The 53,930-nt window shown below is 34.3% G+C and carries 47 protein-coding genes and 2 tRNA genes; 30 read left to right on the forward strand and 19 right to left on the reverse strand.

Annotated features, from left to right (window positions below):
* Nucleotides 1-887 precede the first annotated feature (887 nt).
* Genes AA089_RS18200 through AA089_RS18210 form a run of 3 tightly spaced genes read right to left on the reverse strand, consistent with a single transcriptional unit; the run spans nt 888 to nt 4,603 of the window.
* Nucleotides 888-1,712 carry a T9SS type A sorting domain-containing protein gene (locus AA089_RS18200; protein ID WP_046758425.1) on the reverse strand — a complete coding sequence of 275 codons (825 nt, stop codon included), beginning with the start codon at nt 1,710-1,712 and terminating at the stop codon, nt 888-890.
* Nucleotides 1,713-1,716: 4 nt separating this feature from the next.
* Complete coding sequence (locus AA089_RS18205; protein ID WP_156169112.1) at nt 1,717-3,126, reverse strand: hypothetical protein; 1,410 nt, start codon at nt 3,124-3,126, stop codon at nt 1,717-1,719.
* Nucleotides 3,127-3,136: 10 nt separating this feature from the next.
* Nucleotides 3,137-4,603, reverse strand: coding sequence for an SUMF1/EgtB/PvdO family nonheme iron enzyme (locus tag AA089_RS18210; RefSeq protein WP_046758426.1), 1,467 nt, complete (start codon nt 4,601-4,603; stop codon nt 3,137-3,139).
* 315 nt (nt 4,604-4,918) lie between these two features.
* Here AA089_RS18210 and AA089_RS18215 point away from each other — a divergent pair, with 315 nt between their 5' ends.
* Both AA089_RS18215 and AA089_RS18220 read left to right on the forward strand, forming a co-directional pair.
* Nucleotides 4,919-5,656, forward strand: coding sequence for a LytR/AlgR family response regulator transcription factor (locus AA089_RS18215; RefSeq protein WP_046758427.1), 738 nt, complete (start codon nt 4,919-4,921; stop codon nt 5,654-5,656).
* Between the two features lie 14 nt (nt 5,657-5,670).
* On the forward strand, nt 5,671-7,605 hold the full coding sequence (locus AA089_RS18220) for a tetratricopeptide repeat-containing sensor histidine kinase (RefSeq protein WP_046758428.1): 1,935 nt from the start codon (nt 5,671-5,673) through the stop codon (nt 7,603-7,605).
* Between the two features lie 9 nt (nt 7,606-7,614).
* Here AA089_RS18220 and AA089_RS18225 read toward each other — a convergent pair whose 3' ends face one another.
* Genes AA089_RS18225 through AA089_RS18235 form a run of 3 tightly spaced genes read right to left on the reverse strand, consistent with a single transcriptional unit; the run spans nt 7,615 to nt 11,048 of the window.
* The gene (locus tag AA089_RS18225; RefSeq protein ID WP_046758429.1) at nt 7,615-9,270 is read right to left on the reverse strand and encodes a hypothetical protein; all 1,656 of its coding nucleotides are present in this window, start codon (nt 9,268-9,270) and stop codon (nt 7,615-7,617) included.
* A gap of 6 nt (nt 9,271-9,276) precedes the next feature.
* Nucleotides 9,277-9,804, reverse strand: a complete 528-nt coding sequence (locus AA089_RS18230) for a hypothetical protein (RefSeq protein ID WP_053002564.1) — start codon at nt 9,802-9,804, stop codon at nt 9,277-9,279.
* Nucleotides 9,801-11,048: a DUF6638 family protein gene (locus AA089_RS18235; protein ID WP_046758430.1), complete on the reverse strand. Its 1,248-nt coding sequence runs from the start codon at nt 11,046-11,048 to the stop codon at nt 9,801-9,803. Before AA089_RS18235 ends, AA089_RS18230 begins: the two co-directional genes overlap by 4 nt.
* 291 nt (nt 11,049-11,339) lie before the next feature.
* Between AA089_RS18235 and AA089_RS24960 the strand changes: the two genes are divergently transcribed.
* On the forward strand, nt 11,340-11,516 hold the full coding sequence (locus AA089_RS24960; protein WP_156169114.1) for a hypothetical protein: 177 nt from the start codon (nt 11,340-11,342) through the stop codon (nt 11,514-11,516).
* Between the two features lie 102 nt (nt 11,517-11,618).
* Here AA089_RS24960 and AA089_RS18240 read toward each other — a convergent pair whose 3' ends face one another.
* The 9 genes from AA089_RS18240 to AA089_RS18280 all read right to left on the reverse strand — a co-directional run bounded on the left by AA089_RS18240 (nt 11,619) and on the right by AA089_RS18280 (nt 22,393).
* On the reverse strand, nt 11,619-11,852 hold the full coding sequence (locus AA089_RS18240) for a hypothetical protein (RefSeq protein WP_046758431.1): 234 nt from the start codon (nt 11,850-11,852) through the stop codon (nt 11,619-11,621).
* A 98-nt stretch (nt 11,853-11,950) separates the two neighbouring features.
* Complete coding sequence (locus AA089_RS18245) at nt 11,951-13,663, reverse strand: tetratricopeptide repeat protein (protein WP_082113317.1); 1,713 nt, start codon at nt 13,661-13,663, stop codon at nt 11,951-11,953.
* 33 nt (nt 13,664-13,696) lie between these two features.
* Entirely contained in the window at nt 13,697-14,383 is a 687-nt protein-coding gene (lepB, locus tag AA089_RS18250; protein ID WP_046758433.1) for a signal peptidase I, read from the reverse strand.
* 4 nt (nt 14,384-14,387) lie between these two features.
* Nucleotides 14,388-14,783 carry a nuclear transport factor 2 family protein gene (locus AA089_RS18255; RefSeq protein WP_046758434.1) on the reverse strand — a complete coding sequence of 132 codons (396 nt, stop codon included), beginning with the start codon at nt 14,781-14,783 and terminating at the stop codon, nt 14,388-14,390.
* 27 nt (nt 14,784-14,810) lie between these two features.
* Nucleotides 14,811-16,556: an amidohydrolase family protein gene (locus AA089_RS18260; protein WP_046758435.1), complete on the reverse strand. Its 1,746-nt coding sequence runs from the start codon at nt 16,554-16,556 to the stop codon at nt 14,811-14,813.
* Between the two features lie 7 nt (nt 16,557-16,563).
* A complete protein-coding gene (locus AA089_RS18265; RefSeq protein ID WP_046758436.1) occupies nt 16,564-18,522 on the reverse strand; it encodes an AAA family ATPase in 1,959 nt (652 codons plus the stop codon).
* 274 nt (nt 18,523-18,796) lie between these two features.
* Nucleotides 18,797-19,864: a hypothetical protein gene (locus AA089_RS18270; RefSeq protein WP_046758437.1), complete on the reverse strand. Its 1,068-nt coding sequence runs from the start codon at nt 19,862-19,864 to the stop codon at nt 18,797-18,799.
* 248 nt (nt 19,865-20,112) lie between these two features.
* Nucleotides 20,113-21,480, reverse strand: coding sequence for a coiled-coil domain-containing protein (locus tag AA089_RS18275; RefSeq protein ID WP_046758438.1), 1,368 nt, complete (start codon nt 21,478-21,480; stop codon nt 20,113-20,115).
* Between the two features lie 214 nt (nt 21,481-21,694).
* The gene (locus AA089_RS18280) at nt 21,695-22,393 is read right to left on the reverse strand and encodes a hypothetical protein (protein WP_046758439.1); all 699 of its coding nucleotides are present in this window, start codon (nt 22,391-22,393) and stop codon (nt 21,695-21,697) included.
* Nucleotides 22,394-22,574: 181 nt separating this feature from the next.
* Here AA089_RS18280 and AA089_RS25695 point away from each other — a divergent pair, with 181 nt between their 5' ends.
* The 10 genes from AA089_RS25695 (at nt 22,575) to AA089_RS18325 (ending at nt 30,477) form a co-directional block, all read left to right on the forward strand.
* Nucleotides 22,575-22,706 (forward strand): hypothetical protein, encoded by a 132-nt coding sequence (locus AA089_RS25695; protein WP_262495030.1) that lies wholly within the window; start codon nt 22,575-22,577, stop codon nt 22,704-22,706.
* A gap of 109 nt (nt 22,707-22,815) precedes the next feature.
* Nucleotides 22,816-23,010, forward strand: coding sequence for a hypothetical protein (locus tag AA089_RS18285; protein ID WP_046758440.1), 195 nt, complete (start codon nt 22,816-22,818; stop codon nt 23,008-23,010).
* A gap of 180 nt (nt 23,011-23,190) precedes the next feature.
* On the forward strand, nt 23,191-25,230 hold the full coding sequence (locus AA089_RS18290; protein WP_046758441.1) for an ATP-binding protein: 2,040 nt from the start codon (nt 23,191-23,193) through the stop codon (nt 25,228-25,230).
* Between the two features lie 8 nt (nt 25,231-25,238).
* Nucleotides 25,239-25,877: a response regulator transcription factor gene (locus tag AA089_RS18295; RefSeq protein WP_046758442.1), complete on the forward strand. Its 639-nt coding sequence runs from the start codon at nt 25,239-25,241 to the stop codon at nt 25,875-25,877.
* A gap of 141 nt (nt 25,878-26,018) precedes the next feature.
* Entirely contained in the window at nt 26,019-26,969 is a 951-nt protein-coding gene (locus AA089_RS18300; RefSeq protein ID WP_046758443.1) for a caspase family protein, read from the forward strand.
* Nucleotides 26,970-26,982: 13 nt separating this feature from the next.
* Nucleotides 26,983-27,669: a hypothetical protein gene (locus AA089_RS18305; RefSeq protein ID WP_046758444.1), complete on the forward strand. Its 687-nt coding sequence runs from the start codon at nt 26,983-26,985 to the stop codon at nt 27,667-27,669.
* Entirely contained in the window at nt 27,666-28,424 is a 759-nt protein-coding gene (locus AA089_RS23890; RefSeq protein ID WP_053002568.1) for a toll/interleukin-1 receptor domain-containing protein, read from the forward strand. Before AA089_RS18305 ends, AA089_RS23890 begins: the two co-directional genes overlap by 4 nt.
* A gap of 35 nt (nt 28,425-28,459) precedes the next feature.
* The gene (locus AA089_RS18315) at nt 28,460-29,173 is read left to right on the forward strand and encodes a hypothetical protein (protein WP_046758445.1); all 714 of its coding nucleotides are present in this window, start codon (nt 28,460-28,462) and stop codon (nt 29,171-29,173) included.
* A 27-nt stretch (nt 29,174-29,200) separates the two neighbouring features.
* Complete coding sequence (locus AA089_RS18320; protein ID WP_156169116.1) at nt 29,201-29,632, forward strand: DUF6565 domain-containing protein; 432 nt, start codon at nt 29,201-29,203, stop codon at nt 29,630-29,632.
* A 50-nt stretch (nt 29,633-29,682) separates the two neighbouring features.
* Nucleotides 29,683-30,477: a hypothetical protein gene (locus AA089_RS18325; protein ID WP_046758447.1), complete on the forward strand. Its 795-nt coding sequence runs from the start codon at nt 29,683-29,685 to the stop codon at nt 30,475-30,477.
* A gap of 9 nt (nt 30,478-30,486) precedes the next feature.
* Here AA089_RS18325 and AA089_RS18330 read toward each other — a convergent pair whose 3' ends face one another.
* Complete coding sequence (locus tag AA089_RS18330; RefSeq protein WP_046758448.1) at nt 30,487-30,687, reverse strand: hypothetical protein; 201 nt, start codon at nt 30,685-30,687, stop codon at nt 30,487-30,489.
* Nucleotides 30,688-30,861: 174 nt separating this feature from the next.
* Entirely contained in the window at nt 30,862-32,004 is a 1,143-nt protein-coding gene (locus tag AA089_RS18335; protein ID WP_046758449.1) for an acyl-CoA dehydrogenase, read from the reverse strand.
* 188 nt (nt 32,005-32,192) lie between these two features.
* Between AA089_RS18335 and AA089_RS18340 the strand changes: the two genes are divergently transcribed.
* The 10 genes from AA089_RS18340 to AA089_RS18385 all read left to right on the forward strand — a co-directional run bounded on the left by AA089_RS18340 (nt 32,193) and on the right by AA089_RS18385 (nt 39,898).
* Complete coding sequence (locus AA089_RS18340; protein ID WP_046758450.1) at nt 32,193-33,254, forward strand: anhydro-N-acetylmuramic acid kinase; 1,062 nt, start codon at nt 32,193-32,195, stop codon at nt 33,252-33,254.
* Nucleotides 33,255-33,323: 69 nt separating this feature from the next.
* The gene (locus AA089_RS18345; protein WP_046758451.1) at nt 33,324-34,550 is read left to right on the forward strand and encodes a Glu/Leu/Phe/Val dehydrogenase dimerization domain-containing protein; all 1,227 of its coding nucleotides are present in this window, start codon (nt 33,324-33,326) and stop codon (nt 34,548-34,550) included.
* Between the two features lie 29 nt (nt 34,551-34,579).
* Nucleotides 34,580-36,001 (forward strand): sodium:proton antiporter NhaD, encoded by a 1,422-nt coding sequence (gene nhaD, locus AA089_RS18350; RefSeq protein WP_046758452.1) that lies wholly within the window; start codon nt 34,580-34,582, stop codon nt 35,999-36,001.
* Nucleotides 36,002-36,052: 51 nt separating this feature from the next.
* Complete coding sequence (locus AA089_RS18355) at nt 36,053-36,739, forward strand: MotA/TolQ/ExbB proton channel family protein (RefSeq protein WP_046758453.1); 687 nt, start codon at nt 36,053-36,055, stop codon at nt 36,737-36,739.
* Nucleotides 36,740-36,748: 9 nt separating this feature from the next.
* Nucleotides 36,749-37,135 carry an ExbD/TolR family protein gene (locus AA089_RS18360; RefSeq protein ID WP_046758454.1) on the forward strand — a complete coding sequence of 129 codons (387 nt, stop codon included), beginning with the start codon at nt 36,749-36,751 and terminating at the stop codon, nt 37,133-37,135.
* Nucleotides 37,135-37,530 (forward strand): ExbD/TolR family protein, encoded by a 396-nt coding sequence (locus tag AA089_RS18365; protein ID WP_053002570.1) that lies wholly within the window; start codon nt 37,135-37,137, stop codon nt 37,528-37,530. Before AA089_RS18360 ends, AA089_RS18365 begins: the two co-directional genes overlap by 1 nt.
* A 5-nt stretch (nt 37,531-37,535) precedes the next feature.
* Entirely contained in the window at nt 37,536-38,438 is a 903-nt protein-coding gene (locus AA089_RS18370; protein WP_046758455.1) for an energy transducer TonB family protein, read from the forward strand.
* Nucleotides 38,439-38,453: 15 nt separating this feature from the next.
* Nucleotides 38,454-39,665 (forward strand): bifunctional folylpolyglutamate synthase/dihydrofolate synthase, encoded by a 1,212-nt coding sequence (locus tag AA089_RS18375; RefSeq protein WP_046758456.1) that lies wholly within the window; start codon nt 38,454-38,456, stop codon nt 39,663-39,665.
* Between the two features lie 60 nt (nt 39,666-39,725).
* A tRNA-Val gene (locus AA089_RS18380) sits at nt 39,726-39,800 on the forward strand.
* A 23-nt stretch (nt 39,801-39,823) separates the two neighbouring features.
* Nucleotides 39,824-39,898 (forward strand) — tRNA-Val (locus AA089_RS18385).
* Nucleotides 39,899-39,936: 38 nt separating this feature from the next.
* Here the strand turns inward: AA089_RS18385 and AA089_RS18390 are convergent.
* Nucleotides 39,937-41,208 carry a UDP-N-acetylmuramoyl-tripeptide--D-alanyl-D-alanine ligase gene (locus AA089_RS18390; protein ID WP_046758469.1) on the reverse strand — a complete coding sequence of 424 codons (1,272 nt, stop codon included), beginning with the start codon at nt 41,206-41,208 and terminating at the stop codon, nt 39,937-39,939.
* Between the two features lie 82 nt (nt 41,209-41,290).
* The gene (gene gldJ, locus AA089_RS18395; RefSeq protein ID WP_046758457.1) at nt 41,291-42,994 is read right to left on the reverse strand and encodes a gliding motility lipoprotein GldJ; all 1,704 of its coding nucleotides are present in this window, start codon (nt 42,992-42,994) and stop codon (nt 41,291-41,293) included.
* Nucleotides 42,995-43,221: 227 nt separating this feature from the next.
* Here gldJ and porU point away from each other — a divergent pair, with 227 nt between their 5' ends.
* The 7 genes from porU (at nt 43,222) to AA089_RS18430 (ending at nt 53,792) form a co-directional block, all read left to right on the forward strand.
* Nucleotides 43,222-47,091, forward strand: a complete 3,870-nt coding sequence (gene porU, locus AA089_RS18400) for a type IX secretion system sortase PorU (RefSeq protein ID WP_046758458.1) — start codon at nt 43,222-43,224, stop codon at nt 47,089-47,091.
* 31 nt (nt 47,092-47,122) lie between these two features.
* A complete protein-coding gene (gene porV / locus AA089_RS18405) occupies nt 47,123-48,364 on the forward strand; it encodes a type IX secretion system outer membrane channel protein PorV (RefSeq protein ID WP_046758459.1) in 1,242 nt (413 codons plus the stop codon).
* A gap of 212 nt (nt 48,365-48,576) precedes the next feature.
* The gene (gene cdd, locus AA089_RS18410; protein WP_046758460.1) at nt 48,577-49,059 is read left to right on the forward strand and encodes a cytidine deaminase; all 483 of its coding nucleotides are present in this window, start codon (nt 48,577-48,579) and stop codon (nt 49,057-49,059) included.
* Nucleotides 49,060-49,313: 254 nt separating this feature from the next.
* Complete coding sequence (gene pdhA / locus AA089_RS18415; RefSeq protein ID WP_046758461.1) at nt 49,314-50,312, forward strand: pyruvate dehydrogenase (acetyl-transferring) E1 component subunit alpha; 999 nt, start codon at nt 49,314-49,316, stop codon at nt 50,310-50,312.
* A gap of 6 nt (nt 50,313-50,318) precedes the next feature.
* The gene (locus AA089_RS18420) at nt 50,319-51,992 is read left to right on the forward strand and encodes a pyruvate dehydrogenase complex dihydrolipoamide acetyltransferase (RefSeq protein WP_046758462.1); all 1,674 of its coding nucleotides are present in this window, start codon (nt 50,319-50,321) and stop codon (nt 51,990-51,992) included.
* A gap of 82 nt (nt 51,993-52,074) precedes the next feature.
* Entirely contained in the window at nt 52,075-53,028 is a 954-nt protein-coding gene (locus tag AA089_RS18425; RefSeq protein WP_046758463.1) for a M28 family metallopeptidase, read from the forward strand.
* A gap of 83 nt (nt 53,029-53,111) precedes the next feature.
* Nucleotides 53,112-53,792 (forward strand): SDR family NAD(P)-dependent oxidoreductase, encoded by a 681-nt coding sequence (locus AA089_RS18430; RefSeq protein WP_046758464.1) that lies wholly within the window; start codon nt 53,112-53,114, stop codon nt 53,790-53,792.
* Nucleotides 53,793-53,930: the final 138 nt, after the last annotated feature.

Genomic DNA, 53,930 nt, shown 5'->3' on the forward strand with positions numbered 1-53,930 from the left:
CCAAAATCCAAATAATGAACTAAATTAAATAACGTCAGTTCGATGTAGGTAATTCAATTCATATTTATAATTAAGTTTTAAAATTCTCTACTAAACACAATATTTTCAGTGTTTTATTTTCATTTAAGCTCACATGACTTTATGTTCTTAAATAGGAATTCGTGAATCTTTGATTTCTTTGCTTTCCCAAAGAATACAGAATCAAGTTTAGCACAGGCGTAAACAAAAGAAAGGGAACTTTTAGTTCACTATCTTTTATTTTAAATCAAGGAGTTCATGAATCTTCGATTTCCAAGGCTTCAAAAATTTTTAACGGAAAATCTCTGCTATACTGCGGAAAAGAAAAGTGTCGAACTAAATTTTTACGTCGAACTTAGGTTAAATACCTTTTAATTACTAAACAGAATGGTTTAAATCTTTATCTGATGATAGTTTAGTGAGTTTCGAGATTTCATGCAGACAAATGGCATATTTAGTAAAATACCCTAATCTATGGATAGAATGCTTGTGTGTTTTTATAGAACGAATATTTTACCGAGAGTCTATCTTTTTAAGTCTATTATTCTTATGTCAGAAACTTATTTTAGAGTCGTGAAATGGGATTGTTTAAAGCGAGAATTTTTTAATTTATCAGGATGTAAAATATTGAAATAGATCTACAATAAATCATCTAAAGGTTTTCTATCTAATTAAATTAGTTCTCTTTTGATGTATAAGTCTTTAAATCTTACACTAAGGCTTTATAAACAAAATTATCCTTTTATATATAATTATATGATGCTTGACTTTACAGCTATTCATATATTCAATGAGTAAATTCCTGAAAAATATAAAACCTCTTGAATTATTTATTCAAGAGGTTTTGTGAAACAAAAAATAGAAGCTTATTACTCTACAATAAGCTTTTTAGTAGTTTTTATATCGTTTGAAATGATAGAAACTAAATATAAACCTGACGCAATGTTGCTTACATCAATAGTATTTTCTGAAGATAACTCCATGTTGATTTGCTTTCCAGCATTGTCAAACATTTCAATTTTTAGATCTTCAAGACCAGCTGGAAGTTGAATGTTCACAATACCATTTGAAGGATTTGGATATAATGATACGCCAAGCAGTTCATTTTCTTCTTCTACAGATAAAGTAGCAAGGTTGAATGTTGATGGAGCAGTTACCGCAGCGGCATTAGGATCTACCACATTTGTAAATTCTGCCATTCCATTGTCAATCATATCAGCTTGCATAAATGATTTTAAAGGCGTTACGGTATTTGCTAATGCAGAATTATTTTCTAAAATATAGATGTTTCCCGAAGTCGGACTTCCATTTACGGTAAAAGTATACATGTTAGAATTTGTTGCTGCCGAAGGAGCTGCTAATGTTGCAGGACTTCCTAATGTTTCTGTTACTAAATATCCATCAATAGTTGGTTGTGCGACATTATTTCCATCAAAGAAGGTAGCACTTGCAGCACTTCCCAATGAAGTAGCAGATCCAGTATCAATAGTTACACCATCAGGAACTATAATAGTAAATCCATAACTCTGTACTGAGGTAGCAAAGTTATTAGCGCTTGCATTTGGCACAGCTTGTATAGTAAAGCTATAGCCACCATTGTGCATTAGCGTATATGTGTAGCCATCTTGCGCTCTTAGCTGATTGGCTAAGAGGCAGATGATGCTAACTATAAGTATGTTTATTGTTTTTTTCATAAGTTTAATTTTCTGGTAATTGTTCTTGTATTTGATATGTACTAAAGTTTAGGAAATTTCCTGGATGCGCTAGTACGTTTTGTAATAAGAATGGAGTGTCAGGAGTTGTTCCTGTATACTGTGTATTTCCATCCAAATTAACATCGTTTACATTATATCCATTTACTACAAATGTTGGGAAATTTAAAAAGTTTCCTGGATCATTTAATACTTCTGATAGTATACTTGGCGCATCAGGTGTTGTTCCTGAATATTGTACCGCAGTATCACCATTTACATTTCCAGCCCATAAAGCCATGTCTCCATTTGCTAATTGTACTTGTGCATTAGTTCCAAACATTCCCGTTGAACTATTTGTAAAGTCTACAATAGTAGCTGTTACAGATAAAGGGATTTTGTTTGCAGCCATAGCACTTAAATGGTTTCTATGCTTAATAGCTATATAGTACTCACCAACTAATCCTCGTAAGATTACATCTGAAGTTCCATCTAAGCCAACAACACTTCCGTCACGTTGAACTAAAGCAGAAGTTCCATCGACAACCAGTGTGTCGTCTGAACCACTTCTTATTTCTATCCATACCCAATCAACGATGTTGTTTTGACTTGTACCACTACCAGAAATTCCTCCATTATTAAAAACATCAGAATTCACAATATTTGTACTTGGGTCATATGGACTTTGTTTAGGTATCATAGTCGCAGCACGTAGATCATCATTCATTAAGCCATCATCTACTGCATTTAACCTAGGTCCTTGCAGAAATACGAGAGCTCTAATTCTTAAATCAACAATTTGATTCGGATCTAGGAAAACATTTTCTTGTCGTACAGCAAATCCATCACCATTGCTACCTTCATACAAGACAGTTAGTGAAATGTTTTCTAATGTAGTAGATTCTAGCGTTCTGTTTGCAAATCCATCACCATTACTACCTTCATATAAGACAGTTAGCGAAATGTTTTCTAATGTAGTAGATTCTAGCGTTCTGTTTGCAAATCCATCACCATTACTACCTTCATATAAGACAGTTAGTGAAATGTTTTCTAACGTAGTTGCTTCTAGCGTTCTATTTGAAAATCCATCACCATTACTTCCTTCGTATAGTACAGTTAGCTGTGTATTATTAAGTGTAGTTGCGTTGAGACCAGTAACATCAAATCCATCACCATTACTACCTTCATATAAGACAGTTAGCGAAATGTTTTCTAATGTAGTAGATTCTAGCGTTCTGTTTGAAAAGCCATCACCATTACTACCGTCATACAATACTTCAAGAGAAAGATTTGTAAGGGTTATGGATGATCGAGATTCTACATCGAATCCATCACCATTACTTCCTTCAAATTGAGCAGTAACTTGCACACTATAGAGGAGAGAAATAGACAATAAGAAAAGAATTCTTTTTTTCATCTCTTTCATCTTATGGTGCAGTTCTGGCAACTCTAAATCCTAAACGGTTATTTCCACTAGCAATTATGGAAGCTCCATCAAATCTATCTGAAACTCTAATGAAGTCTGATCCATTTAACCAACTTCCTCCACGGAAGCTATATCCATCACCTGTCGTATTATTTGGCCAGTTAATAGCTGTACCATTTCCTGTAGAACTGATGATTCCATTTCCATGAACACCTGTAAAGTTTCTTCCTTGTACAGTTCCTACAGTTACACATCGCTCATATAAATTTCCTGAAAGTTCCATGATACCATAGTAGCTTCCACCAGTTTCTTCTCTATTGTTATTTACAGCACTAGCCGCAAAGATTCCATTACGTAATGGTCCACCAATTGTTCCATTTGTATCAGAATAGATTGCATTTCCTGTATTGATTTCAGGATTTGTGATTCGCTCACTTGAGAACCCTGAATTTACTAAAGTGTAATCATTAGAGGCAATGTTAGCACTTCCCCAAGCAAATTCACCTGGTTTTGGTAATATTGGTCCTCTACATGCTTTTTCATATTCTAACTCAGTCATAGGACGCGTTCCTGTCCAATCCATATATGCATTCATATCTCCAGGGCTTAAATAGCTACATGCTCTGTCAGGTGCTGAAGTTGTAGCACTTGCAGTACCTCCTGTCCATGAAATCGTATTTCTACTAATCACTGCATCACTGTTTTTATGATTAGCGTCGGTAACATCTCTACTCGTTTTCTGTGTTTCTGTTAAACTGTTAAAGAAACCTAGCCATTGTGATTCTGTTACTTCATATTTCATGCTGTAAAAAGCGCCAAAACCTTTTGGATAAGTAGCTTGTAGAACTCCTGTTTGATCTCCACCACTTGAATTAGTAGCAGTGTAGTATAAATTCCCTGATGTGTTGGCAATTGTCAACGCATTTTCAGAAGTAATACGATATGAAGAACTTGTTGAAAAACCACCTGAATGAAATTTATTTGCTTCATTACCTGTAGTTCCACCAACATAAAAAGCATCTTCTGGTACGTATACCATTTCAATAGCAAATACTTGAATGTCGATAATATCATTGGTGTCTGTTGAACCAAAATTCCATCGCAATTGTGTGTTTTGGAAATTTACGTTTCCGCTTCCATCAGAAGCTCTATAGATAAAAGCGCCCATACCATCAGAAGTCACATCTAATGTAGATCCTGAAGCTGCTACAGAATTTGCCTGACTCACAATACCATGTGTCCATGTTCCATTGTTTACTCTGTATTTGATAAAAACCCATGCTGCATCCCAGTTCGATGGCCCTGAACTGATTCTCCATGAATTTTCCCAAAATAGATCGAACTCTACGTGTACCCAATTTGATACTTCGTTTAAGTTTTCAAGTGAAATATTGTTCACTTGGATGTTGTTTGCCTTTGTAGAAAAAGCAAAACAAACTAGCGTTAAGAATAGTGTAATTTTTTTCATTACTTTGATTTTGATTGTTTTAGTTATTAGATAAATTGTATTATAAATTATATTGACTATAAGCGATCAAAATTTGGGGTATATGCTTATTAGCGTTCCAAATATACCTTATGAACAAGTTCGCATGTACAGTTTTTGTATAAATGGAATCAAATGTTGTATAGATTGTTTTTGGTGTAAAAGGGGGAAAATCCCCTTGTATGTTAACTATTTATAAAAGTAAACCGCACATACATATTTTTGAACCAATGACACTATGTATATCATAAATTAACTCGAAAGATGTACCTTTAGAGTATAAAAGCCAAAAATCTTATGTTAAGAGCAATTTTAATAGACGACGAACCGAAAGCTTTGGAGAGTCTCGCTTGGGAACTTGAAAACTTCAGTGAAGAGATCGAAATACTTGAAAAGTTTACGGATCCAGAAGAAGCATTAGTATATATAGAAAAAGCAAGTCTTGATTGTATTTTTCTCGATATTGAAATGCCAACAATGGATGGTTTTCAGTTTTTAAATAGATTGAAGTCTAAAGATTTTGCAGTTGTAATTACTACAGCTTACAACGAATATGCTATGAAAGCTTTGAAAGAAGAAGCCATCGACTATTTGTTGAAACCTATTGATATGGACGACCTAAAAGTTGCCATAACTAAAATTAAAAAATACATCTCTAGAAATGATGTTTCTACAGAAAAATTTGAACGTATTCTTTCAGATTATAATAGTAGATTCAACAAAAAAAGAATAACCATAAATACAGACGGAAAATTAATATTTCTCGATTTGGACGATTTGCTGTTTGCCGAATCTGATGGAAATTATAGCACGTTGTATTTAACAAATTCAAAAAAAATAGTACTCACAAAGAAATTAAAAGAAGTAAACGCCATGCTACCAGATGAGCGTTTTTTCAGAATTCATAACTCATATATTGTCAACTTAGATAAGATTAAAGAGTTTATAAAATCTGATGGATATGTAATTTTAGTTTCCAATCATAAAATCCCTATTTCTAGACAACGAAAAGCCGCTTTTTTAGAAAAATTATAAGAAAATTAAAGTGTATGTGCAATTTACCTAAGAATGCTGCGCTGTGCATTCTTGCCTTTTTATTAGCTACTGTAAGCTTCTCACAATCTACCGATAGTACTTTTGTGAAAGAAGCGAATGCACTTTTGGAAGCTAAACCTACAACATATTTTACAATTGATGAACAACTTAAAAAGTATAAAAAAGACTCACTACAACTTCAATATTTAGCAAAACTATTTAAAGAAAATGATTATCAATACGGGGAAAGCTATGTGCTAAATGCTATTGGAATTTACTGTAGAAATACTTCTCAATACGATGCATCGCTTGAATATCATAATAGAGCATTGCTGAAAGCCAAACAAGTCAACGACAAAGAATTGCAAGTAAAAGCATTGAACATGTTAGGTGTGGTTTTTAGACGTACAGATGATATCCGAACCGCTTTAGATTATCATCAAGAAGCCTTGGCTTTGGCAGAAACTATAGACGAACGTACTGAATCTGTAAAAAAGAGTATAGCCGTTTCCTTGAATAGTATGGGAAATATTTACTTAGTATTAGAACAGTATGATTTAGCCGTAGAACGCTTCAAAAAGTCAATGAAAATTGAAGAAAGTGTTGGAAACAAACTTGGCTTGGCCATCAATTATCACAATATCGGATATGCCAAAGAAGCCACAGGCGATTTGAAAGGCGCGCTAATAGATTACCTAGAATCACTACGTTATAATGACGAAATTGACTCCGAATTAGGACGTGTAATTTGCAACAATACTATTGGACGCGTGTACATAAAACAAAAACGCTACAAAGAAGCTATTGATATCATTTCTGCAACCTTACAAAGTGCAAAAGGATTACGAGATAAGTTTCATCTTTCGGGCTTATATGTCAATTTGGGTTGGGCATATTTAGAATTGAAAAATTATAACCTTGCCGAAAAATATCTAAATGAAGGTTTGGAAATTTCGAAGGAATACAATCTAAAAAGTGCCATCGCTGAATCCTATGAATACTTATCAAGAATCGCAGAGAACAAAAAACAATATAAAAAGGCATTAGCGTATCAAAAACAATCGTATGAGCTAAATACGGAAATTACCAACGAAAAAAACTTCAAGTATGTAAATGACATGATTGTAAAGTATGATAAAGACAAATACAATCTGCAAATTGAAAGCCTTGAAAAAGAAAATGAAAATGTAAAACTTACGCTGCGACGAAATAAAAGTATTTGGATTACAAGTAGTATTGTATTGGCTTTTTTGGCAATTATGATTTACATTCTCTACAGACAACGTTTGTTGAATAATGAAAAAAAGATTCTTACCCTAGAGCAAGATATGCTTCGAAGCCAAATGAATCCGCACTTTGTGTTCAATTCTCTAAATTCTATCAAACAATACATCATTGCTAACGAGCAAAAAAATGCAGTACATTACCTGAATAAATTTGCAAAGCTAATTCGTAAAATATTAGATGCATCACGTGTAAAAGTTGTGCCGTTAGGTGACGAACTCGAAACGATGGATTTGTACATGAGTATTGAAAATATTCGTTTCTCTAACGAAATCAACTTTGATATTATGGTAGATGATAACATCGATCTCGATCAAATAAAAATACCTTCGTTAGTGTTGCAACCATTTTTAGAAAATGCATTATGGCACGGATTATCGTCTAAAAAAGGACAAAAAAACATTAAACTTTCGGTTGCAAGTGCTGAAAAAGACTTCATAACAATTTCGATAGAAGATAATGGAATTGGTAGAGACGCAGCACAAAAAATTGCAAATGACAAAATTGTAAAGCGAAAATCTATTGGAATTGCATTGACAAAAAATAGACTGGCAAATTTTGTAAAAGACTTTAAAAACAAGTTCTCTTTCTATTTTGTCGATTTAAAAGATGAAAACGAAAAACCAAGTGGAACAGAAGTTGTACTTCGCATTCCACTTCGATAAGTTTTTATGTTATTGACTAATTGTCCATGTTGAAGTTGGCGTAACAGAATCTTTCTGAACTGCTAAGGTATCTTTTACCGTTTCTTCAACACGTTTTCTATTTGGATACAAGTCACTTTCTGATAAGTTTTCAGAAGCTTGCCACGTTTCTCCAAGTTGTTCTAAAATTTGTGTATTCCATTGTGATGGATGTTTTGCATCAATCCAAACAACATCTTTATACGAAACATCAACCAACGCTAAATCTGGAGTCGATCCACCATCAAACTGATCACTGTTTTCACGTTTTGCAGCAATGGTTGACAACATAAATAAACGTCTTTTTCCAGCTAAGTCACGTATAAATGGTCTAAATTCTACAGGCTTATTTACCGTCCAATCGTATGATTTTTTAGATTCCATCACTTTGGCTGGCATTGCCGAAACTCCTGCAAATCCTTCTTTTTTCTTAGAATGATTGTAATAATATACTTTTTCAGTTCCGTCTGCGGGAATAAAAACGCTAATTGATAAACTTGTTCGCTGATCGCCAATCGGTTCCAATCCAAACCAGTGATACAAACCGTCGTAAGCATTATTTACAACACCATTAAATTTAAAATCGGTTACAAAAGGTTGCTGATTTTGATCTTCTATCAAGTCTGGAATTTTCACAGCAGTTTTCTTATTCCATGGCAATGGATCTGTAAAACCACCTAAAAACATCATTGATTTTGCTTGCAAACGAGATACTTTTTCAGATAAAGTATTCTGACGCATTAAGTATGGATAATTTTGAACATCATCTGCAGCGATAAAAGTTCCTTTTCCAATAAGCAAACGTTCTAAATAGTCGTTAAAATTGTGTTCGCCTGTTTCTAAAACCATCACACCTCCAAATGTTGGATATGGAAAAAAGAAACCTTTCCATTTTATTAAACTTACCACCTGAACCCAATTTCCAACGTCATTTTTCATATAATATGCTTCATGTGGTTCGTAATTGAACAATTGCCAAGGATTAAAACGTTGCACAACGGCATTGTATGTATTTCTACTAAAAGCTAACGATTCGCCAATGGCAAACGTTGCCTGAATTCTATTCTCGTTAGAAAATCGAGGAGAAGGCGAGGTACTTGAAACTGAAAATAACTCTTCAATATTATCGCTCGTACGTTGTACAAAATATTCTTGTGACGGCTGTACGGCCATTGTCCACTGATTTCTATCATCAACACGCACCAATTGTGGAGCCGACACTTCTTGCGTTTCCGAAATAGATTCGTACGCCATTGTTTTAATGTTGTTATACGGCTGAATACGTTCGTTTTGCGTCAATGGCAATTCTGATATTTCTTGCAAATTCATGTCATTAAATACATTGTAAGTTTGCATATAATCATACATGCCAACATTCCATAACAATACATAAATCAACGCAATTGATGCTAGAGTTAAAATTCCTTTAAACACTTTTTTTAAGACGTTTGCAGCTTTTCGAAACGATCGAATTCCAACATATAAAATTCCAACAAAAAGTAATAGTATAAAGAAATACTTTCTGATGAAAAGTAAAAAAGGTTGGTAATCATCTCTTAAAATAAAAAGCGCAGAAAAAATGATCAATCCTATAATTATGAGGATGGTTTTCTGTTTCGTACCGCGTTTCCAATATCTTTTTAGCATAACTTTCTATTTTAAATATCCTTTATCTTTTAGTCGATCTCTACCGCTTTTCTTTGGCGTTTCAGGTTCGTTTGAAGTTTCTATTTCTTCTTCTTTATCCAATGAAAAACTCTCGGCAGCTTCTTGTCCTTTTGTTTTTAAATCGTCAAATAGTTCTTTTCCACTATCAACAACTTTATCAATAATTTCTTCCGAAGTATCTTTTATATTGATGATAAAACTCGCAATGTAAATTCCTAACATCGTTCCAATTAAGGCTGTTACATAATACGGAACAGTTGGAATGAACACAGGAAACAAAAAGACAATAAATAAACACACTACGATGAAAATGATATTGACGTAAATTAGCCGCGGAATTAGCGATTGTTCTACGAAAAAACCTTTTCGACTCGTATCTTTCATCTGTAACTCTTCAGAATGTGTGATTTTGTTAATTGTTTTGTACAAACCATTGCTTTTTGATTCTAACCAATAGATAGAAATTCCAAAAACAAGACTTGATATTAAGATGATAATTTCGAATGTAATCATGTGTTCCAAGTATTTTGTTTGATTAGTTTGATGACCCAATCCTGATACGATTCGTCCCAATTTGTATATTCTGAATAGAATGTTTCCTTGTCATACCAATACAAAAATAATGGATCTTTGTACGGTGCTGTTTTTACAATTAATTTCCACACAAGTTCTTGTGCTTCCATTGATAGTTCTGGTGCTGGAATTTGAATACAAGCCAACACTTCTGGCGTTAAGCCACCTTCAATATCTAATGCATTTACTTTTTTAGCATTTGTTTTCAATCGTTCTAAAACCATCAATTGTTTTCGAGTATCAGCAGAAAGACGATTCAAGTAGCGTTTGTATACATTATTATTTTCTAAAATTTCATGTAGTGAATGTGTCGCATCTTTAATTTGTTTTGCAAAAATTATTTTCTGCACACGTTCATAATAGCCTGATAATACACTGTGTTCAGGATCGAGCACAATCATTTTTTCTACTGCTAAAGCACTGTAAAAACGTCCGTCTTCAATGTGAAAAGCTTCAGTTTTTAATGTTTTTTCTACTTTATCAGCCATTTCTTTTGATTCAAAAATCAAGATATTTTTTCCAATGCCGTTTCGTCTAAATACAAATACGCCACCAAATGCTTTTGTGTAAAACGAATTTGTGGTAAACGACATGCTTTTCATTTCCAATGTTCGTGTGCGCAAATCGCCGTGTTTTCTAGCAGAAGCTAAAATCTTTAGATGCAAACTTTCGTTTAAAAAGTTATGATCTTCTTTAAATTCTTCAACAAGCTTTAATTGTTTTTGTTGAATGCTATATAAATCGTCTACAATGCTAAAATCGATCGATATTTCACTGTATTTTAATAAATCTTCAGGTTCGTAAAACGCATCAATATATTGGTCTAAATCTACACAAATTGCGGCATCGCGCGTAATATCTTTGATGGCATCTTTTTGTTCTTTAAACACTAAATCCATAATTCCTCTGTCAAAACTATGAAAAGGCGTGTATGCTGGTTTTTCGTTTTGTTTTGGCGAAAGAATAATGGCATTCGGATTGGCTTCTCCAGAATTTAGATACAAAAAATCATCTTTTTCGTCGGCAATTTCTGGACTCCATCCTAAAGCATCAATATGAAAGCTGCGCAGTTTTGTTGGCGCAGTTCCTATGAAAGAAAGACATTTATTGTAACGTTCTACCAAAGCTCCTGTGACAGGAACTAAGGCAGCGCCAAATAATTCAGATCGTTTTAATTTTTCCATTTGTGAACTTAGAAATTTAGTCTAAAAATAAGCTATTCAAAGATAATATACTTTATAAGTAGCTAATTTTTCCATCTTGTTACAACGAAAGAAAATCGTGATACCGTAAAAATTCATTTAAATCTGAATTCGTAAAGAAAACAAGCGTGTTTTACGGAAAGTTCAGCGTTGTTTTATAGTCTGAAATTCAATAATTAAGAGTCGAAATTATGGAATGGAGTGTAGGGGTTGTTTTTTCTGAAAGTAGCGCAGTATATCTTTGAATCAAATTAATTACTAAAATATTTAAAAATGAAAAAAAAGAATTTTAAGTCGCTTACATTAAACAAATCAACCGTCAATATGTTTACTGTTTTTGGAGGAGAAGAATTTACAGTAACATGTACATTTGGATCTGTACCTGGTGTTAGACATTGTCATTTAGGACCTCGTGAAGATACGCTAGACAGAAATTGTCCAACAGTGTAAATTATCAATTTTGCCACACGAAAGGCAACATGAAATTAAATGAAAAGAGACTTTCTGAAAACTTAGTTTTTTAGAGAGCCTCTTTTGATATATTAACAGTAATTATCGCTGATTTAGACAATTTAATCCTGCGGTTTCTCCACTTCCGTTAGCTCTTGTGGTGGTTGCATTTGTACTTGTGGTTGTATTATCTTCACAATTTTCACAACTTGTGACTGAGTCGTCACCTGTGGGATTGCACATGGTATCTGCATTAGAGTTATCCGATCCGCCTTTTATTGAATTTGCGTTTCCAATAGCAGCAATTCGGATCTTTTTTAAGATTAATTTTTTCATATATGTAATTATTAATTTTTGCTAATATAGAAGTCCACTTTTTTGAATTCAAAGTTTTATACTCGAAATTATTAGATTTCGAGTACTATTTTGAAGTATTATGATTTTGTCTTGTTTAGCTTTTGGATGTAATATGAAGGATATAATTTGGTACGTCTTTTAAAATCTTTAGAGAATGATTCCGCAGAATTGTAACCTAGTTCAGAAGCGATCGATTTAATGTTATACGCTCTAAATTTTGTATCCGTTTGCAGTTTTTCCAATGCGTAATCAATACGAAGATCCGTAATGTATTGAATAAACTTTTTTTGTTTGTGAACTTGAATCACTTTTGATAAATATGTACTATTCGTGTTCGTTTTGTTAGCCACAAAGCTCAATGAGCAATTCTTTTTGAGATATAGTTCGTTCTTTTCAAAATCATGCAATCCTTGTAAAATTTTTGAAACATTTTCTTCACTAATGTTGATTTCTTTCGAAGCGGCTTTTTTTTCTTTTTTCAACTCCAATTCGGTCACAATTTTTTGAAAATTTCTTTTATTTTGAAGTTGTTTTCGTTTGTAATACACAATAACACCAATCACTAAAAAGAGCATACAACCCAATATAATATTGTACGTATATGTATGTTCTTTTAAATCGTTTTCCAACGCATTGATTTTATCTTTAAAAGCAATAATATCATATTTTTTATACAGTTTTTCCAGATTTTGCTGTTTCAAATTGTCATTTTGGGTATCTTTTTGATGAAATAAATTGAAATATTTTATGGTGTTGTTGGAATCATTTTTTTGCTCGTACGACTTTGCCATCAAAATGTACAATTCTTGTAAAAATGGAAAATCAGTTTCCGTTTTATGAATGAGTGTTTCGGTTTTTTGAAAATACGAGAGTGCTTTTTCGTAATTGCCAGTTACAAAGTAATTTTTTCCACGATATAGATATAAAATTACCAAATGCCCTTGAAGATTTAAGTTTTGAATCACTTCTTCTGCTTTGATTAAATCTGTTGTCGATTGCTCAAAATTGCCTTCTTCATGATGAATAACACCTTTGAGTCGTAACGAAATCGCAAAGCCTTCATCGTCTTGATATTGCAGACTTTTATCAATGGCAATGTTATTGTAATACTGTGCAGAATCTAAATAGTTTTTGGTGTTTTCCTGTGTATCTATATGTACATTTGTGTAAATGTCACTAATGGTCATCAGTGAATTAAGATACGCGGTCGCATGTTGATTTTCAGAAGTATTTTGCGCTAAATTTTCATAAAAAGCAATGCTCTTTTTAACAAGTTGAAGCGCATCTGTATGTTGACCAATTTGAGTTTTAATCAATGCAAAATCGTGATCAAGATTCGCCTGCATGAAACGATCATTTTTTTGTTTTGCAATTTCATAGACTTGGGTGTAATATTCAATAGTTTTAGTATAATTGCCAAACGCGTAATAAATACTTCCTTTGAGATACAGATTATTGGAAAGCGCATTTACGTCATTTTCGGTTTCTTTAATGGCAATATCGATATGATACAAAGCGCTATCTTTTTTACGCAATGCACTGTGTATTTTTGCCAATTCAAAGTGAATTTTGTGTGCAGGAACTTTATTTGCACTACTTGAAGTTGTTTCCAAAAGTGCGAGTAGATACTTTTTGGCAGTTTCAGGATGTGTTTTTTGATATGTTGAAAATCCACTTAATAAGCTATCAACCGTTACTTTCTTTAAATCGTTTTGAATGATTTTTGTAGTTTGCGCATCAGTAAAGTTGAAGAAAATAATACATAGAAGTGTCACGCATAGCTTATTCATAATTTCTCAGTATTGTACGCATTAGTTGAAGTGTCAAAACAATGTTACCCAATGCACACCTGTAATTGCAGAAGCATTGATTAAGCCAATAGTACGACTGTCTCTAGCATCATCTCTATTGTCGCCAAGTACAAATATTTTTCCTTCTGGAATAACTAATGGACCAAAATGATCTTTGTTCCAGTTTTGTTGATACTTTTCTTTGATGAAATCATTTTCGATACCTTTATCTTCAATAAATTGCTTATTCTCTAGTGCATATTTTTTTGCAATAGCATCTTCTAAAAATACCATTTTCGTATCTTCATTTATATTGAAAGCGTCTAAAGGAGGATTTTCTAGCTTGTCAAATTGAGCTTGACTCAAAAGATACGAATGTTTCAATTCAAGTTGCGCATCCACGTTTTTACCATTTACATATACAATGCCTTTTTTAATTTCAAGGGTATCATTTGCAATAGCCGTTAAACGAAATATGTAACTTAATTCTTGAATTGGAGCGTCTGGATGCAACCGATCTTTAAAAATAAATGTAATTACATCACCGCGTTTGGGTGTTTTTAAATTAGTCGCTAAAATAAAACTTCCTGATTTAATTGTTGGCTCACTACCAGAAGATGGAATTGCATATAATACAAGGATTCCTGAAACTCTCAACACATAATAAGCAACAGCAATACCAATAAGTATTGCAAATATTTTATTTGATTTCTTCTTCAAACTTTTAGCGTTTTATATAATACACTTCCGTGATTTTTTTGTTTTCAACTACATACATGACTACATATTCCTTGGCAGTTCCGCCTTTTTCGTATATTACTTTTTCTTGATCGATGATTTTGTTATCGGTAACAATTCGCTTTTCGATAAAACTGAATAATTCAGGTGTTTTTTTGAAAAATTCCCCATAATATTCAATGAGTTTGGATTTTCCTTCGTATCGTAATTTTTTTGGAAAATCATATACCTTAATATCATCACTAAACAAGGAAGCATACGCTTTGATGTCGCGATCATTGTAAGTTTCCATTTGTTTTTGGGCTATAATATTGATTTCGTTAGATTCTTGTGCGTTTGCAAACGAAACACATAGCATTACAATAAGGAGTAGTTTTTTCATGACGAAGTATTTTATGGAATATATAATTTAATCTCTTACATAGTAAACTTTTGCTATTTTTTCATCTACAATTTTATAAATGACAACGACTTTTGAGTAGTTTTCATCTGAATATTTAACTTGTTCTTCATCAATGACAGTGTTTCCAATAACCGTTCTTTTTACGACTTTACAATGTAAATCAGGATAGTATTCAAATAGTTTTTCCCATCCTATTTTGAAATTTTCTTTCCCTTTTTCCTTTAAAATATCTGGAAATGTATAAATTTCAATAGCATCACTGTAGGTTTCTAAGAAAGCCGCTACGTTTCCTAAATTGTAGGCATTTACTTGTCTTTGCACAATATTTTCGGGAGATTCCACCAACACATCTTCAGCCTTAAAAATACTTCCAGCTTTTACGACATGACTAATTTGTTGTAATGCTTTTAAGTTTTCCAAAGGATTATTTTCTAAAATGATGAGATCTGCAAGTTTTGCAACTTCGATACTTCCAATTTCGTTGTCTTTGTCTAATACTTTTGCAGCATTAATGGTGGAAGCTTGAATAATTTCTAAGTTCGACAATCCAGCTTTTTGCATCAATTCTATTTCTTCTTGATAGGAAGTTGCATGCAATGTTCCAATATTTCCAGCGTCTGTTCCTGTAGCAATATTGATGTTTTTTTTTTGTAATGCTTTTAGGTTTTCTGATTCAATTCTATTTTCTTCAATTTGCCGTTTTTTATAAGCGATATTGTTTCTTTTGTACAGCTCAAACTGTTTGTCATTGTTCAACTGTTTATGATCTGAAAAACTTTTGATAGGGAATGGATTTGCAAGTCGAAGTTCCGTATTTGAAAATGTAATTTCTTGTGTAAATGCTTCCGTGTATTTATCACTCACCATTAATGTTGGAATGTAACTCACATTGTTTGAAGCAATCATTTTTATAAATTCTTCATCAATCGGTTCTCTAACACTATGCACCAAAATATCGGCTTTGGCTTTGATGGCGCGTTTTGCAGTTTCCAATTGTGTAGCATGCACGGCTACTTTTAGATTGTGTTTGTGACTTTCTTCAATAGTAGCTTTTACAATTTCATAATTTGCATCTGCGTCGCCTCTATTGATATACCAAATTTTGATAAAATCGGGTTTAAAAGGCACTTGCTTTTTCACCAAATCAATAGCTTCTTTTGGCGTATTTACTTTCATAATCGGACTATCTTCAATGTCGAACGCTTTTGGCTGATAGGTTGAAATTAAAGGTCCTGTAAGGTAAATATTTGGATAGGAAGTATTGTCACTATACAAATCTCGAACTTTATAATTGTATAAAGGTCCGCCAACGTCGATAATCGTGGTAATTCCTGATTGTAAGTAGCGTTTTAATGCATCAGGAGCGTTTTGTCGAAGCCATTTGCGTTCGTCTTCATACGGTCTAAATTTGGTTAAATCGATTGCATCAGGACGTGTATACAAACTTCCCGATTGAAACAGATGTATATGACTGTCAATTAAGCCAGGTAACAACCATTTTCCAGTTCCATCAATTTTGATAACAGTTGTATCAGTGACAGAAATTTTCTTTTGAATGGTTTCAATTTTTTTATCTTTAATTAAAACACTTCGAACTTTTTCTTTCCCTGTTGTCACATCAATAACTGTAATGTTTTCTATCAAAATCGATTCTCCTTTCGGATTCATTTTGATGCTTTTCACTTTTACAACTTCTTCTTGTGCATAACCAATTGAAACACTAAACAGGATTAAAAAAATAAGCTTTTTCATACCTTTACTATTCTTTTTCAAAACGATTGCGTGCTTCCGTTCCAATTTTTAGTTGCATAATTTGATTTTCTACTTTACGTGAGAAATCAGTGTCTGCAATAGTAGCTACGTTGTCTAAGTAACGAATGACTTCTTGCTTACGAATTTCGGCAAAATCGAGTCCTTTCATGTTCGATGTCATCAATTCTTTTAACATTGCCAACTTGGTATCGTAATCTTTTAAGAAATACAATTCTGGATTTTCAAACCAATCTTCTTCCAAGTTAAAATCCGTTAAACGTAACGAAATCGCACTTTGAATGTTTCGGATATCTCTTGAAGAGAAAAATGGAAATTCTTTCTGAACGGCTCCGTATAAGTTGGAATAAAAAGTGTGTGAATCTAACGAATCTTGTGCCAACACTTTATCATAAATAATAGCAATTTTTTCCTCAGAAGGTTTTTCAATTTGTCCTAAAATTTCTCCAGCATTTGCCGCCAAACCTTGATCGCTCAAGTATTTGTATTCAGGATGATTTTTCATAGAAACAAATCCTGGCAAGGTTTTTTCAATTTTGGACCACCAAATATAATCTTGATCTAAGAAATCGTGTTCTGTACGTGCGCCGTCAATTTTAAAACGTCCTTGAATTCTAGAAATTACCGCTTTGTCCAATTGTTCAGGCAAGTTGGTAAATAATCCGATAGAACTGTTTCCATGATTTACCGCATATGCACCTTCCGTATAGCGTAAAAATACACCAATTACTTCTTTTACACCTGCCGAAACACCTTGTGCCGTACGTTCTTGTAAGTTGTTTTCTGCATCGTCAATTGGTGCAAAAATCAAGCGTGTAGGATCTTGCATGGGTTTCATCCATTGTACCATTTTCTCAGCAGATCCACCTTGAAACGTAGAAACTACGGTGTCTGGCATTGGGTGAAATAAAAATGGAATATCTAAATGATCGCAACGTTCTTTCAACATGGTTGCAATGGCTGCAATTAACATACTTTTTCCAGTTCCAGGAATTCCGTAGCCCATAAATACGGGCATGAATCCGCCCAATTCTTGAAAAGGATTTCGTTTGGTTGCAATGTCATAACTCATTAAACGCTCAACCAAACGTTTGGCAAAGTGTTTTGCATCTTTGTTTCCAACAATTTGTTCAAAACGAATTGGATTAAATTCTATACTTGTGGCACTTCCTGTAAAAGCGGTTTCCCAACCTGCAATAGAAAATTCTGAATCTTCCAATTGATACGTTCTGTCCGTAATTACTTCTGTATAATTTAACGCGCCTTTACGTTGTACAATTTCATTTATATAAGCTTCAAAATAAAGCACGGTAAAATCAATCACATCTTGTTCAGAGTTGATCAAGTTTGGATGATTCATGTATTTGTCATAGTAAAACAACTGACATGAGATTCCTTTCATGGGAGATAAAAAGGAAACTTCAGGAATTCCTGCAAATTTGTTTTGCATTACTTTATTGTCTTCCGAAGCTTTCTCCTTCATTTTAGACAGTATATAATAGGATACGCTAAACAGCATAAACGCAGTTGCCGTTTGTTGTTTTGATTCGTATTCTTTGCGTTGCTCTCCAGACAATCCAGCTCTGTTTTCTTGTAAAATAAACAATCCAGAAGCATCATAATAACTATCTCTAATCCATAAACCAATTGCCAACGCTTCTTGTAAGTTGAATAAGCTTTCATTCAGCGCAAGCGGTAATGCAACAGAATCTGGCAATAAGCGTTTCTTTAAACTTAAAATCGTTTTTGAGATCGAAATTGTATTCGCGCCAGCATTTCCATTGGCTTTTGATAAGTATAGTAAAATATCTTCTTGCTCTTTATTTCCGTCTCTGTTACGTGCTTTATACCCTTGTTCCCATTGCACGCCTTTGATGAACGAAGAAGCTTCTTCGCGTAATATTTGTAATTCCGTTTTCTTGATAGGAAAAGTCGGTTGTTTCTCCATGTATGTTTTTTATTTTGTTGTTTGTTGTTTGTTGTTCGTTGTTTGTTGCTCGTTGATTCGTTTTCGCTCTCGACTTCAATTTCAACTTCAAACTCTTAACAGTCTTGTCTATAATCTATCTTCTATGTTCTTTTTTCAAAGTTCTTCTTAGCAACATATTATAATGATCGTTATTCGCTATTCGATCTCAACTTCAATTTCAACTTCACGATCTATTCTCTATTCTCTATTCTCTTTTTCGAATTCAGTTTCAATTTCAACTTCGATCTCAACTTCAATTTCGATCTTCTGGAAGTTCTTCCACTTCAAAAGGTTCATGATGCAAGTGAATTACCGTATCAGGAATAGCGCCATATAACAATTGAATTACGCGGTGTGGCGCCAAGATGTAATTGTGTTTTACAACATCGCTCCAAACTTGAATGACTTGTTTTTTAAACGATAATAAATCATTACTCACTTTTGATGAATTGACAGCGTTTATAGTTTCTACGGCAGTGCTCAATGCATAAGAATTCATCTGTACTTCTTTTTGTGCAATGGCTTTTAACAGCGCATGCGTCGTATCATGATCGTCTTTTGAAAAGATACTGTGCAAAATGCCCAAATCGACACGTTTTATTTTTTGTGGATGTACATTTTTCAGGCGTTTATCAATCATGTAGGCCATATTGTTCAAATCTTGATAACGATCGGCACAATCTTTTATGGTGTTATAAATTTCCTGTTCTATTTTGTCATCGTGTTTGTAGTCGAAATACATAAAACATACAAAAGGTCTGTTGAGTGTAACGTCATAAAAAGCCCAATCGAGCACATACGTTGCAAACGAACTTTTCGTTTTTTTAATCTTCCCAATAACAAATTTTTGGAATATTTTATCTTCCTGAATCATGTTGTAATACAACGAAGACGAAGCTTCAAACAAATCGCGTTTGCTCACGTGTTGTTTGCTTACCATGAGTTGATGAATAAACTTTTCCTTATAAACTTTTGCGTCAGGAAGTTTGGCTTTGAACTCATCTTTTAAATCCAAATCGTTATGAATGTAGCGCAATTCTAAATAGTTTGGAAATCCAGATTCGGTCAAATCTATTTTCATGCGTTCTTCATCAAAACGATATTTCAATTCCATGGCTCTCAGTGAAAACGCCAATCGTTTGCAATATTCTTCTAAGGATTTTAGCTCTTCTTTTGTGCAAATTCGGTAATGATTCCATTCCACCAAATTAATTTCAAATTCATCCAATACATGCTTTACCATTTTATAATATAGCTCGTATTGTGCATCCGAATCTAAAATTGCGGCATCAAGTGGCGTTGTGATATCGTTTATAGACATTAAAACGAAGTTGTGTTAATAGTTAATATTTTTTGGGCATGTCCACCAATTGAAAAAATTGGCGGTCAGGCTTTCGGCAGTCGCTCTCGTTCGTCATGCTGAACTTGATTTAGCATCTCACTCGTAGCTCCAACAAAGCCTCAATCCTTCATGCAAGTTTGGAACTTCCGAACCGGTAGAAATTAAAAAAAGAGCTCCGACAAAGCTTCTATCCTTCATGCGAAACTCTTTTATATATGTTCAAGAAATTATCCTAACAAATCATCGGATCCACCATCGTTTGTTGGTGCAGGATTTCCGCCGCTTGGCGCGTCGTTTCCTCCCGTATTTCCAGTTGATGGATTGTCATTGTTTTTATAATATTCTTCAAATAATTCTTTCATGTCAATTCCGTAACGATCAGCGAAGTTCTTACGAATTTCCACATCTTTCTCCCGAATTTCTTGTAATGATTCTGCATAACTTCCGTAAATACCTTTCATTACTTTTTCGTGAACAGGAATGTTTTCCATCATATCTTGACGTGCTCTTGCACTTGCTGTGTGCATTGCCGCTAGCGTTTCTCCAATTTTTTCATCCGTTTTGATTCCTAAATGCTCTAAAATTGCCGCAAATTCTTGATCTGTTCTTGCTTTTAAAGCAACTACATAACCATCGTAGTAACGAACACGTTCTTCTGTATCTGATTTCAGTTTTGCTCTATGTGTTTGCAAGTTGCTACGTAACGATGTCAATACTTTGATCGTTAAGTTGTGTTTGTGTACAAAACTATCTTTACTTGCTGCCAACGTAATGTAAGCCGTGCGTAAACCTTCTAGTTCTTCTACAGATTGTTCTAGCTTTGTAACTTTAGACAATGCTTCAGAATATTCAGGTGATTGTTTGTCAACTACTTCTTCCAATCCTTGTCGTGCTTGACTCAACAATGATTTTTCCGTTTCCAGCTTTTCTTCAACTTCTTTCTTTTTCTCTAAAGCTTTCGTGTGGTTTTTACTTGCTTCTACAATCGCAACTTGAAGTTTGTCTTCAACTTCTTTGATTTCCACTTCACGATCTTTCAATCGTTTTACCGCAGCCTGACTTTTAAATGAAAGTTCTTTTAATAAGGTTTCGGTATCTGAACTTTCAATTCGCTTTTGAAACATTTCTTTTGCTTTCGAATCGGCAAATTTGCGTGTTTTTTCAGCTTGATCTAAATCTGCTTTCGTGCTTTTGATCTTTGATTTTCGTCCCCAAAGATTATTCCACCACGTATCTGGTTTGTTTAGTGCTTCTTGGTATTCTACTTTTGCTTTTTCAAGATCTTTTTGCGCATTATCAATGACGCGTTGTTCTTCATCATTTAAGGTTGAAAAACGCTCAAATATAATTCCTACTTCGTCTTGATAATCTGTTAAGTCTTTGATGGCATCTAACAAAGAAGTACGATCTTTTTCAGCCATATCTACAACATTATCTAATGTTGCATTTAGTATTTTTTGACGTACTTCTGGACTGTCTTCTTGCGCTAGTTTCGACTTCATTTGGTCGATCGCTTTTCCCCAATCTACTTTATCGTTTGATTTTTGTTCTTGTTGTGATCCTGAAGTTTCCAGTAAATCAAATTCGTCAGCCATATAGTATTAAGTTTATTGTTAATGAATGTTCTTTTTGGTTAATTGTACCTTCGCTATATTACTCAAATTTCATTCATGAGATTGTCATAAATGAAATGATTTTTTCAAGTAATTTCTAAAGATAAAGAATTTAAATTATACGTATCCAAAAAACTTAAAATGTTACGGATTTCCACAATATTTTAAAAAAATGAACTATGAGTAAGGTAGATTTTTATTGTTGTAAGCGCTGAATTAAGTCCTTCGGTGCTTTCCAATTCAAGGTATTTGCAATATGGTTTTGAATTTCTTTAATTTCTGCAGCCGTTGGGTTTTGAGGTGCTTTCTCTAAATAGCGTACAATTCCATATGCTTGATGAAAGCTAGGGTAAATTTCTTCAACTTCTTTAAAAGCTTGTTTGGCGTTTTTTAAGTCTCCATTGACTAAATGGGTAAATGCTTCACGTTCTTTAGCAATTGCACGATCGTATTTGGATATTTTTTCCTGAATTTCTTCAGATGCATTCAAACTTTCTTTCAAGTTTGAATTATTAGAAGCAAACGTATTAACGGCACTTGTTACTTTTTTAGCTTCTTCAGGTGTTCCTGTCATAGCTTTATTTTTCAGATGATTGTCAATAGATTTTTGAATTTTTGCCACTAAGACGTCATTATCGAGAATTTCATTCAAAATATCACGTAAAATTACAGTGCGTTCTGCGGTAGTATCTTTGAATACTTGGTCAACAATGGTTTGAGTTAACTTCAATTGTTCCAAACGGTCTTCCGATTTTTTTACAGTGTATTGAAAAAAATAGCCCATTCCTGCAAGAATTATTGGAAAAATAAAAAACTGTAACCATAAATTGAAGTTTCGTTTCTTTTCAAGTTTTGCAACTTTTTCTTTGAGTTCGTTAAATTCCTTTTCGTCCATAATGTGGTATTTTAAGTCAGTAGTGATGCTTTTTATTTCATTTAAATATAAGATAATTAGTACTATTAGGCAATTTGTGTCTTTTTCCTCATTAATACTAACGATCAAAAAATACGTATAATTAAGTATTGTACTAGGTGTGATTTTGATAGATATTTATACAAACCAAAAACACGACTATATGAAACCATCTAAAACAACTATTGAAATCGGAAATGAATTTCAAGAAGTAGAAATTTATTATGATAAAGAAAAAGAATCACAACTTACCATTGCCATTAATAAGAATCAAGTGACTGTTTCTCAGGAGTAAAATGATTCTGTTTCCTCAATATTAAGGAAGTAAAAACAATCAATATTGACGATTGTTTCCACCATTATTTTGAATGAACTTTGTTGTAAACTATTAAAAATCAAAATTTATGGAAACAACGACTACCAAAACTGAAATTGCAAACGAATTAGAAACAACAAGCATGTTTTGCGGACCTGATGAATCCAAAGACACAGCACAACCCGAAAGTGGTAAAGACACTGAAACAGTAGATCCTAACTCAGATGGCGGAGGAAATAATGGAGAGTCGAAGGAAGGAGAAGAAAGACCAGGAGGGTTTTAATTAATGCTAAAAACTTTACAATCTTAAAAGGCTTTACTTATCTTTATAGAGAGTTAAGCCTTTTATTTGTTATCTCAAAATACAAATACCTACATGAAGTTACCATTTTATATACTTTATCTTTTTATTTTTTTTATAGCATTTCCAGCTCATAGTCAGGATAATGCTAAAATCGATAGTATGAAAGCTATTCTACCTTTACAAAAAGGAATTTCTAAAATAGAAACATTAGATGAACTTGCATGGGTATTGCGGTATAAAAAAGATTCTACAGGAATAAAATATGCTTTGGAGTGCTTGAAATTAAGTCGAGACGAATCTAATTATATTTATGAAACTAACGCGCTAAACATACTTGGGAAAATAGCGAAAGAACAAGGACGATTTGAGGACGCAGAAAAATATCTCAATGAAGCTTTGGCAATTTCCAAGAAAAACGATCACAAACATGGTATTGCAAGAGGCTATAACGAACTAGGGTTTTTTTATAAAAAAATAGAAAGAAATATAGAAGCCATTGAGGCTTTTTTATATAGTTATGAGCTATTTGAGGAAATGGGGAATTCAAGAGGAGCTTTAAAAGCCATTACCAATTTAGCTAAATTGTATAAAGATATAGAAGCATATCCAGAAGCATTAAAGTATTATTTAAAGTGCTTAGAGTTTGGAAAAAAACATAATGATACAAACGGTTTGGCCATTGTCTACAGAGATTTAGGAACGTTGAGTAAGTATCAAGAAAACTATAATGAAATGCTTGACTATTCTTTAAAGTCAAAAGCGCTTTTTGAAAAGTTAGAAAAACACATTGATGTATTTAACGTTAATATTCAAGTAGGAGAATCTTATTACTATTTAGGTCAAGAAGAAAAATCAAAACAAATATATTTGGAAACGCTACAAATGGTTTCTGATTTCAATATAAAAGATGCCTCTAATTTATATCATAATTTTGCCGCACTTTATGATGAGCTGAATGTAAAAGATTCAGCATTATTTTACTATAAAAAGGCAGAACATATATATGAAGTGAATACTGATTATAAACGATTGTCTAAAACTTATAACAACTTAGGAAGTCTGTATCTTGATTTGGATTCTTTAGGTGAAGCTTTTAAAAATTTCAATAAAAGTTTAGCACTTCAACAACAAGTTAAAGATTCTTCTTTATTACAAAATACGTATAATTTATTATCAGAATTTTATATAAAAAGCAATGATTTCAAAACGGCGCTAGCTTATAAAGATTCTTCATCAACTGTTAAGGATAAATTTTACAGTACCATCAAAAAGGCAGACCGTTACGATGTGAAATACATAGATAAAAAACGAAAATTAGCAGTTCTTGAGAAAGAAGAAATTATTTCAAAATACGCTATACAAGAAAAAAATAATCTCATCATTTGGCTAGCTATTATATTGTTAGCGGCTTTGATATTATTTTTTGCCTTTACGAGAGTAAAAAAACTAAAGCAACAAAAAAAACTAGCAGAATTGGCATTTGAACAGCAAAAAATTGAGGCACAATTAGTAAAAGAGCAACAAGAAAAGAAGCTAGAAGAAATGCTGAAAGAGCAAGAACGAAAAGCCATTACGTCCATGATTAGTGGACAGGAAGAAGAACGTGAACGCATTGCAAAAGACCTTCATGACCGATTGGGAAGCATGTTGTCCGTCGTGAAAATTCATTACAAATCGGTGGAAGAAGATTTAGAAAAGATAAAAAACGAAACAAAATCACAATATGAAAAAGCCAATCAATTATTAGATGAAGCCTGCGAAACCGTTCGGAAAATTGCACATAACATGCTTTCAGGAACGTTGACAAAATTTGGGCTAGTTCCCGCATTAAAAGAGCTCAAACAAAAAATTGAGGAAACCAAAATGCTTCAAATAGAATTATTGTCTCACGGTTTGGACAATCGATTAGATAATACGACGGAAATTCAACTATATCGTATCATTCAAGAATTATTAAATAATATTTTAAAACATGCCAATGCAACCGAAGTGACCATCCAACTATTAAAAAGAGAAGTAGATTTAAATATTATGATTACAGATAATGGCGTTGGTTTCGATATACATTCTAGTGAATATGAAGGAATGGGCTTAAAAAGTATCAAAGCACGTGTTGCAGAAATGAAAGGGAATGTACTAATCGATTCAAGCAAAGGAAACGGAACTACAATTACAATAGAAATACCTACCATGAAATAAATAGTTATATGACACAAAAAAAAGAACTCAACATCATTATTGCAGATGACCATCAAATTGTCATTGATGGACTAAAATCATTATTAATTCAGCAACCACATATCAAAGTTGTCGGCGAAGCAGCAAATGGGAAAGAAGCGTTAGATTTAATAGAAAACAACGACATTGACATTGCGGTATTAGATATAAGTATGCCAGAAATGAATGGAGTTGAAGCAACAAAAATTATCAAACAACAATATCCCGACATAAAAATTTTAATCCTAACCATGCACGATGGAAGCGAATTTATTCACGAACTTGTTGAAATTGGTGCTAACGGATATATCTTAAAAAATAGAGGAAAAGAAGAATTTGTTGAAGCGCTGGAAACCATTTCTACTGGCGAAGAGTATATAAAGGGACAAGTGCTAAATACATTGTTAAAAGCAGTTCGAAAACCAAAGCCCAAAGCGGTTCAATTTACCAAAAGAGAAAAAGATGTATTGCGATTAATTGTGGATGAACACACAACATCTGAAATATCAGCAAAGCTCAACATTGCCAATAGTACAGTAGAAACGCATCGTCGGAATTTAATAGAAAAAACAGGTGTAAAAAGTTCCTTAGGTCTAGTTCGATACGCTATAGAAAACGGACACGTATAATTTTCATGAAATATATGATTGTTGCCAACTTAACAAGCTCCTCAAATTTGAGGAGCTTTTTTCTTCCTCAATATTGAGGTTTTCTTACGTAGCGGAATCCGTGATCTTTGTAAGTGTATGAATATCAAAAACCACCAAAATATGAGAAGAGCTTTACTTGTAGGAATTAATCATTACAAAAAAAATCCACTCAAAGGCTGTATACCTGACGTAAAACGGATGCAGGAAGTCATTGCCAAACATGAAAATGACGATCCAAATTTTGACTGCAAACTAATTGTTTCTAATCCTGACACATACAATATTACAATTGCCAGTCTAAAAAATCAAATTCACGATTTATTCAATCATGAAGCTGAGGTTGCGTTGCTCTATTTTTCAGGACATGGCTTTGCTACAGATTTAGGCAGTTATTTAGTAACACAAGATGCCGAAAAATTTAATGAAGGCGTGAGTCTGAGTGAAGTGATTACCATGGCAAACAATTCCAACGTTAGCGAAGTCATCATCATTCTCGATTGTTGCCACAGCGGTGACATCGGAAACTTTGTAGCACTTGGCGAACGAAAAGCATTATTACGAGAAGGAGTTTCATTACTAACCGCAAGTAGAGACACACAATACGCAATGGAACGTGGCGGTTATGGTGTATTTACTTCAATCATTTATGATGCATTGCAAGGTGGTGCAGCAGACATTTTAGGAAAAGTAAACGTTGCCAGAATGTACAATTATATAGATATCATGTTAGATTCTTGGAAACAGCGACCAATCTTTAAATCGCATGTGTCTAAAATGATTCCACTTCGAAATTGTGAACCTAAAATTCCACTTGAAATCCTTAGAGAGCTTCCAAAATACTTTGACGAAAAAGATGGCTTTCAATTATCAAAAGACTACCTAGCCAATCCAGGAAAAGAAAACGGATTAACTATCGTAATGGCCCACTTGCGGGCATATCATGCAAATGGTTTATTGCTTCCAGAAAGTGGAATGACATCGCTTGATGAATGTGCTGCACTTAATAAATCTTGTAAACTAACATCTCTAGGAAAATACTATAAAAATTTAGCGATAAGTGGGAGAATCTAATTAAAGCAAAACAATGAATCCATTAGAAAAATATAGATTAAGTCAGGATATTTTTTTCTCTCTTCAGGCTAAATACAGTATTAGAGATATCATAAGAATTTTACATAAATATCAAATAGATATTGATACTGTAAATATGTACACTCAAGATGAAATAAAAGAAATATTAGTTAACACTGTTGATGATACAGTATTTTCAATTGCTAATGATTTAAATATAACATTAGCTAATTACAAGATTAATTATAAAAACAAAAAATACGCTAGAGAAGAAAAAGAGCAAAAAGATACTTCAAACAATTTATACACTAATATAAAAAATATTTTTACGCTAGATAATTTGATAAATATTACCATCGCACTTTTAGTTCCAAGACTCATATTTTTACTATTAAAATGGTCAAATGAGAATGGTGGCGCTGCAGCTATAACTTCATTATTAAAAGATATTTCACTAAATATAGGCATGGAAGAAGGTATTGGTGTATTTGTGTTTCTAGGAATATTAGCTTATGTACTTTCATCTTATTATGTAGAAAAATTTTTTCTATATAAAATTTATAATAAGAGGTTGAAGAATAATTTTTTAACTCAAGAAGTTCTTGATCTTATTGATACCTATCCAATTTCTACGCCTTTACGACAAAAGCTAAAGTCCAAATATATTTTTCCAAGCTTAAAAAACAATAAAAACACATGAATCCAGTAACACAACACCGATTAATTCAAGACATCTTCTTTTCATTACAAACCAGTCACAGTATGAAAGAAATGGTCAGTATCCTCAGCGGATACGGAATTACAAACGAGTCAGTTAACGATTATACACAAACGGAAATCAAAAAATTGTTGGCAACCGCTTCCGATAAAGTATTATTACTTATTGCGGATGATTTAAAAATTGATACCTCAAACTATGTCATTCAAGAAAAAACAAGAGGTAAAACTGTTACTAAACCCAAAGAGAAATTCTTAAAAAAGGTCTTTGTAAGTCATTCTAGTAAAGATAAAGATGTCGTAACGAGTTTTGTACAGATTTTAGAAGTCATAGGAATTTCTCCAGAAAATATTTTTTGTACGTCTTTAGAAGGGTATGGTACAGGATTGGGCAATAACTTCATCGAAGAAATTGAAGCGCGTTTGGACGAAGATGTATTAGTATTCTTTATGTTGTCTGATAACTTTTATCAATCGCCAATGTGTTTGATAGAAATGGGCGCGGCTTGGGCAAAAACTAAAAGTCAAATCTCCGTAGCCATTACACCTTTTGAGTTGGGGAAAATAGAAGGTGTGTTTAAGCATTTTCAAGGAATTCAAATTGACAATGATCTTCATTACGATATGCTCAAAGAAACGTTGGAAGCAAAATTTGGCTTAGAACCCAAACGTCCGTTAGTATGGAGTCCGAAACGAAATATATTTTTAAATATGATTAAGCAGCAGTTGGGGAGTTAGTGAAAATTAAAATATCTAGTTGAATTTAGTAATGTATGAATCCAAAAGAAAAAACGAATGAAAATTCCATACTGTTAAATGTAGTAATTGCGGTATTTACAATGTTTTTAGTGGTGCGAAAAAATTACTTTAATTACTATAAAACAAAAGCAATAATTGGACTCATTGGTGGAACTACATTTTTTATATTTTTTATTGATAATAAAGGAATTGTCTTAATTATAACCGCGCTCATTTTAGTAAGTTTTTTGGAAATTACAGATCATCATTTATGGAAATATCCACCTTTTTCTTGGATGTATATCGTAAAAAACTTTTCGGGGACTTATAAAGGACGTCAATTAAACATGTATTTCTCAGAATTCAAAGAAAGCTTTTATAAAAAGGAAATATTTAAGGAGTGTAGGCAGGATTTAGAATTGACTATAGTTATCCATCAAACTGGTAGCAAAATAAATGTCAATTTTTTCTACTATGATACAAGTAGTAAAAAATCATCTAAACACAAATGTGATCAAGTTATTGTGTCGAAAACTGATGATGATCAACATTACATGCTAACGTGTCATTATGGAGATATTGGGACATTGGAAAAAGGAGGTCATCATGAAACAATGATTCTAAAATTTATAAAAAGAAATAGAAAATATCATATTGAAGGTGGCTGTTATGATAATCGAAAATTACAAGCTCGTGGGAAATTTGTGGATATTAAAAAAGTGAGTTCATCAAAAGATCATCCTTTTTAGAAAATTAATAATTTAAACTATAAAGTTATGAAGCACTATTACATTTATTTAAGCATACTTTTTTTAAACTTGGGTTGTGAAACCAAAACAGATTATATATATGATTATCAAAATTTCATGTATGAAGTAAAAACTAATTGGAAAGAGTATTCTGAGAATGATTGGGTAGAACAAACGAAAGTTTTTGAGAACTACAATCTTAATAATTATGACAAACATCAAAAAGATTTAACTCCAGCAGAAAAACTTAAACTAATTCGATTTGAATTTTGCTTTCATTTTTACAAAGGAGATATCTCTCTAAAGAAATTAGTTAAAGGCGAATATAATCAAGTCATTGGAGATTATTTGCAAGCCTTTTGGAAAGAAATCATGAAAATTTGGGAAGAAATTCTTCAAGGTGTAAAAGATATAAGAACTGAAGGTCTTGTTACAATAGTTAATCAGATACTACAGTAAAAATCTTTGGCACTTTTCTTGATGCATGTTGGCAACATTAAAACCATTTTATGAAGCCAAAAATTACACTATTTCTTCTGTTGTGTTGTTTTGCCTGTGCACTTACCAATGCACAAGGAAAATTAAATAGAGCCAAGGAAGATCTTTCTAGTACTAATTCCAGTAGTTCTTCAAGTTCCAGTAGGAGTTCTGATCAAGATTATTATGACAATGCAGGTTATTTCGATGGCGTGTTCATTGAATTAGCATATTACATTAGTTATGGTGTATTGTTTGGCGACATGGAATCACGGTACTTTTACAAATATCCTTATGCCGAAGGTTCGCACGGAGAATATTCGTTTCCAGAAGAAAATGTACCTTCAAAAAGAAGTCAGTTGATCATTTCGAATACATTTTTCGCCAGTGGGAAAGAATTCTATGGAAATAACACATCACTTAACTTTCGATTTCTCCCATTACTAGGAATTGAAGCCAATCATTTGCATTTCTTTGAGCAAAACCCGAAAGAAGAATTAAGTGTCAATTCTATAATGATTAATTATTATCGCGTTCGTGAACAATATGTTACTGCATATTGGGGCGTGGGAATTACACATGTTGGAAGTGGAGTAGACGATACGGGATTTGCATATCAAGTTGGACTTGATGTCTATCTAAAAAAGCCCTACAGTTTAGGAATTTCTTGGAAACAAAGTCTGATCAATGATTCAACAGTGGACGAACTTAAACTTCTCGTACGTCGACATCTAAAACGTGTTTCAATTCATGGCGGTTATCATCATTACAAACTAGGAAGCGTAACGATTAATGCTGCAGGCGTTGGTTTAGACTATCGTTTTTAACGGAACAAACTACTTTTTTCCGCCAACAAGACTGCCGATTAATGCAGCCAATCCAAGTCCAATCATAATATAAGCATTGGTGTTATCTTGTTGTTCAAATTCAACAATTGCAAGATCAACCGAAGTTTCAGGAGCAATAACCAAATAAACTCCGTAAGCTACCAAAGCAATTCCAACAATTAATAATACGAGCTTGACTGTTTTGTTCATAATTGTATTTTTTTGACTTTCTACATGTTAATATAGAAAAATTTAGCAGAAATAAAAACATAAAAAAATCGCATTGATCTTTCAATGCGATTTTTTATGTAAAATTATAAGTGCCGTTTTGTTCTGTCCTAATCTATGACCTAACAGCAAAGCGGTCCTACATCTCTTTAAAATTTATCCTTTAATAACACCTCTAGAAATTACAATTTTTTGAATCTCAGAAGTTCCTTCGTAAATCTGTGTAATTTTTGCATCACGCATCAAACGCTCCACATGATATTCCTTCACAAAACCATTTCCACCATGAATCTGAACAGCTTCCACTGTATGTTCCATCGCTACTTTAGAAGCAAATAACTTTGCCATAGCACTTTCCATATCATAATTCTCTTTTGCATCTTTCTTACAAGCCGCTTGCATCACTAAATGACGTGCCGCTGTAATATCAGTGTACATATCAGCTAATTTAAAAGCAATCGCTTGGTGGTTGCAAATTTCAGTTCCAAAGGCTTTACGCTCTTTAGAATATTTCAATGCCAATTCATACGCTCCAGAAGCAATTCCTAAGGCTTGCGCAGCAATTCCAATTCGTCCACCAGATAAAGTTTTCATGGCAAACTTAAATCCAAATCCATCTTCGCCGATACGATTCTCTTTCGGAACTTTAACATCATTAAACTGTAATGTATGTGTATCACTTCCGCGAATTCCTAACTTGTCTTCTTTAGGTCCAATATCAAAACCAGGCGTTCCTTTTTCAACAATAAAAGCATTAATTCCTCTATGTCCTTTATCTCTATCCGTTTGTGCAATTACTAAATATGTATCAGCGCGTCCACCACTTGTAATCCAGTTTTTTGTCCCGTTAATCACATAATGATCGCCCATATCAATAGCAGTTGTTCGTTGCGAAGTAGCATCACTTCCTGCTTCAGGTTCGCTCAAACAAAATGCACCTACATGCTCTCCTGTTGCTAACTTTGTTAAATATTTTTGTTTTTGTTCTTCAGTTCCATACGCTTCTAATCCGTAGCATACCAAAGAATTATTTACAGATACAATTACAGAGGCAGAAGCATCAATTTTTGACAATTCTTCCATAATCAAAACATATGAAATTGTGTCCATTCCGCTTCCTCCGTACTTAGGATCAACCATAATTCCCATAAAACCTAATTCGCCCATTTTGCGAACCAATTCTTGAGGAAATTCTTGTTTGTTGTCACGCTCTATAACGCCAGGAAGTAACTCAGTTTTTGCGAAGTCTCTAGCAGCATCGCGTATCATCATATGTTCTTCTGTAAGATTAAAATCCATAACTATTATATAATTGTATTAGTAAATTTCTAAAAAGTCGCACAAAGATAATTCTAAAATAGCAGATTTTCAATAATAAGCTTATATTTCTGAGAATTCTTAATTTAAAATCTTCAAAAACTGGATTCAATTGTGAATATTATCCTAAATTGAAGAATCAAATGCTAAAATTTAAATAATTTTACACTATGATTTCATACAAAGTGATTGGTGTCATGTCTGGAACTTCTCTTGACGGAATTGATCTTGCATACATACATTTTCAAAAAACAGCACGTTGGACATTTTCTATCCTAAAAGCGGAAACAATTCCGTACACCAAAGAATTGGAAAACGAACTTCGAGAAGCCATTCACTACGAAAAAGAAAAACTAGCTCAGTTTGATACATATTATACAAAGTATTTAGCAAATGTGATTCTTTCGTTTATCAAAAAACACAATCTCACAACAATTGACGCCGTTTGTTCGCACGGACACACCATTTTGCACCAACCAGAAAAAGGAATAACGTATCAAATTGGAAATCAGGAAATATTAGCAGAAATCATTCAACAAAAAGTAGTGTGCGATTTTAGAGTACAAGATGTTGCATTGGGCGGACAAGGCGCGCCATTAGTGCCAATTGGAGATGAATTGCTGTTTTCTGAATATGATTACTGTGTAAATTTAGGCGGATTTGCCAATGTATCATTTCACAAAGAAGGAAAACGAATTGCCTACGATATCTGTCCCGTAAATATTGTATTAAACAAATATGCCAAACAAATAGGATTTGATTATGATGACAAAGGAAAATTGGCAAAATCAGGCGAATATTTACGCGCTTTAGGAAGCGAATTAGACAACTTGTCGTATTACAAGCAAAAACCACCAAAATCGTTAGGATTAGAATGGGTGCAACAAGAAATATTTCCACGATTGGAAAGTACCAAACGAAAACAAATAGACATTTTACGAACTTTTACAGAACATATTGCGAATCAAATAGCTAAAAACTTTAAAATTCGCAGCAACATATTAATCACTGGCGGAGGCGCGTATAACGATTACTTACTATCAAGAATCAAATTTTACAAAGACGTGCACATTGTGAAACCAAGCGATGAACTCATTGAATATAAGGAAGCGGTTATTTTTGGATTCCTTGGAATTCGTAAGTTGCGAGATGAGGTAAACTGTTTAAAAAGTGTGACGGGAGCTATTAAAAACCATAGTTCGGGAAAAGTCTATGATTTTAAAGTAAATTAACCTAAAAGATGGTAACAATTTTTATATTTGTCTGTAAAGACTCAACATACCAATAAAACTTATTTTTAATTGAAAGAACTACTCAAATTATACGAAAATAAAGCACCAGAAATAGTATTTAACTGGAAAGATCCAGAAACAGATGCAGAAGGATGGACGGTAATTAACTCACTCCGTGGTGGTGCAGCAGGTGGTGGAACAAGAATGCGAAAAGGTTTGGATATGAACGAAGTACTTTCGTTAGCCAAAACGATGGAAGTAAAATTCACAGTTTCGGGTCCTGCAATTGGTGGCGCCAAGTCTGGAATCAACTTCGATCCGCAAGATCCACGAAAAAATGGCGTTTTAAAACGTTGGTACAATGCAGTAGCTCCTTTATTGAAAAGTTATTACGGAACTGGTGGCGATCTAAATGTAGATGAAATTCACGAAGTAATTCCAATTACGGAAGATAGTGGAGTGTGGCATCCGCAAGAAGGTGTCTTTAACGGACACTTTAAACCAACTGAAGCGGATAAAATCAATAGAATAGGACAATTGCGTTTGGGCGTAATCAAAGTCATTGAAAGCGCAGAATATTCGCCAGATGTATCTCGTAAATATACAGTTGCAGATATGATTACAGGTTTCGGAGTTGCAGAAGCAGCACGTCATTTTTATGATATCTATGGTGGATCAATCAAAGGAAAACGTGCCATTGTGCAAGGGTTCGGAAACGTTGGAGCTGCCGCAGCATACTATTTAGCGCAAATGGGTGCAAAAGTAGTCGGAATCATTGACAGAGTTGGTGGTGTGATAAATGAAGAAGGATTTTCATATGAAGAAATAAAAGACTATTTTCTACAAAAAGATGGAAACACGCTAGTTGCAGACCATATGATTTCGTTTGAAGAAATGAATCAACGTATTTGGGAATTGCCAACAGAGATATTTGCACCGTGTGCCGCATCACGACTCATCACGCAAGCGCAAATTGACAAAATGATTGATACAGGTTTGGAAGTTATTACCTGTGGTGCAAATGTACCTTTTGCAGACAAAGAAATCTTTTTTGGACCTATCATGGAACATACCGATCAAAAAGTAAGCTTAATTCCTGACTTTATCTCCAACTGTGGAATGGCAAGAGTATTTGCATATTTCATGGAACGCAGAGTAGCCATGACGGATGAAGCCATCTTTGAAGACACTTCTAAAATTATTAAAAAAGCATTACAAAATACATTCAAGCGAAATGCGTCAAAAGTAGATGTAAGCAAAACCGCTTTTGAAATTGCACTAAAAGAATTAGTATAATAAAAACTAACAACTAATAAAAACGATACATGGAATCAGCAATAATAGCCGTATTTGTCATAGGATATTTAGCCATAACCTTAGAACACAACCTTAAAATTGACAAGCTTATTCCAGCATTAGCCATGATGGCAATATGTTGGGCGTTCATCGCTTTTGGAATAGAAGACTTTCAAAGCTGGTTTGATTCTGGAGCACATGCCCTAGTTGATAACTTTGGCGAAATGGCGAAAGATGATAAAATGCACATTATGGAAGAATCCTTACTGCATCATCTTGGTAAAACCGCCGAAATACTAGTCTTCCTTCTCGGAGCAATGACAATTGTTGAAATTATTGACTATTTCAACGGATTTGCTACCATAAAAAGCTTTATCAAAACCCGCAGTAGAAGCAAAGTACTTTGGATTTTTGCCTTTTTAGCGTTTGTATTATCAGCTATTATTGATAACCTTACGGCAACGATTGTGTTAATTTCCATCTTACAAAAAATCATCAGTGATCGAAACATTCGTATCTGGTATGCAGGTTTAATTATCATTGCTGCGAACGCTGGTGGAGCATGGTCGCCAATTGGAGATGTAACGACAACCATGTTATGGATTGCTGATAGAGTTTCTACAGGAAAATTATTAGCATACCTATTCATTCCATCATTATTATGTATGTTAGTACCAACATTTATTGCAGCAACCTTCTTAAAACCATTCAAAGGAAATCTTCCTGAGGAAGCAGTTTCTAATGACGATAAGCAAACACATCGTTTTGGTCCAACCATGTTATATCTTGGATTATCAGCAATCATATTTGTACCAATATTCAAAGTAGTAACACATTTGCCACCATACGTTGGAATGATGTTATCACTTGCAATTGTTGCCATATTTGCAGAATTATACAGTAATACAAAATTCAGTATGTCAGCCGTTGGAGCAAACGAAGGACATGACGCAGATAGTGAGCATGCCATTGCACCACATCACAGTCCTGTACATCATTCATTATCAAAAATTGAATTGCCAAGTATACTATTCTTCTTAGGAATATTAATGGCAGTAGCCGCTTTAGAATCCTTAGGACTGTTATTTGGATTTGCAGATTGGTTAAAAACTGCGACACCACAATTAGGAACAGAAGCCGCTGCTGGTGGAGTTTCAGACTTAGTAGTACTACTACTTGGAGTTGGTTCGGCAGTAATTGATAATGTACCGTTAGTGGCTGCAAGTTTAGGAATGTTCACGGAAGCTATTGATAATCCATTATGGCATTTCATCGCATTTGCAGCAGGAACAGGAGGAAGTATGTTAATCATTGGTTCCGCAGCAGGAGTTGTGGCAATGGGAATGGAAAAAATAGATTTCTTTTGGTATTTCAAAAAAATATCATGGTTGGCGCTTGCAGGATTCATTGTAGGTTCTGTAGCTTTCATGATTATGAGAACCATTATTTAATATACTTTATTCAAAAATCACACGTTATTATAGTTTAAATTTAAAATACATATGTTATTAATTCAAAAAGGAACTGAGGCTGTTACAGATCCAGAAGTACAAGAAAAAACACTATCAATCTATGAACTCATTGTAAACGGAGGAATTGGAAGTATCATTATAATTAGTGTATTATTTGTATTACTAGCCGTTGCTTTATACATTTATTTTGAACGCTTATTTGCAATCAAATCAGCTTCTAAAATAGATAAAAACTTCATGAATCAAATTAGAGACAATGTTTCTAGTGGAAAGTTAGATGCCGCAAAAATGTTGTGTGCGCAAACCGATTCTCCAGTAGCGCGTTTAACGGAAAAAGGAATCTCTAGAATAGGAAAACCTTTGGAAGATATTAATAAAGCTATTGAAAACGCAGGAACATTAGAAGTATACAAACTAGAAAAAAACGTAAGTATTTTAGCAACAGTAGCTGGTGCCGCACCAATGATTGGTTTCTTGGGAACTGTAATTGGTATGATTTTGGCATTCCATGAAATGGCAACAAGTGGCGGTCAAGCCGAAATGGGCTCGCTAGCAGGCGGTATTTACACGGCAATGACAACAACGGTTGCTGGGTTGATTGTGGGAATTATTGCCTACATAGGATACAATCACTTAGTAGTAAAAACAGATAAAGTGGTGCATCAAATGGAAGCAAATGCAGTAGACTTCTTAGATTTATTAAACGAACCTGTATAATTCATTTCCATGAGATTAAAAGGGAGAAATAAAGTAAGTCCAGAATTCAGTATGTCGTCTATGACGGATATTGTATTCTTGCTATTGGTGTTTTTTATGCTAACATCCAATTCGCCAAATGCACTCGATTTACTCTTGCCAAAAGCAAAAGGAAAATCAACAAATACGCAAAACGTATCTGTAAGTATCAAGAAAAATTTAGAAGTATACATTGATGCAGACAGAGTAAGAGCAGGTCAAGTTGAAGCAAAACTAAGAGCAAAACTAAAAGGTCAAACAGAGCCGACAATCATACTAAGAGCAGAAGAAGGTGTGCCGATTGAAAAAGCGGTAAACATTATGGACATTGCCAATAGAAACAAATATAAAATCATTCTAGCAGTACGGCCACAGTAATGAGTTTGTTGGAAACGAGAAATAAAAAATTCAACGTACCATTCATCTTTATTGCAGGAGTTATATTTCTATTCGGATTAGCTTATTTTGCTAATTATATTGAAAATTTAGGGAAAGATGCGATTGATTTAGAGTTGCCAAAAACTACTGAAAGTGAAACAAATAGTACTTCAATTACTGTACGATTGGCAAAAGGAGAAATCACATATCTTGATTCAACACAAATAAATAGCGTTGAATTAAAAGAAAACATAAAAATAAAATTAGACGGACAACCAAATCCAACCATTCTACTGCATGCTGATGAAGATGTTAGTATTGATAAAGTAGTAGATATTATGGAATTTGCGAATAAAAATACATATAAAGTTATTTTAGGAGTACGATCAAAATAAACGTTATGTCAATATTAAACACAGTACACAAGCGAAAATCAGCAACCATTACTACAATGTTAATGGTATTGTTGTTAATACTCATGTTTCTTTTTGGGATGCAATATTTAGATCCGCCAGAAGAAAGTGGCATTGCTGTTAACTTTGGTACCACGGAAACTGGAAGTGGAAATGTACAGCCTAAAGAAGCTCTAAAACCTGATGCAGCGCCAACACAGCCAGAAGAAGAAGTAGAAGAGCCACAAGAAACCGAAGCAGTTACAGAAGAACAACCTGAAACCAAAACAGAAGAAGTTGCTACGGAAGAAGTAGTAACACAAGATTCAGAAGAAGCAATTGCCATAAAAAAAGCAGAAGAAGCAAAACGTAAAGCGGATGAAGCTGAAAAAGCTGCGAAAGCAGAAGCAGACAGAATTGCGAAAGAAAAACGTGAAGCTAAAGAAAAGTTAGAGCGCGAACAAGCGGAAAAAAGAGCAAAGCTAGATGCAATGATGAATGGCGTGAAAAACTCGGATGGAAATGCTGACGGTGGCGAAGGCGACGATAATGATAAAGGAGACAAAGGAAATCCTAAAGGAGATCCATATGCCACAAGTTACTACGGACAACCAGGCTCTGGAAATGGTGGAACTGGCGGTTTTGGATTAAACGGTAGAAGCAAAGTTAGTGGCGGAAATGTAGACAAACAAGACTGTAATGAATCGGGAAGAGTTGTCGTACAGATTACGGTAGACCGAAATGGTAAAGTAATTGATGCGATTGCTGGAGCAAAAGGAACTACAAATAACGCGGCATGTTTACTAAAACCTGCTGAAAAAGCTGCATATGAATACCGTTGGAATAAAGACGATAATGCGCCTGCAACACAAGTTGGATTCATAGTGGTAAACTTCAAATTGGGACAATAATTTCCTGAGAATAGTATGAATTACGAAGAAACTCTCGATTGGTTATTCAATCAATTACCTTTCTTTCAGCGCCAAGGTGCCAAAGCATTCAAAAAGGATTTACACAACATTCAAAAACTTTCCCAGCACTTACATTTTCCTGAGAAAAAGTTTAAAACAATCCATGTAGCAGGAACCAACGGAAAAGGTTCTACAAGTCATATGATTGCTTCTATTTTGCAAGAAGCTGGATACAATGTAGGTTTATACACATCGCCACATCTAAAAGATTTCAGAGAACGCATTCGCATCAATGGAAAAATGGCGAGCAAGCAATTCGTAATTCAATTTATAAAAAAACACAAAGCATTCTTAGAAGCTGAAAAACTTTCCTTTTTTGAAATGACTGTCGGAATGGCATTTGATTACTTCGCAAAGAAAAAAGTAGACATTGCAGTTATTGAAGTTGGATTAGGCGGACGATTAGATTCTACAAATATCATCACGCCAGAAGTAAGCGTCATCACGAATATAGGTTTTGATCATGTTGGTTTTCTTGGCGATACATTGCCAAAAATTGCGTTTGAAAAAGCAGGAATCATTAAAAAAAATGTACCTGTCGTGATCAGTGAATATCATGAAGAAACGTTTCCTGTATTTACAAAAAGAGCAACTGAAGATAATGCGCAATTACATCTGGCAGAAAAAACAGTGACGCAAAACTATCAAACCGATTTATTAGGAGACTATCAACAGAAAAACTACAAAGCGGCTGTGCAAGCTGCAAAGCTATTAAACGACTTTAAAATTGAAGAAAAACACATTCAAAATGGACTTTTCAATGTTGTTCATAATACAAAGCTTCAAGGAAGATGGCAAATTCTCAATGAAGTCCCAAAAACCATTTGTGATACTGCGCACAATAAAGAAGGTTTAGAAATTGTAATGCGTCAATTGCAAAAAGAACATTTCAGTAATTTGCACATTGTTTTCGGTGTTGTAAAAGACAAAGATTTAACAGAAGTATTTCCATTATTACCAAAAAACGCAACCTACTATTTCTGTTGTCCAAAAATAATTAGAGGATTAGATGCTGTAATATTGCAAGAAAAGGCAAAACAATATGCTTTATTTGGAGACGTATATAATTCTGTTTCAAAAGCCTATGAAGTTGCACAGCAAAAAGCATTGTCAAATGATGTAATATATATCGGTGGAAGTACATTTGTAGTGGCAGAAATAGTTTAAATTTTTTAAGCTTAAATTTTGTCAGATATAAAATCTATTCTATATTTGCATCCGCAATAAGGGCGATTAGCTCAGTTGGTTCAGAGCATCTGCCTTACAAGCAGAGGGTCACTGGTTCGAATCCAGTATCGCCCACTATCTTATTGAAAATGAATTTTGGGTGATTAGCTCAGCTGGTTCAGAGCATCTGCCTTACAAGCAGAGGGTCACTGGTTCGAATCCAGTATTACCCACAAAAAAAGCTTCTCTTAATTGAGAAGCTTTTTTTATTTTACAACAATTCTAATATTCTTTCCAATGCCATTCCGCGCGATCCTTTTATCAATAAGGTGCTATTTTTAACTTTTGGAAAATTCTGCTTTAACGATTCAAAGCTTTTATAAATATGGATGTTGTTGTGTTTATCTTCCGTACTATTAAAATGTTCGCCTATCAAGTAAATGGTGTCAATTTGTAAAGAAGCGGCATAATCGTTAATATGTTGATGTTCTTCAGTTGCAGTAGGACCTAATTCGAACATATCGCCCAAAAAAGCAATCTTTGAAGTGTCTGTTAAGTTTGAAAAGTTGTCCAAAGCGGCTTTCATGCTTGTAGGATTGGCATTATAAGCGTCTAAAATGATTTTATTAGATTCTTTAAGGATAATCTGCGATCTATTGTTAGAAGGGATATATGATTCAATGGCGTCTTTAATATCGCTAAGATCAACCTTGAAATACGTTCCAATAGCGATTGCGACTGCAATATTTGAAAAATTATACGCGCCAATTAACTGACTTCTAATTTTTGTATCCTTAACTTGTACATGAACCATTGGATTTGCTTCAATAAATTGAATGGTAATAGTTGAAGTGTCAGTGCTTCCAAATGTATACTGATTTGCATCTTGCGTTCGTTCAACTTGTTTTGGATCATCATTATTTACAAAAATGAATTTATCATTCGCTTTTAAATAATCATACAATTCGCTTTTTCCTTTAATAACGCCTTCCACACCGCCAAAACCTTCCAAATGGGCTTTTCCAAAATTTGTAATATATCCATAATCTGGTTCAGCAATACTGCTTAAGAAAGCAATTTCCTTTTGATGATTTGCGCCCATTTCTACAATTCCGATCTCCGTTTCAGAATTCATCGAAAGTAGTGTTAATGGTACGCCAATATGATTGTTTAGATTTCCTTTTGTAGCCGTAGTTTGAAATTTTTTAGCCAAAACAACATTGATAAGTTCCTTTGTGGTCGTTTTTCCGTTACTTCCTGTCAATGAAATAATCGGAATATTCAATTGATGTCGGTGGTAGTTTGCGAGTTTCTGTAATGTTTCTAAAACATTCTCAACAAGAATCATGTTGTCAGAACTTTGATGCGCTGCTTCATCAATAATAGCATAGGAAGCTCCTTTTTTTAGCGCTTCCTCGGCATAAATATTTCCGTTAAAATTTTCTCCTTTAAGCGCAAAGAATATACAGTTTGGAGTAATGTTTCTTGAATCTGTGCAAATCACAGGATGCTTCTTAAAAATGGTGTGTAATGCTGCAATCATATCTAAATAGCTGTAATTGGGTTGAAACGAAAAAAAGCCCTGAAACATCAGGGCTTTTTTCAATTACTATCAATAAGTAATATTATTTTCTAGGTCTTTTGTTGTTCTGAGCTTTTGAGCCAACTCTCGACATTGCACATCTAAATCCAATGTAAGAAGTTGCCATGTATTCTGGGAAAGCTCTTCTTTGCGCTGGGTCAATCCAGTATGCTCTATCTTTCCAAGATCCACCTTTGTATACACGAACGTTGTCGTCAATTAAAGTAGTTCTTTCTTCAGATTTGTCATATTGTCTTATCATTCCAGTAGAATCTGATCCAACTTCGTGTTTTGGAGCGTTGTACATTCTCTTCTTGCTTAGTTCAGCTTCGTCATCATCTTCACTAAATAAATCGTAATATCTTGAAGAAGCAACATCACCATCTCTATAGTTTCTGTTGTCAGACTTATCGAAGTTTGTACGTAAGTATGTTTCGTTTTCGTCAACAGGAACTTGCGCTAATTGTCCAGGAAGATTTCTTGCCATAATTCTACCGTTAGCAAGTGTATCATATTTAATACTATCTGCTTGTACAATTTCAACAGTTCCTTCTGAGTTAATTTTATTTTTCATATAAACGTTTCCACGATAGTAGTTAAAGTCACTCGCTTCATCATCTACAATCGGACGGTATACATCAGCTACCCATTCTGCAACGTTTCCAGCCATATCATACAATCCAAAATCATTTGGAGGATACGATTTTACGCGAGCAGTAATATCAGCGCCATCGTCAGACCAACCTGCGATACCACCATAATCACCTTTACCTTGCTTAAAGTTTGCTAACTGATCTCCACGTCTTTTTCTGTTTCCACTTCTTGTGAACTCACCTTTCCATGGATATTTTTTTCTACCACGTACATTGTTGTATTCTCGTAAACCATCTAAACCTTTAGCAGCATATTCCCACTCAGCTTCCGTTGGTAAACGATATTCTGGTAAAATAATTCCACTTGTACGTTTTGCGTATACATTAGAATCTTCTGCATCTTCACCGTCAGCAGCGTCATCATCACTTTCTTTTTTACTTTTTCTGTTAGATTTTTCAGCAATTCTTCCTTTATATTCGTCAATCTTACCACCGTAAGTTTCACTTGGTCTTGTTAAGTATGCTTCTGTACTAAATGTGCTTCCTGAATCAATACTATCTGTTTTTACACCTTTAGCAATATATCCTTCACGCTCAAGAACAGCTTCGTTTACACGATCAGTTCTCCATTGGCAAAATTGAACTGCTTGAATCCAGTTAACACCAACTACAGGATATTCTGCATATCCAGGATGTCTTAGGTAGTTTGTTGTCATCGTTTCGTTAAATCCTAAACGATCTCTCCAGACTAATGTATCTGGTAAAACACCAGTATAAATATTTCTGTAACTTGGATCTTCTGGAGGGAAAACAGTTTTTGTCCAATATAAGTACTCCGTGTACATTAAGTTGGTAACTTCTGTTTCATCCATATAAAATGATTGCACATGTTGTTGGTTTGGAGTATTGTTCCAATCGTGCATTGGGTCATCTTGTGTTTTTCCCATAGTGAAGGTTCCACCTTCTACAAATACTAAACCTGGAGCAGTTTCTTGATCTTTGTATTTAGTGTTGGCTGCAAATCCTCCGTCTTTACCGTCAATTCGCCATCCTGTGGCTCTTGATGTGTTATTAGAGGATGATCTTTTACAGCTAAAAAATCCTAATGAAACTACTGCGGCAAGTAGCATTATTTTTAGTGTTTGCTTTTTCATAGTCAAGACTTGAGTATTGAAAGAAATTTTAGGTTTGCAATATAGCAATTAAAGGCAACTTATCAAGTTTTATTTTAAAATTTAATATGATAGTTTTCTTCATCACAAATATCAATAGTTTTCATATAACGGCAACAGTTGTAATTTATTATTCTTAATTTTGTTTTTTTGAAGAAATACCCAAATCTTTTAATAATAATTGATTTGTTTTATCGTTACATATCCAAATGAAAAAAAAACTCACTTTTCTCCTTAGTCTCCTATTCCTAGGATTGCATGCGCAAAACAAGCATTTTGACATCGCTTGGGATGCAACTACAAAAGAATATACTGCCGAAAATGTTTCCATAAAATTACCAACATTTAACAAAGAAAACTTTGTATATAATGGTGATGGAACGATAAGTTTTGTAGCACAATGGGATGATGACCGAATTGCCAATCAAAATTCAATTCGTTTTGATAATATTACATATAGTGTCATGACAAGTGCGCAATTGGGGAATATTGACACACAAAAACTTCCGTCAGTAGCCGCATTAAAATTGTACAACTCCAAAGCACGCGGAAAAAATAATCACATCTTAGAGGTGTCTCCATTAATTAACGAAAATGGAGTTATAAAAAAAGTAACAAGTTTTGATATCAGTTACAATTTCAATGCTAGTAGAACTTTTTCTTCTAGTAAAACGGAAGATATTACAAACTCTGTATTAGCATCAGGAAATTTCTATAGATTCTCTGTGCAAGAATCTGGCGTGTATAGAATTGATGCGAATTTTTTAAATCAAATTGGACTCAATACAGGAAACATAAATCCAAGAAAATTAAAAATATATGGTAATGGAGGAAGAATGTTGCCATTATTAAACTCATTGAATGAAAATTATGACGTTGCCGAAAATGCAATTACGGTAATTGGCGAAGAAGATGGAGCATTCAACGAAAGTGATTATATTTTATTTTATGCGGAAGGTCCAAAAAAATGGAATAGCGACAGTCAAACACACATTAACGCATATACTGATAAAACTTTCTATTACATTACTACGGAAGGTGCCGAAGATGGAAAACGAATTCCAGAAGCAATTCAACCCGCAGGAACACCTGATGTAACAATTACACAATATAATGATTACCAATACCACGAAGAAGACAATGTAAATATTGTAAAGCTTGGGCGACGATGGTTTGGAGATGTATTTAATATTGAAACCGAAAAAACGTTCGATTTTACATTGCCAAATTTGGTTACTTCTGAACCTGTAATTATAGGAATCAAACCCGCAGCAATATCCAACAGTGCAACTTCAATGTCCACACTAATAAATGGACAACCTGCAGAAAATATCAACGGACAATCAACGTTTAATTTCAATTTTGCTGCTATAAACAATTCTTCGTTTGCAACACAACACATTGTTCCTGGAGCATCACAATTGCGTCAAGGATTGATAGAAGATCAAGTAAATTTAACTTCTGAAGACCTAAGTATTACACTGAACTATTCCAACAATGGTGTAGCAGGTTCTGTAGGATATTTAGACTATATCTCAGTAGCTTCAACGCGCATGTTAATGGGCGTCGGATCACAATTTAAATTTCAATACAATGAAGCGCGAAACATCATTGGAGTTGGAGAATACGTAATAGGAAATGCCGCTACCATTCCAGAAGTTTGGGACATTACAGATATTTGGAATGTAACAAAAATTACAAATACTGGAGCTGCTAATATGACGTTTACGGCACCAATGGGAGAAATAAGAGAATACATTGCGCTAGACAATTCGCAGATATTATTTCCAACATTAGAGCCAAACAGTTTAGTAGTAAATCAAGACCTAAAAGGAACAATATTTTCTAATGGCGATGTTGATTATATTATCATTTCTCCTCAAGAATTTGTTTCACAAGCAGAACGCTTAGCAGACTTTCATAGAACAAATTCTGGATTGCAAGTGCAAGTAGTTACGTTGCAAAGTATCTATAACGAATTCAATACAGGCAATGCAGACATTGGCGCTATTCGTAACTTCATTAAATATGTATATGACAATGCAAGTTCTGATGAAAACAGATTGAAATATGTCAATTTTTTCGGAGATGCTTCCTATGATTATAAAAATAGAATTGAAGAAAACACAAATATAGTTCCCGTATTTCAAGCCTATGAAAGCTTTAATCTTACTAGAGGTTTCATGACAGATGATTTCTTCGGAATGATGGATGACAATGAAGGCACATTAGCCATTGCCGATCGTTTAGACATCGCTTTAGGTAGAATGCTAATCATGGATCAAAGCCAGGCAAAAGCAATGGTAGACAAAGTGTTAACTTATTACAGCAAAGAAGCATACGGAAGATGGAGAAATACAGTTACCATTGTATCCGATGATGCCGAAGATAACTCTGATAAAGACTTACAAATTGACTTAGATGCGCTTGGAAATACAATAAGTTCCAACAAACCATTTATAAATGTATCTAAAATTCACTCGGATGCATACGTACAACAAACCTCGGCAGGTGGAGAACGATATCCTGAAGTAAATGAAGCTATCAAAGACAATATCGCCTTAGGTTCGTTAGTTGTAAACTACTTCGGACATGGAGGAGAAGACGGCTTGGCAGGAGAACGAATCTTTGAAAAAAATGATTCACAAGAACTTAGAAACGATTGCAGATTGCCATTATTTATCACAATTACTTGTGAATATACACGTTTTGACAATCCATTGCGTCAAACAGCTGGTGAATTCATGTTTTGGAACGAAGAAGGTGGCGCCGTATCACTTTTAACAACAACACGACAAATATTTCAAAACGTTGGTGTAAGCATCAACGAACTACTAGCAAGATACTTGTTTTCTTATGGTTCTAATGAATATCAGCCAATATCAGAAGCATTACGCCAGACAAAAAACTTAGTGACAACAAGCAATAAAAGAACCGTTTTCTACATCGGAGATCCAGCATTAACACTTGCAATACCAAAACCACGTGTCAATCTAACAGCCATCAACGATGTTCCTATAACACAAGCTACAGATACGCTAAAAGCGTTGAGTAAAATAAAAATGGCAGGAAACATCTCGGATGAGTTTGGAAACTTATTAAACACTTACAACGGAACGGTATTTTCTACGATTTATGATAAAAAAATTCAGCGTCAAACGCTATCAAATGACTTTCCTTTCATATTCAATTTTGAAACATTGGGCGAAATTATCTTCAGAGGAAAAGCCGCAGTAACCAACGGAATCTTTGAATTCGAATTTGTAGTGCCGCGTGATATTGCTATTCCTGTAGGAAGTGGAAGAATTAGTTTCTACGCAGAAAAAGGCGATGTGCTAGAAGATCATACGGGTGTCAATGAAAGTTTTCTTGTGGGAGAATTAAATGAAGATGCGCCAGTAGACAATGCGCCGCCAGTTGTAAACTTATTTATGAATGATGAAAGCTTTGTTTCTGGAGGAATTACCAATGAATCTCCATTCTTACTCGCAAAACTATCCGATGAAAATGGAATCAATACGGCAAGCGGAATTGGTCATGATATTGTCGGAATCCTTGATGGAGATGAAGTTAATCCATACATTCTTAACGACTATTACGAAACAGAACTCAACGATTACACACGCGGAATTGTAAAATTTCCATTTCGTGATTTAGAAGAAGGAACACATACACTCACACTAAAAGCTTGGGATGTATACAACAATTCAACAACAACGGAAATACAATTTACAGTCTTCAATGAAAACAACGCACTGACCATTACCAATGTGTTAAACTATCCAAACCCTTTTGTTAGCTATACCGAATTTTGGTTCAATCACAACAGTTCAAGCGAACTCGATGTAATGATTCAAGTATTTACTATTTCAGGTAAAGTAGTTCGTACACTTGTAGGAAAAGCAAATGCTGGTGCAAGTAGTAAAGATTTTGGTTCGCTTTCGCGAGATATTATCTGGGATGGAAAAGATGATTTTGGAGATAAATTGGCAAAAGGAGTCTATGTATACAAGATTACAGTAAAATCTCCGTTAACTAATCAGAAAGTTGAAAAATTCGAAAAACTTGTAATACTATAAATAAAACTTATATTTGTTAAAATTTAACTGAATGAAGAAGATATTTCTATCCATATTGTGTTTAATTCCCTTAGGGATGTATGCACAAACGACGATTGTTAATCCAAATGATACAAGAGTAATCACTACGGGAGTTCCTTTCCTACTCATCACTCCAGATGCACGTGCAGGAGGAATGGGAGAACTAGGAGTTGCCACATCGCCAGATACGTATTCGCAACAGTGGAATCCTGCTAAATACGCCTTTGCCAAAGAACAAATTGGAGTTGGTTTAAGTTATACACCATACTTAAGTGACTTGGTAAATGATATATTTCTAGGAAACCTAACATTCTATAACAGAATCAACGAAAGAAGTGCTTGGTCTGCAAGTATCAAATATTTCAGTTTAGGAGAAATTGAAATCATTACACAACAACAAGCTGATATCGGAAACTTTACACCACTAATCGAAAGACCAAACGAATTAGCAATTGATGCATCGTACGCTTTACGTTTAAGTGATCAATTCTCAATGTCGGTAACAGGTCGTTTCTTGCGTTCTGATTTAAAATTACAATCGCAACCAGACACAGAAGCCAATGCAGCAAGTACATTTGCGGTAGACATTGCAGGATACTATCAGTCTGAAGAAATTGCATACGACAGTTACAATGGTCGTTGGAGAGCTGGTTTCAACATCTCTAACTTAGGTCCAAAACTAAAATATGACGATTTAGGTCAAGAAAACTTCCTGCCAACTCAATTAAGACTTGGTGGAGGATTTGATTTTATCTTTGACGAATACAACAAACTATCGGTAAGTGCCGAAGTAACAAAACTATTAGTACCAACACCTCCGAAACTCGGTTTTGTTGATTTAGATGATAACGGATCACAAGATATTGACGATCCTACAACACCTAACGTTGACGAAAATGAACCAACAATCATTGTAGAAGGACAAGATGATGATGTAAGTTTCGTATCTGGAATATTTCAATCATTTGGAGATGCGCCAGGCGGATTTAGTGAAGAACTCAAAGAATTTACCTATGCATTAGGTGTAGAATATTGGTATCAAGATTCATTCGCATTACGTACAGGATATTTCAACGAAAGCGAAATCAAAGGAGCAAGAAAGTTTTTCACTCTTGGAGCTGGATTCAAATACAGCGCTGTAAAAATTGATGTATCATACCTTTTCTCAGCTTCACAAGTAAAAAATCCATTAGAAAACACATTGCGTTTCTCTCTCACATTCAACTTAGGAGATGAGTACGATGAATTCTAAAATTCAATAAAAAATATACAAAAGCCTTTCAACCAACTTGAAAGGCTTTTTTTATATAAAAGATTTTTTTCAAAATCTCACCAAACACCCAACACCCAATACCCAATACCCAATACCCAATACCCAAATTACGTCATTCCATAAATATTCATTATCTTTCTAAGCTTTTTTGATAACAATACAACTCGTCAAAAAGAAAACAGAAATTTCAAATGCAAGAAATAAAAATTACAACAACACTTACGTGTTATGACAACATAGCGGAACTTCCTGAAAATGTACAAGAACTCATGCAAAGTGCTGTAGAAGCGCGAAAAAAAGCATACGCTCCATATTCAAACTTTAGAGTTGGTGCGGCACTTCTTTTAGAAAATGGAGAAACAATACAAGGAAACAATCAGGAAAATGCGGCGTATCCATCAGGACTTTGCGCAGAACGTGTGGCAATCTTTCATGCGGGAGCCACGTATCCAGGTGTCAAAATAAAACAAATAGCGATTACGGCGACATCAGATCATCATGTCAACAAAACGCCAATTCCTCCATGTGGTTCGTGCAGACAATCAATTGCAGAATACGAAATGCGTCAAGAATCGCCAATTGAAATCTATTTCATGGGCGGCGAAGGAAAAATTATGAAATCTGATTCACTCAAAGATTTATTACCCTTAATTTTTGATAAGTCGTACCTATAACAAAACATAAAAATGCTCAAAAATATTCGTGAAGTGAAAAAATAAAGAGCCGAAAAAAATATTTTAGGCTTTCGATAACGTTTTCGAAATAATAATTCATGTTAAAACAGCGATAAATTCGCGCTACATTTTTTCACTTCTTATTAAAATAGTATTTTTGTTATCGTTTCATTAAAAAACAAACAACAAAAGCATAAACCCTTAAAATGGAATTGTTACTATTTTAAATAACAATACCAACCAATTTGAAATAGATGAAAAAGATCACTAAAGAAGTATACCGTAAATGGTATGAGGAGATGTTATTCTGGAGAAAATTTGAAGACAAACTAGCTGCTGTATACATTCAGCAAAAAGTTCGTGGATTTCTTCACTTATACAACGGTCAAGAAGCTGTTTTAGCAGGATCATTACACGCAATGGATTTATCAAAAGATAAAATGATAACTGCGTATAGAAACCACGTGCAACCAATTGGAATGGGCGTTGATCCTAAAAAAGTAATGGCAGAACTATACGGAAAAGCCACAGGAACATCACAAGGACTTGGAGGTTCAATGCACATATTTGCACCCGAACAAGGATTTTATGGTGGACACGGAATTGTGGGTGGACAAATTCCATTAGGAGCCGGATTAGCTTTTGCTGACAAATATTTCAAACGAAATGCAGTAACACTTTGCTACATGGGAGATGGAGCTGTACGTCAAGGATCCTTACATGAAACATTCAACATGGCAATGAACTGGAAACTTCCAGTAGTATTTATCTGTGAAAACAACGGATACGCCATGGGAACTTCTGTAGAAAGAACTGCAAACCATACAGACATTTGGAAACTAGGTTTGGGCTATGAAATGCCTTGCGGACCTGTAGACGGAATGAATCCTGAAAAAGTTGCCGAAGCTGTACACGAAGCTGTTGAAAGAGCTAGACGCGGAGACGGGCCAACATTCTTAGAAATGAAAACATACCGTTACAGAGGTCACTCAATGTCTGATGCACAAAAATATAGAACAAAAGACGAAGTAGAAGAATACAAAAAAATAGATCCTATTACGCAAGTAAAGGAAACGCTACTCGAAAAAAAGTACGCTACAGAAGACGAAATTGCAGAAATGGATAAGCGTGTAAAAGCGTTGGTAAAAGAATGTGAACAATTTGCTGAAGATTCGCCATATCCAGAAAAAAGCCTAATGTACGATGCTGTGTACGAACAAGAAGATTATCCATTTTTACCTCATAAACTATAATAAAACATGGCGGAAATCATAAACATGCCGAGATTAAGTGACACCATGGAAGAAGGTGTTGTGGCAACATGGTTAAAACAAGTAGGTGATAAAGTTGAAGAAGGTGATATTCTCGCTGAGATTGAAACCGACAAAGCAACAATGGAATTCGAATCCTTTCATGAAGGAACATTACTATACATTGGTGTTCAAGAAGGAGAAACGGCACCAGTTGACACACTTTTGGCAATCATAGGTGACGAAGGAGAAGATGTTGACGCTTTGGTAAAAGGTGCAGGATCAGCTTCAAATGAAGAAACGAAAGAAGACAAATCTGATGAGAAACCAGATGAAAAGTCTGAAGCAACAACAGCTTCAACAGATACATCCTCAGAAAAAGCAACAATGCCAGAAGGAGCAATCGTAGTTACGATGCCAAGACTGAGTGATACCATGGAAGAAGGAACAGTAGCTTCTTGGTTAAAATCAGTTGGAGACAAAATAGAAGAAGGCGACATCTTAGCAGAAATCGAAACAGATAAAGCAACGATGGAGTTTGAGTCCTTCAATGAAGGAACATTACTTTACATTGGTGTTCAAGAAGGAGAAACTGCACCGGTTGATAGCATTTTAGCCGTAATTGGTAAAGAAGGAACAGATGTAGATCAGGCGTTAAAAGCCGCTTCTGCGGGAAACGACTCAGCTCCAGAAGAAGAAACATCAACAAAGGAAGAAGCACCAAAAGAAGCAAGTCCAGCAACGGAAACAAAAGCTTCTGGAAGCGAATCTTCAGGTGATAGAATATTTGCATCACCATTAGCAAAGAAAATTGCAGCAGATAAAGGAATCAACTTAGCAGATGTTTCTGGTTCAGGAGAAAATGGACGTATCGTAAAGCGCGATATTGAAAACTTCCAACCAGCAGCAAAAGAAGCTCCAGCTGCCAAAGCAACGAATTCTAAATCTGCGGAAGCAACTACATCAGCTCCAGCTCCAGCACCTTTTGTGCCAGCAGGAGAAGAAAGCAGCGAAGAAGTGAAAAACTCGCAAATGCGTAAAACAATTGCACGCCGTTTAGGAGAATCAAAATTCTCTGCGCCACACTATTACCTTACGGTAGAATTGGACATGGACAATGCAATTGCTTCTAGAAAAACAATCAACGCGATTCCAGATATCAAAGTATCATTCAATGATATGATTGTTAAAGCCTGTGCGATGGCATTACGCAAACATCCACAAGTAAATACAAGCTGGAATGATGCCACAACTACATACAACAAACACATTCACGTTGGTGTAGCGGTTGCAGTTGATGACGGATTGTTAGTTCCTGTGTTAAAATTTGCAGATCAAATGAGTTTAACAACCATTGGCGCAAACGTACGTGATTTAGCAGGAAAAGCAAGAAACAAAAAGATTTCTCCAGCAGAAATGGAAGGAAGTACCTTTACGATTTCTAACTTAGGAATGTTTGGAATCTTAGAATTTACTTCAATTATCAATCAGCCAAACTCAGCAATCTTATCGGTTGGTGCTATTGTAGAAAAACCAGTAGTCAAAAACGGAGAAATTGTTGTCGGAAATACAATGAAAGTAACATTAGCATGCGATCACAGAACAGTTGATGGCGCAACAGGAGCACAATTCCTGCAAACTGTAAAACAGTATGTGGAAAATCCTGTGACAATGTTAGCATAAACAGAACACACTTAAAAAAATCCCACGGAAGTGGGATTTTTTGTTTAAATTCATATCATAATCAATCAAAAACTATCAATCAATGAAACACTTAAAAAATATACTAGGAATCTGTCTTATAACGCTTCTTGTTTTCTCATGTAAAACAAAAGAAATTGTCATCGAAGCACAAGAAGTTGACGATATTGTAACCTATTTGGCTTCTGACGAATTGGAAGGAAGAGATACAGGAACTGAAGGTATTGAAAAAGCGGCTGTGTACATCGAGAACTATTTCAAGGACTTAGGTGTAAAACCATATTTTGATACGTATCGTGATAGTTTTACGGTAAAAGATAAAAATGCGTTTAATGTAATTGGATACTTAGAAGGAACAGATCCTGATTTAAAAAATGAATTTGTCATCATTGGCGCACATTATGATCATATAGGAATGATAAAAGAAGAAAACGGAGATGCAATTGCTAATGGTGCTAATGACAACGCCGCAGGAGTAGGAACAGTTATGGCAATGGCAAAATACTTTGCGAAGACAAAAAGCAACAAAAGAAGTATCTTATTTACATTATTCTCTGCGGAAGAAAAAGGTTTATTGGGTTCAAAATATTTAGCAGAAACATTAAAAGCTAAAAACATTGATTTATACATTATGTTGAACTTTGAAATGGTTGGTGTGCCGTTAGTTGATAAAGATTACACAGCTTATGTAACAGGTTTTGACAAAACGAATCTTGCCGAAAAAATGAACGAATACGCAGGAAAGAAAATTGCAGGATTCTTGCCAAAAGCAGGCGAATACAGATTATTCATGCGTTCGGATAACTATCCGTTTTTCAAAGAATTCAATGTGCCTTGTCAAACATTCTCTACGTTCGATTTTACAAACTTTCAACACTATCACAAAGTAGGAGACGAGTCTGAAAAAATGGATTTCAATCACATGGCAACATTCGTAAATACGTTTATTCCAGCAGTGAAAAAAGCGGTCAATGCACCAACGAAAGAAATCAAAATGAAAAGTTTGCTAGATGAATAATTCAATTCAACATTAAAATTACCACTTGAATTTATCATATTAAGTTTTTATCAAAACTAGAATCATAAAAGAAAATACACACGATGAAAAACATCATCATTACAGGAACTAGTAGAGGAATCGGTTTCGAATTGGTACATCTTTTTGCAAAAGAAGGTTACAACATTTTAGCGCTTTCGCGAAATGAAAAACCAATTACAAATCTCAACTTTGAAAACATTACATCGTTTGCATTTGATCTTAGTAAGCCAGAAGATTATGAACGTGTCACAGATTTTGTAAAAGAAAACTGGGAACAAGTCGATATCGTAATTCACAATGCAGGCGCGTTGCTCAACAGACCTTTTGCAGAAACAACAATGGAAGATTTCAAATGGATTTATGAAGTCAATGTATTTGGTGTGGCTGAGTTGAGTCGTGTATTATTACCTTACATGGTTTCAGGAAGTCATGTAGTTACTATCAGTTCTATGGGAGGAATTCAAGGAAGCATGAAATTCCCAGGATTAGCCGCATACAGTTCCTCGAAAGGCGCTGTAATAACGTTGGTAGAACTATTAGCCGAAGAACACAAAGACGCAGGAATTGCATTCAATGTGTTAGCATTAGGCGCTGTACAAACCGAAATGTTGGAAGAAGCATTTCCAGGGTATCAAGCACCATTAAGTGCTTTAGAAATGGCAACATACATTCGCGATTTCTCTTTGACAGGAAACAAATACTACAACGGGAAAATCATGCAGGTTTCGAGTTCTACGCCTTAGTTTATTTTCTTCAAATAACATTTTACCTATATAAAAACAAAAAAACGGAAGCCAACTAGCTTCCGTTTTTCTATATATTTTTATTATACGCTTCAATTCTCAATTCTAAAAGCAAAGATTCTGTGTTAACAACCAAGA

Source organism: Kordia jejudonensis, from assembly GCF_001005315.1.
GTDB lineage: Bacteria > Bacteroidota > Bacteroidia > Flavobacteriales > Flavobacteriaceae > Kordia > Kordia jejudonensis.

Bases quoted from the DNA above. Each gene is read 5' to 3' on its own strand.
- nhaD (WP_046758452.1), top strand. From the start codon at position 34,580: ATGGAATCAGCAATAATAGCCGTATTTGTCATAGGATATTTAGCCATA.
- cdd (WP_046758460.1), top strand. From the start codon at position 48,577: ATGCAAGAAATAAAAATTACAACAACACTTACGTGTTATGACAACATA.
- AA089_RS24960 (WP_156169114.1), top strand. From the start codon at position 11,340: ATGAAAAAAAAGAATTTTAAGTCGCTTACATTAAACAAATCAACCGTC.
- AA089_RS18205 (WP_156169112.1), bottom strand. From the start codon at position 3,126: ATGAAAAAAAGAATTCTTTTCTTATTGTCTATTTCTCTCCTCTATAGT.
- AA089_RS25695 (WP_262495030.1), top strand. From the start codon at position 22,575: ATGAAACCATCTAAAACAACTATTGAAATCGGAAATGAATTTCAAGAA.
- AA089_RS18260 (WP_046758435.1), bottom strand. From the start codon at position 16,556: ATGAAAAAGCTTATTTTTTTAATCCTGTTTAGTGTTTCAATTGGTTAT.
- AA089_RS18315 (WP_046758445.1), top strand. From the start codon at position 28,460: ATGAATCCAAAAGAAAAAACGAATGAAAATTCCATACTGTTAAATGTA.
- AA089_RS18235 (WP_046758430.1), bottom strand. From the start codon at position 11,048: ATGGAAAAATTAAAACGATCTGAATTATTTGGCGCTGCCTTAGTTCCT.
- AA089_RS18220 (WP_046758428.1), top strand. From the start codon at position 5,671: ATGTGCAATTTACCTAAGAATGCTGCGCTGTGCATTCTTGCCTTTTTA.
- AA089_RS18225 (WP_046758429.1), bottom strand. From the start codon at position 9,270: ATGCTAAAAAGATATTGGAAACGCGGTACGAAACAGAAAACCATCCTC.
- AA089_RS18375 (WP_046758456.1), top strand. From the start codon at position 38,454: ATGAATTACGAAGAAACTCTCGATTGGTTATTCAATCAATTACCTTTC.
- pdhA (WP_046758461.1), top strand. From the start codon at position 49,314: ATGAAAAAGATCACTAAAGAAGTATACCGTAAATGGTATGAGGAGATG.
- AA089_RS18425 (WP_046758463.1), top strand. From the start codon at position 52,075: ATGAAACACTTAAAAAATATACTAGGAATCTGTCTTATAACGCTTCTT.
- AA089_RS18390 (WP_046758469.1), bottom strand. From the start codon at position 41,208: ATGATTGCAGCATTACACACCATTTTTAAGAAGCATCCTGTGATTTGC.
- AA089_RS18370 (WP_046758455.1), top strand. From the start codon at position 37,536: ATGTCAATATTAAACACAGTACACAAGCGAAAATCAGCAACCATTACT.
- AA089_RS18335 (WP_046758449.1), bottom strand. From the start codon at position 32,004: ATGGATTTTAATCTTACAGAAGAACATATGATGATACGCGATGCTGCT.
- AA089_RS18430 (WP_046758464.1), top strand. From the start codon at position 53,112: ATGAAAAACATCATCATTACAGGAACTAGTAGAGGAATCGGTTTCGAA.
- AA089_RS23890 (WP_053002568.1), top strand. From the start codon at position 27,666: ATGAATCCAGTAACACAACACCGATTAATTCAAGACATCTTCTTTTCA.
- AA089_RS18420 (WP_046758462.1), top strand. From the start codon at position 50,319: ATGGCGGAAATCATAAACATGCCGAGATTAAGTGACACCATGGAAGAA.
- AA089_RS18300 (WP_046758443.1), top strand. From the start codon at position 26,019: ATGAGAAGAGCTTTACTTGTAGGAATTAATCATTACAAAAAAAATCCA.
- AA089_RS18305 (WP_046758444.1), top strand. From the start codon at position 26,983: ATGAATCCATTAGAAAAATATAGATTAAGTCAGGATATTTTTTTCTCT.
- AA089_RS18355 (WP_046758453.1), top strand. From the start codon at position 36,053: ATGTTATTAATTCAAAAAGGAACTGAGGCTGTTACAGATCCAGAAGTA.
- AA089_RS18325 (WP_046758447.1), top strand. From the start codon at position 29,683: ATGAAGCCAAAAATTACACTATTTCTTCTGTTGTGTTGTTTTGCCTGT.
- AA089_RS18210 (WP_046758426.1), bottom strand. From the start codon at position 4,603: ATGAAAAAAATTACACTATTCTTAACGCTAGTTTGTTTTGCTTTTTCT.
- AA089_RS18280 (WP_046758439.1), bottom strand. From the start codon at position 22,393: ATGGACGAAAAGGAATTTAACGAACTCAAAGAAAAAGTTGCAAAACTT.
- AA089_RS18240 (WP_046758431.1), bottom strand. From the start codon at position 11,852: ATGAAAAAATTAATCTTAAAAAAGATCCGAATTGCTGCTATTGGAAAC.
- AA089_RS18200 (WP_046758425.1), bottom strand. From the start codon at position 1,712: ATGAAAAAAACAATAAACATACTTATAGTTAGCATCATCTGCCTCTTA.
- AA089_RS18215 (WP_046758427.1), top strand. From the start codon at position 4,919: ATGTTAAGAGCAATTTTAATAGACGACGAACCGAAAGCTTTGGAGAGT.
- gldJ (WP_046758457.1), bottom strand. From the start codon at position 42,994: ATGAAAAAGCAAACACTAAAAATAATGCTACTTGCCGCAGTAGTTTCA.
- AA089_RS18365 (WP_053002570.1), top strand. From the start codon at position 37,135: ATGAGTTTGTTGGAAACGAGAAATAAAAAATTCAACGTACCATTCATC.
- AA089_RS18330 (WP_046758448.1), bottom strand. From the start codon at position 30,687: ATGAACAAAACAGTCAAGCTCGTATTATTAATTGTTGGAATTGCTTTG.
- porU (WP_046758458.1), top strand. From the start codon at position 43,222: ATGAAAAAAAAACTCACTTTTCTCCTTAGTCTCCTATTCCTAGGATTG.
- AA089_RS18255 (WP_046758434.1), bottom strand. From the start codon at position 14,783: ATGAAAAAACTACTCCTTATTGTAATGCTATGTGTTTCGTTTGCAAAC.
- AA089_RS18285 (WP_046758440.1), top strand. From the start codon at position 22,816: ATGGAAACAACGACTACCAAAACTGAAATTGCAAACGAATTAGAAACA.
- porV (WP_046758459.1), top strand. From the start codon at position 47,123: ATGAAGAAGATATTTCTATCCATATTGTGTTTAATTCCCTTAGGGATG.
- AA089_RS18265 (WP_046758436.1), bottom strand. From the start codon at position 18,522: ATGGAGAAACAACCGACTTTTCCTATCAAGAAAACGGAATTACAAATA.
- AA089_RS18295 (WP_046758442.1), top strand. From the start codon at position 25,239: ATGACACAAAAAAAAGAACTCAACATCATTATTGCAGATGACCATCAA.
- AA089_RS18230 (WP_053002564.1), bottom strand. From the start codon at position 9,804: ATGATTACATTCGAAATTATCATCTTAATATCAAGTCTTGTTTTTGGA.
- AA089_RS18270 (WP_046758437.1), bottom strand. From the start codon at position 19,864: ATGTCTATAAACGATATCACAACGCCACTTGATGCCGCAATTTTAGAT.
- AA089_RS18245 (WP_082113317.1), bottom strand. From the start codon at position 13,663: ATGAATAAGCTATGCGTGACACTTCTATGTATTATTTTCTTCAACTTT.
- AA089_RS18290 (WP_046758441.1), top strand. From the start codon at position 23,191: ATGAAAGCTATTCTACCTTTACAAAAAGGAATTTCTAAAATAGAAACA.
- AA089_RS18360 (WP_046758454.1), top strand. From the start codon at position 36,749: ATGAGATTAAAAGGGAGAAATAAAGTAAGTCCAGAATTCAGTATGTCG.
- AA089_RS18340 (WP_046758450.1), top strand. From the start codon at position 32,193: ATGATTTCATACAAAGTGATTGGTGTCATGTCTGGAACTTCTCTTGAC.
- AA089_RS18320 (WP_156169116.1), top strand. From the start codon at position 29,201: ATGAAGCACTATTACATTTATTTAAGCATACTTTTTTTAAACTTGGGT.
- AA089_RS18275 (WP_046758438.1), bottom strand. From the start codon at position 21,480: ATGGCTGACGAATTTGATTTACTGGAAACTTCAGGATCACAACAAGAA.